This is a genomic window from Micromonospora sp. NPDC004704, from assembly GCF_053601675.1.
Genome location: NZ_JBSGCD010000032.1, coordinates 1 through 56,482, shown reverse-complemented (window position 1 = coordinate 56,482; position 56,482 = coordinate 1). Strand labels below are relative to the sequence as shown.

Here is a 56,482-nt window from a genome sequence, read left to right as displayed (position 1 = left end):
CCGGGGTGCTCCGCCCGACCCGGGGCGCCGTACGCGACCGGCCTCGGGTGGTCGGTTGGGTGCCGGAGCGCTTCCCGGCCGACCAGCCGTTCACCGTCGACCAGTATCTGACCGCGATGGCTCGGGTGCGTGGACTGTCCGCGGCCGAGTCCGGGCGACTGGTCACGGCGTGGACCGAACGGCTCGGGGTGGCCCGGTACCGGAACGTGCGGCTGCCGGAGCTGTCCAAGGGCACCGCACAGAAGGTCGGGCTTGCCCAGGCGCTGCTCGTACCGCCGGATCTTCTGGTTTTGGACGAGCCCTGGGAGGGGCTCGACGCGACCGCCCGGGAGATCGTGCCGGATCTGATCGCCGAGGTGCTGCACGCGGGCGGCTCGGTGCTGGTGAGTGACCACCGGGGCGAGACGGTGCGGCTGCCGCAGGCGGCGCACTGGGTGGTCGCCGACGGCACGGTCACCGTCGGAGGACCGGCCCCGGGCGGCGGCAGCACCGTGGTGGAGATCGCGGTCCCGACCGCCGACGCTGCCGGCACCGTCGCCGCGTTGCGCGCCGCCGGCCACCAGGTGATCCGGGTACGGGCCGCCGAACCGTCACCGGCCCCGTCGACCCCCAGCGGGTTGACCGGCGGCGAGGAGTCGACCGGCAGCGGTTCGACCGGTAGTGGGCTGACCGAGAGCGAGCTGGCCTCATGATCGCGTTGGTACGGATGCGGCTGGCCGGATTCGTCCGGACCGGTCGGGCGATCGCGCCGATGATCGCCGGGCTGGTCGTGCTGGGTGTGCTCTACGGCGGCGGGCAGGCGCAGGCGGGGGAGGCGTACGGGGTCTCCGCGGTGGTTCTGTTCCCCGTACTGGCCTGGCAGACCAAGCTCCTGCTCGACGTCGAGCCGGACGTGGCCCGCCGGCTGGCCCTGGTCGCCATCGGCAGCCGGAGCCGGGAGTTGGCCGCCGGTCTGATTGCCGCCACGGTGGCGGGCCTCGGCACCGTGCTGATCGCGCTCGTCCTGCCCTGGGCGCTCGGGGGCATCACCGGTCCGGAGAAGCCGGAGCACCTGCCGCTGGCCCAGGGGATCACGCTCGGGGTCTGGGCGCACCTGCTGGTCCTGCCGGCGGCGGTGGCCCTCGGCGCACTGGCCAGCCGGGCCGCGACCGACAGCCCCCGGTACGGGGTCCTGGTCCTGGTCGGCGGCGCGGTCGGGGCGATCGTGTTCGGGCTGCGGGACTCGGTGCTCCCGTGGGTGGCGCCGCCGATGATGGCCACCGCACGGGCGATCACGTCGGGTCCGAGCGGCCTGCGGGTGGTGGAGCTGACCGGGCACGCCCTGCTCTGGAGCGCCGCCGCCCTGGCCCTGTACGCCTGGCTGCGCCGGAACCGGGCGTGACCTGGCTCACCCGTTCCAGCCCGCCCGGTCACTGATTTGGTGGTGGCGGGCTCGTCCCGTACTCTTGACAAGTCGTCTGGGCTTCGGTTCGGGCGGACGTAACCACCAAAGACCGCTGGCCACCGTGCTCAGGCACGGTTGAAGGTCCCGTTCGACGGGCGGCCCGCGCAGGCGGAGACGGTAGCGTGCCGGTCAAGATCATGTGACCCTGTCGCCCCGTGCGCCCTGCGCCGGGGCGTTTCTCGTTGCGGCGGTTCCTTCCTACCTTTCACGAAGGTAACCAGCCTTTAGCAATGAGAGAGGAGGGACATGGCGGACAAGCCGGTTCGGGCCGACAAGGCCACGGCCGTTGCCGAACTCACCGAGAGCTTCCGTAGCTCGGGTGCCACCGTGCTGACCGAGTACCGCGGCCTGACGGTCGCCCAGCTGACTCAGCTGCGGCGCTCGCTGGGTCGGGAGACGACCTACTCGATCACCAAGAACACGCTGGCCAAGCGCGCTGCGACGGACGCTGGTATCCAGGGTCTCGATGAGCTGTTCACCGGTCCTACCGCGTTGACCTTCGTCGGCGGCGACGTCGTCGAGGCGGCGAAGGGTCTCCGGGACTTCGCGAAGGCCAACCCGAAGCTCGTCATCAAGGGTGGCGTCTTCGAGGGTCGGGCCATCACCGCGGACGAGGTCACCAAGCTCGCCGACCTCGAGTCCCGTGAGGTGCTGCTGGCCAAGCTGGCCGGCGCGATGAAGGGCAACCTGAGCAAGGCCGCGGCGCTGTTCCAGGCGCCGCTGTCCAAGACCGCCCGCCTGGCTGCGGCGTTGCAGGACAAGCTCGAGAAGGAGGGCGCCGAGCAGGCCTGACGGCCGGCTCGAGCGCACCCGATCAACTTTCGAAAGTACGAGGAAAGGACGCCAGTTATGGCGAAGCTCAGCACCGACGAGCTGCTCGACGCGTTCAAGGAAATGACGCTGATCGAGCTGTCGGAGTTCGTGAAGCAGTTCGAGACGACCTTCGAGGTCACCGCGGCCGCGCCGGTCGCCGTGGGCGTTGCCGGTGGCGCTGCCGCCGCGACCGCCGAGGCCGAGCCGGAGCAGGACGAGTTCGACGTCATCCTCGAGGCTGACGGCGGCAAGAAGATCCAGGTCATCAAGGTCGTGCGTGAGCTGACCGGCCTGGGCCTGAAGGAGGCCAAGGACCTCGTCGAGGCCGCCCCCAAGGCCGTCGTCGAGAAGGTCAACAAGGAGACCGCGGACAAGGCCAAGGCCAAGCTCGAGGCCGAGGGCGCGAAGGTCACCCTCAAGTAGTTCCATCCAGCGCACGATCACGGGTGGCGCTGGCGCCAGCGCCACCCGTACACGTGAGCTGACGCACATCGCGTCGTCGTGGGCGGCGGTCCGGGATCGGATCGCCGCCCGCTGCTGTCTGCTGACAGCAGGTGATCAGGGCTTTGGCGTACCGACCCGGGTGCCGGACGGGGTGTGGACCGGGACTGTCGGGGGAAAGACGTTGGTTGACCGGGGTTCCAGCCCTTGACGGGGCAGGGCACGGGCAGGCACGCTGACACAGCAAGACCTTCCGCGCTTGCGACGGCCATCACCTGGGTCGTGCCGGCAGCACCCGCTGTCGACGCTCCCGGTGGCCCGCGGGGAGCGTGCGAAAGACGTGCGAGCGCGTATCTGAACGCGTGGCGGCCTCGGGCCTCGGCACGTTTCGCAACGTTCTGCCGCGCCGGGCTGGACAGCGGTTAGCCGCTCGGCTACACTGCTAGTTTGCGCTGCCTTCCGACTTGACCCCTGCTCGGAATGTCCGATTGTGGATATTTCTAGTGGGGTCATTGGAGTGCACGCGAAACAGCCGTTCTGCAGCACCGGTCCTCGGAAGGACGCATCTTGGCAGCTTCCCGCCCTGCGAAGACCAGTCGTACGTCGAGCGCATTCGCGCCCCGCCGAATCTCATTCGGCAGGATTACCGAACACCTCGAGGTCCCCAACCTCCTCGCCATCCAGAACGAGTCATTTGACTGGCTGGTTGGCAACGAGGCTTGGCAGGGCCGGTCGGCCGACGACCCGCACGCACGCTCGGGTCTCGCGGAGATCCTCGACGAGATCAGCCCCATTGAGGACTTCTCCGGCACCATGTCGTTGTCCTTCTCCGCTCCGCGCTTCGACGAGGTCAAGGCCTCGATCGAGGAGTGCAAGGAGAAGGACCTGACCTACTGCGCGCCGCTGTTCGTGACCGCGGAGTTCACCAACAACACCACTGGCGAGATCAAGAGCCAGACCGTGTTCATGGGTGACTTCCCGATGATGACGCCGAAGGGCACCTTCATCATCAACGGCACCGAGCGCGTCGTGGTCAGCCAGCTCGTCCGGTCTCCGGGCGTGTACTTCGACAAGCAGCCGGACAAGACCTCCGACCGCGACCTCTCCAGCGTCAAGGTCATCCCTAGCCGGGGTGCCTGGCTGGAGTTCGACATCGACAAGAGAGATACGGTCGGTGTCCGCATCGACCGTAAGCGCCGGCAGGCCGTCACCGTCCTGCTCAAGGCGATCGGTTGGACCGGCGAGCAGATCCGCGAGCGGTTCGGCTGGTCCGAGCTGATGATGACCACCCTGGAGAAGGACCACATCGCCGGGGTGGACGAGGCGCTGCTCGACATCTACCGCAAGCTGCGGCCGGGTGAGCCGCCGACGCGCGAGAACGCCCAGACCCTGCTCGACAACCTCTTCTTCAACCCGAAGCGGTATGACGTAGCCAAGGTCGGCCGTTACAAGTTCAACAAGAAGCTCGAACTGCAGGTGCCGATCACCACCGGCACGCTGACCGAGGACGACGTTGTCGCCACCGTGGAGTACCTCTGCCGGCTGCACGCCGGTGAGGAGGGCTACGAGGCCGACGACATCGACCACTTCGGCAACCGGCGGCTGCGTACCGTGGGCGAGCTGATCCAGAACCAGGTCCGGGTCGGTCTTTCCCGGATGGAGCGGGTCGTCCGCGAGCGGATGACCACCCAGGACGTCGAGGCGATCACGCCGCAGACCCTGATCAACATCCGCCCGGTGGTGGCGGCGATCAAGGAGTTCTTCGGTACGTCGCAGCTGTCCCAGTTCATGGACCAGACCAACCCGCTGGCGGGTCTTACCCACCGGCGCCGGCTGAGCGCGCTCGGCCCGGGTGGTCTGTCCCGTGAGCGGGCCGGCTTCGAGGTCCGGGACGTGCACCCGTCGCACTACGGCCGGATGTGCCCGATCGAGACGCCGGAAGGCCCGAACATCGGCCTGATCGGCGCGTTGTCCACCTTCGGGCGGGTCAACCCCTTCGGGTTCATCGAGACGCCGTACCGCAAGGTCGTCGAGGGTCAGGTCACCGACCAGATCGACTACCTGACCGCGGACGAGGAAGACCGGTACGTCAAGGCACAGGCCAACGCCCCGTTGCGGGCCGACGGTCACTTCGCCGAGGACCGGGTCCTGGTTCGTCGGAAGGGTGGTGAGGTCGACTACGTCGCCCCCACCGCGGTCGACTACATGGACGTCTCGCCGCGCCAGATGGTGTCGGTCGCGACCGCCATGATCCCGTTCCTCGAGCACGACGACGCCAACCGGGCACTGATGGGCGCGAACATGCAGCGCCAGGCGGTGCCGCTGGTCAAGGCCGAGGCGCCGCTCGTCGGTACGGGCATGGAGTACCGGGCCGCGGTCGACGCCGGTGACGTGGTCGTCGCCGAGGTCGGCGGCGTGGTCGAGGACCTGTGCGCCGACTACGTGACGGTGCACCAGGACGACGGTCACCGCCGCACCTACCTGCTGCACAAGTTCCGCCGCTCCAACGCCGGCTCCTGCGTCAACCAGAAGCCGGTCGTCTTCGAGGGCGACCGCGTCGAGGCCGGTCAGGTCATCGCCGACGGTCCCTGCACCGACGAGGGCGAGATGGCGCTCGGGCGCAACCTGCTCGTGGCGTTCATGCCCTGGGAGGGTCACAACTACGAGGACGCGATCATCCTGTCGCAGCGCCTCGTGCAGCAGGACGCCCTCACCTCGATCCACATCGAGGAGCACGAGGTCGACGCCCGCGACACCAAGCTGGGCCCGGAGGAGATCACCCGCGACATCCCGAACGTCAGCGAGGAAATGCTCGCCGACCTCGACGAGCGCGGCATCATCCGGATCGGTGCGGAGGTCGTGCCCGGTGACATCCTGGTCGGCAAGGTCACGCCCAAGGGCGAGACCGAGCTGACCCCGGAGGAGCGTCTGCTCCGCGCGATCTTCGGTGAGAAGGCGCGTGAGGTCCGGGACACCTCGCTGAAGGTGCCGCACGGCGAGACCGGCACGGTCATCGGTGTGCGTACCTTCTCCCGCGAGGACGGCGACGAGCTGCCGCCGGGGGTCAACGAGCTGGTCCGCGTCTACGTGGCCCAGAAGCGGAAGATCCAGGACGGCGACAAGCTCGCCGGCCGGCACGGCAACAAGGGTGTCATCTCCAAGATCCTGCCGGTCGAGGACATGCCGTTCCTGGAGGACGGCACCCCGGTCGACATCGTGCTCAACCCGCTCGGTGTGCCGAGCCGGATGAACATCGGTCAGGTGCTGGAGACCCACCTTGGCTGGGTGGCCAAGACCGGGTGGCAGGTCGAGGGTGACGACGCCGAGTGGAAGCGGAACCTGCGCGCCATCGAGGCCGACACCTCGGTGCCGGACACCAACGTCGCGACGCCGGTCTTCGACGGTGCCCGCGAGGAGGAGATCGCCGGTCTGCTCTCGTCGACCCTGCCCAACCGGGACGGCAAGCAGCTCATCGGTGCGAGCGGTAAGGCGCAGCTGTTCGACGGTCGCTCCGGTGAACCGCTGCCGGACCCGATCGCGGTCGGCTACATCTACATCCTGAAGCTGAACCACCTGGTCGACGACAAGATCCACGCTCGGTCGACCGGACCGTACTCGATGATCACGCAGCAGCCGCTGGGTGGTAAGGCGCAGTTCGGTGGCCAGCGGTTCGGCGAGATGGAGTGCTGGGCGATGCAGGCGTACGGAGCCGCGTACGCCCTGCAGGAGTTGCTGACGATCAAGTCCGACGACGTCCTGGGCCGGGTCAAGGTCTACGAGGCGATCGTCAAGGGCGAGAACATTCCCGAGCCGGGTATCCCGGAGTCGTTCAAGGTGCTGCTCAAGGAACTGCAGTCGCTGTGCCTGAATGTTGAGGTGCTCTCCAGCGACGGCGTGGCCCTGGAAATGCGCGAGACCGACGACGAGGTGTTCCGGGCGGCGGAGGAACTTGGCATCGACCTGTCCCGGCGCGAGCCGAGCTCGGTCGAGGAAGTTTGAGGTTGAGGGTTGGGGGCCGGGTCATCCGGCCCCCAACCCCTCCGGAAGCCAAGCAGTAAGTACGACACGACACGAGGGATACATAACGTGCTCGACGTCAACTTCTTCGACGAGTTGCGCATTGGCCTGGCTACCGCGGACGACATCCGCCAGTGGTCGCACGGCGAGGTTAAGAAGCCCGAGACGATCAACTACCGCACCCTGAAGCCGGAAAAGGACGGGCTCTTCTGCGAGAAGATCTTCGGTCCGCAGCGGGACTGGGAGTGCTACTGCGGTAAGTACAAGCGGGTCCGGTTCAAGGGCATCATCTGTGAGCGCTGCGGCGTCGAGGTGACTCGCTCCAAGGTGCGTCGTGAGCGGATGGGCCACATCGAGCTGGCCGCTTCCGTCACCCACATCTGGTACTTCAAGGGCGTCCCGAGCCGGCTGGGCTACCTGCTCGACCTGGCTCCCAAGGACCTCGAGAAGATCATCTACTTCGCATCGTACGTGATCACGAGCGTCGACGCGGAAGCGCGTCACCGCGACCTGTCCACGGTCGAGAACGAGATCCTGGCCGAGAAGCGTCAGGCGGAGAACAGCCGCGACTCGGAGATCGAGAAGCGGGCCGCCAAGCTGGAGGCCGACCTGGCCGACCTCGAGGCCGAGGGTGCCAAGGCCGACGTGCGCCGCAAGGTCAAAGAGGGCGGCGAGCGCGAGATGCGCCAGATCCGCGACCGGGCGCAGCGCGAGATCGACCGGCTGGACGAGGTGCTCGACACCTTCCGCAAGCTGGACGCGAAGCAGCTGGTCACGGACGAGCTGCTCTACCGGGAGCTGCGGGACCGGTTCGGTGAGTACTTCACCGGCGGCATGGGTGCCGAGGCGATCAAGGCGCTGGTCCAGAACATGGACCTCGACGCCGAGGCGGAGAACCTCCGCGAGATCATCCGGTCCGGCAAGGGCCAGCGGAAGATCCGGGCGCTCAAGCGGCTGAAGGTGGTCGCGGCGTTCCTGAACACCCGCAACTCACCGCTCGGCATGGTGCTCGACTGCGTCCCGGTCATCCCGCCGGACCTGCGCCCGATGGTGCAGCTCGACGGTGGCCGGTTCGCGACCTCGGACCTGAACGATCTCTACCGCCGGGTGATCAACCGGAACAACCGGCTCAAGCGCCTGATCGACCTGGGCGCGCCGGAGATCATCGTGAACAACGAGAAGCGGATGCTGCAGGAGGCCGTCGACGCGCTGTTCGACAACGGCCGCCGCGGCCGGCCGGTCACCGGTCCGGGTAACCGCCCGCTGAAGTCGCTCTCCGACATGCTCAAGGGCAAGCAGGGTCGGTTCCGTCAGAACCTGCTCGGCAAGCGCGTCGACTACTCCGGCCGTTCGGTCATCGTGGTCGGCCCGCAGCTCAAGCTGCACCAGTGCGGTCTGCCCAAGCAGATGGCGCTGGAGCTGTTCAAGCCGTTCGTGATGAAGCGGCTGGTCGACCTCAACCACGCGCAGAACATCAAGTCCGCGAAGCGGATGGTCGAGCGGCAGCGGCCGGTCGTCTGGGATGTGCTGGAAGAGGTCATCGGCGAGCACCCGGTGCTGCTCAACCGGGCGCCGACCCTGCACCGTCTCGGCATCCAGGCCTTCGAGCCCCAGCTGGTCGAGGGCAAGGCGATCCAGATCCACCCGCTCGTCTGCACCGCGTTCAACGCGGACTTCGACGGTGACCAGATGGCGGTGCACGTACCGCTGTCGGCCGAGGCCCAGGCCGAGGCGCGGATCCTGATGCTGTCGTCGAACAACATCCTCAAGCCGGCCGACGGCAAGCCGGTGACCATGCCCACCCAGGACATGGTGATCGGGCTGTACTACCTGACCCACCTCACCCCCGGTGAGGTCGGCGAGGGTCGTGCGTTCAGCTCGGACGCCGAGGCTCGGATGGCCTTCGACAACGGTGAGCTGCACCTCCAGACCCCGATCAAGATCCGTCTGCACGGCGTGATCGGTGTCGACAACGGTGCCGGCGCGGAGAAGTGGACCGAGCCCGAGGGCTGGGTTCCGGGTTCGGCGCTGACCGTCGACACCACGCTGGGTCGGGTGCTGTTCAACGAGACCCTGCCGCAGGGCTACCGCTTCGTGAACTACGAGATCCGCAAGGGTCAGCTCTCCGCGATCGTCAACGATCTCGCCGAGCGGTTCCCGAAGGTGGCGCTGGCCGCGACCCTCGACGGGCTCAAGGAGGCCGGTTTCCACTGGGCCACCTGGTCCGGCGTGACGATCGGTATGCAGGACGTCATCGCGCCTCCGCGCAAGCCGGAGATCCTGGAGCGGTACGAGAAGGAAGCCGACCGGATCGACAAGCAGTACCAGCGGGGTCTGATGACCGCCGAGGAACGTCGCGGCGAGCTCATCGAGATCTGGACCAAGGCGACCAACGAGGTCGCCAAGGAGATGGAGACCGCGCTACCGCAGGAGAACCCGCTCTGGGTCATGATCAACTCGGGTGCCCGCGGTAACCTGCTCCAGCTCCGCCAGATCGCCGCGATCCGTGGCCTGGTGGCCAACCCCAAGGGTGAGATCATCCCGCGGCCGATCAAGGCCAGCTACCGGGAGGGTCTGTCCGTACTGGAGTACTTCATCTCCACGCACGGTGCCCGTAAGGGTCTGGCCGACACCGCGCTGCGTACCGCCGACTCGGGTTACCTGACCCGTCGTCTGGTGGACGTCTCGCAGGACGTGATCATCCGCGAGGAGGACTGCGGTACGGACCGTGCCATCCCCATGCAGGTCGGCGAGTTCCTCGGCGACAAGCTGGTGGTGCACACGCACGCCGAGACCGGTGTGCACGCCCGTACCCTGGCCGACGACATCAAGGGCACCGACGGCACCGTGGTCGCCGAGCGGGGGATGGACCTCAACTCCATCCTGGTGGACAAGATCGTCGAGGCTGGCGTCGAGACGGTCCGGGTGCGCTCCGTGCTCACCTGCGAGTCCAAGCTCGGGGTCTGCGCGGCCTGCTACGGCCGTTCGCTGCCGACCGGCAAGTCGGTCGACATCGGCGAGGCGGTCGGCATCATCGCGGCCCAGTCGATCGGTGAGCCGGGTACCCAGCTGACGATGCGTACCTTCCACACCGGTGGTGTCGCGGGTGAGGACATCACCCAGGGTCTGCCGCGTGTGCAGGAGATCTTCGAGGCCCGGGTGCCGAAGGGTAAGGCGCCCATCGCCGACACCCCCGGCCGGATCCGGATCGAGGACGGCGAGCGCTCTCGGAAGATCATCGTGGTGCCGGACGACGGCAGCGAGGAGATCGTGTACGACAAGATCTCCAAGCGGGTCAAGCTCCGGGCCCACGACGGCGACCACGTCGAGGTCGGGCAGAAGCTCACCGAGGGCACCATCGACCCGCACGAGCTGCTGCGGATCCTCGGCCCGCGTGCGGTCCAGGTCCACCTGACCCAGGAGGTCCAGGAGGTCTACCGCTCGCAGGGTGTGCTGATCCACGACAAGCACATCGAGATCATCATCCGCCAGATGCTCAAGCGGGTCACGGTGATCGACTCTGGTGCGACCGAGTTCCTGCCGGGCGTGCTGGTCGACCGCGCGCTGTTCGAGTCGGAGAACCGCCGGCTCGTCTCCGAGGGCGGCGAGCCCGCGGCCGGTCGGCCGGTGCTGATGGGTATCACCAAGGCATCGCTGGCGACCGACTCGTGGCTGTCGGCGGCCTCCTTCCAGGAGACCACCCGGGTGCTCACCGACGCGGCGATCAACGCCCGTAGTGACTCGCTCATCGGTCTCAAGGAGAACGTCATCATCGGAAAGCTCATCCCGGCGGGTACCGGCATCAGCAAGTACCGCAACGTCCGGGTGGAGCCGACCGAGGAGGCGAAGGCCAAGGTCTACTCGATGACCGGGTACCCCGAGACCGACTACGGTTTCGGGCCGGCCAGCGGGCAGGCGGTTCCGCTGGACGACTTCGACTTCGGGTCGTACCGCTAACCAGAACGGGTCCGAGCGCCCCACGTGCCGTACTGACGGCGCGTGGGGCGCTCGCCTGTTTGTAGGCTGGCCTGGTGGAGATGACGCCGGTGACCCTGCCCGGACCGCTGCTGCGGCACCCGCTCGACCCGGATCCGGTGCGCTCGACGAAGGCGCGGGCGGTCTTCGCGCTGGGCCTGGTGGCCGCGCTCACCGGCGTGTTCCTCGGTGGGATAGTGCCGGCCACGGTCGCGCTGCTGCTGGCGCGGCAGGCGCGCCGGGAGGCGTACGCCTCGGCCGGTTATCTCACCGGCTCGGCGCTGCTGCGTCGGGGGGAGCGGCTGGCCTGGGCCGGCATCACGCTGGCCACCGTCACGGCCGTGGTGGTGGCCGTGATCGGCCTGCTGCACCTCGCCGGCACGCCCGGCGGTCAGGACTTCGCCCCCACCATCAACTAGCGCACCGCCCCGCAGGGGGACCGCCTAGAGTGTGGGGACCCCGTGGGAGGACCAGCCCGGTCCGGCTCGACCGGGGCTCGGCTGTCGGAGGGGGACGTCGGTGACGGAAGAGGCGCGGCCACCCTCGGGACCGGGCGGCCAGCCGCCCGCGTACCCGCAGGCGGGTTTTCCCGCGACCGCGCCGGCGCCGGCCGGCCCGGGGCGACCGGCCCCGGTGCCCCAGCCACCGCGCGAGACGTGGCGCCCACCCCGCCGGGTCGACCCCGTTCCCGGTACGCCGTTCGGCCTCGCCTACCTGGATGTGCCGCCGATCACCTCCGGGCTGGCGGTCGGGTCGCTGGCCGCCGGCATCGCCGCCATCGTCGTCTCGCTGGTGGTCTTCTGCTTCGGGCTGGTTGGCCTCAGCGGTGGATGGGGAGCCTGGGTGGCCGGCGCGTTCGGGGTCCTGGGCGCGCTGCTGGGCGCTGCGGCGATCGGGCTCGGGGTGCTCGGGCGGAGGCAGACCCGATCCGCGATGTCGTCCTCCGGTGTCCGCTTCGTTGGCGCGGGGGTGGCGGTGTCCGGGATCTGGTGCGGCGCGGCGGGCCTCGGGCTGACCGTGATCGGGTTCGGGCTGGCGGTGCTCCTGCAGCTCAGCTGAGCCGACGCGGGGCGCTGTCCGGGGGCCGGCCGGGCCGAATTCCTGCGGGGCCGGTACACTTGCTGTAGTGGTGCCTGCTGTGGGTGCGCGGGCGGGACGGGCCGGGAAGCCACGGCGTGGCTTTTCGGGGAACCCCCGTTTTGACCTGGGTGCTTCTGGTAGGTACCCTTCCCCTCGTGCCCGGGCTCGCCCGGGCAACTCGTGTGTGCTCGCGAGCCGGTATCCGGCCATCGAGCGGCATCACGACCCAGTCAAAGAGGTCGGCGGTGAACGTACGCCGACCGGATAAAACCGATGCGGGCGAGAGCACGCAGCGGGCCGTGGACGGGCGACACGCCCGACCGCGGGTGCCGGAGTCGTCCGACGGACGGGTTCGGTTGGAATGTAGGAGAGTCACCCACCCGGGCGACTACGACCAAGGCGCGACCGCCGGGCAGGCGGTCGGAGGGAGCGGAAAACCCGGTGCCCACCATTCAGCAGTTGGTCCGAAAGGGCCGCCAAGCTAAGACGACGAAGACCAAGACGCCCGCGCTGAAGGGCAGCCCGCAGCGGCGCGGCGTGTGCACGCGTGTTTACACCACCACCCCGAAGAAGCCGAACTCGGCGCTGCGCAAGGTCGCCCGTGTGAAGCTGAGCAGCCAGATCGAGGTGACCGCGTACATCCCGGGCGTCGGGCACAACCTGCAGGAGCACTCGATCGTGCTCGTTCGCGGCGGCCGGGTGAAGGACCTCCCCGGCGTGCGCTACAAGATTGTCCGCGGCTCGCTGGACACCCAGGGCGTTCGTAACCGCAAACAGGCCCGCAGCCGTTACGGCGCGAAGAAGGAGAAGAGCTGACATGCCGCGTAAGGGACCCGCTCCGCGCCGGCCGTTGGTCGCCGACCCGGTATACAACTCCCCGCTGGTCACCCAGTTGGTGAACAAGATCCTGCTTCGCGGCAAGCGCGCCCTCGCCGAGCGCATCGTCTACGGCGCCCTCGAGGGCTGCCGGGAGAAGTCGGGCACCGACCCGGTAGTCACCCTCAAGCGGGCGATGGACAACGTGAAGCCGACGCTGGAGGTGCGCAGCCGCCGGGTCGGTGGCGCCACCTACCAGGTGCCGGTCGAGGTTCGCCCGGCCCGGGCGACCACGCTCGGCCTGCGCTGGCTGGTCACGTACTCCAAGGCGCGTCGGGAAAAGACGATGATCGAGCGCCTGATGAACGAGCTGCTCGACGCGAGCAACGGCCTCGGTGCCGCCGTCAAGCGGCGCGAGGACACGCACAAGATGGCCGAGTCGAACAAGGCCTTCGCGCACTACCGCTGGTAACACGCCTCGTGCCGCCGCCGCAGGGCGGCGGCACGACCAGGTTGTCGAGACGACGATAAGTAGGGATTGAAGTGGCCGCCGCAGACGCGCTCGCCAAGGTACGCAACATCGGCATCATGGCGCACATCGATGCTGGTAAGACCACGACCACCGAGCGGATCCTGTTCTACACCGGCATCACGTACAAGATCGGTGAGGTCCACGAGGGCGCCGCCGTCATGGACTGGATGGAGCAGGAGCAGGAGCGGGGAATCACCATCACCTCCGCCGCCACCAAGTGTGAGTGGAAGGGCCACACGATCCAGATCATCGACACGCCCGGCCACGTCGACTTCACGGTCGAGGTCGAGCGGTCGCTGCGGGTGCTGGACGGTGCGGTCGCGGTGTACGACGGGGTCGCCGGTGTGGAGCCGCAGACCGAGAACGTCTGGCGCCAGGCGGACAAGTACAACGTCCCCCGGATGTGCTTCGTCAACAAGCTCGACCGAACCGGCGCCGACTTCTTCCGCTGCGTGCAGATGATGATCGACCGGCTGAACGCCACCCCGCTGGTGCTCCAGATCCCGATCGGGCTCGAGGGTGACCACATCGGTGTTGTCGACCTGATCGGTATGCGCGCGCTGACCTGGCGTGGCGAGACCCAGAAGGGCGAGGACTACGCGATCGAGGAGATCCCGGCCGACCTCGCCGACTCCGCCGCCGAGTGGCGCGACAAGCTGCTCGAGACGCTGGCAGACGTCGACGACTCGGTGATGGAGAAGTACCTCGAGGGCGAGGACATCGCCGCCGACGAGATCAAGGCCGCCATCCGGCGGGCCACGATCGCGGGCAAGGCGAACCCGGTGCTCTGCGGCTCGGCGTTCAAGAACAAGGGCGTCCAGCCGATGCTCGACGCCGTGGTCGACTTCCTGCCGTCGCCGCTGGACATCCCGGCGGTCGAGGGCACCGCGCTCGACGGCGAGACCGTCCTGTTGCGCAAGCCCTCGAACAGCGAGCCGTTCGCCGGTCTGGCCTTCAAGATCCAGACTGACAAGCACCTCGGCAAGCTCACCTACGTACGGGTCTACTCCGGCACGCTCGAGTCGGGTTCCCAGGTGGTCAACTCCACCAAGGACCGCAAGGAGCGGATCGGCAAGATCTACCAGATGCACGCCAACAAGCGGGAAGAGCGCCCCACGGCGCAGGCTGGCGACATCATCGCGGTCCAGGGTTTGAAGCAGACCACCACCGGTGACACGCTCTCCGACCCGGCGAACCCGGTCATCCTGGAATCGATGACGTTCCCGGAGCCGGTCATCAACGTGGCGATCGAGCCGAAGACCAAGTCCGACCAGGAGAAGCTCGGCACCGCGATCCAGCGGCTGGCCGAGGAGGACCCGACCTTCCGGGTCCGGCTCGACGAGGAGACCGGCCAGACGGTCATCTCCGGCATGGGCGAGTTGCACCTGGACATCCTGGTCGACCGGATGCGCCGCGAGTTCAACGTCGAGGCCAACATCGGCAAGCCGCAGGTGGCGTACCGCGAGACCATCCGCCGCAAGGTGGACAAGGTCGAGCACACGCACAAGAAGCAGACCGGTGGTTCGGGTCAGTACGCCCGGGTCATCGTCAGCCTCGAGCCGCTGCCGCTCGGCAACGACCAGCCGACGTACGAGTTCGTCAACGCCGTCAGCGGTGGTCGTATCCCGCGGGAGTTCATCCCGTCGGTCGACGCCGGAGCCCAGGACGCCATGCAGTACGGCACCCTGGCCGGTTACCCGCTGGTCGGCTTGAAGCTGACGCTGCTGGACGGGCAGTACCACGAGGTCGACTCGTCCGAAATGGCGTTCAAGATCGCCGGCTCGATGGTGCTCAAGGAAGCGGCCCGCAAGGCCGATCCCGCACTGCTCGAGCCGATGATGGCAGTCGAGGTCACCACCCCTGAGGAAAACATGGGTGACGTCATCGGCGACATCAACTCCCGCCGCGGCATCATCCAGGCCATGGAGGAGCGGAGCGGTGCTCGCATCGTCCGCGCCCTGGTGCCGCTGTCGGAGATGTTCGGCTATGTCGGCGACCTGCGGTCGAAGACCCAGGGCCGGGCTAGCTACAGCATGCAGTTCGACTCCTACGCCGAGGTTCCCCAGAGCGTCGCGAAGGAGATCATCGCGAAGGCGACGGGTGAGTGAGCGGAGACGCGTAACTCGCCCGATGCCGGGCCGGTGATACCGCTAGGACCACGGGCGGGTAATCTCGCCCGCGGTCTGCCCGGGCCGGGCTGCAAGAGACCAGGCCTGAAGGTTTCACCGCCGCAAGACCCAAGTACTTCCCGGCCGGAAATCGGCCGGTAAGGCTGTCGACAGAGTCCTGAACGCCGAATGGCGTGCCGGGCGTACTAACCAAGAAGTCCACAGGAGGACACCAGTGGCGAAGGCGAAGTTCGAGCGGACTAAGCCGCACGTCAACATCGGCACCATTGGTCACATCGACCACGGTAAGACGACGCTGACGGCGGCCATCACCAAGGTCCTGCACGACAAGATGCCCGACCTCAACCCGTACACGCCGTTCGACGAGATCGACAAGGCGCCGGAGGAGAAGGCCCGCGGCATCACGATCTCGATCGCACACGTCGAGTACCAGACCGAGGCGCGGCACTACGCGCACGTTGACTGCCCCGGTCACGCCGACTACATCAAGAACATGATCACCGGTGCCGCGCAGATGGACGGCGCGATCCTGGTGGTCGCGGCGACCGACGGCCCGATGCCTCAGACCCGCGAGCACGTGCTGCTGGCCCGCCAGGTTGGCGTGCCGTACATCGTCGTGGCGCTGAACAAGAGCGACATGGTCGATGACGAGGAGCTCCTCGAGCTCGTCGAGCTCGAGGTTCGGGAGCTGCTCTCGAACCAGGAGTACCCGGGTGACGACCTGCCGGTCGTACGCGTCTCGGCGCTGAAGGCGCTCGAGGGCGACCCGGAGTGGACCGACAAGCTCATGGACCTGATGAGCGCGGTCGACACCTCGATCCCGCAGCCTGCTCGCGAGACCGACAAGCCGTTCCTGATGCCGGTCGAGGACGTGTTCACGATCACCGGTCGTGGCACGGTCGTCACCGGCCGGGTCGAGCGTGGCGTTCTCCTGCCGAACGAGGATGTTGAGCTCGTCGGTATCAAGGAGAAGAGCTTCAAGACCAAGGTCACCGCGATCGAGATGTTCCGCAAGACCCTGGAGGACGCTCGCGCAGGCGAGAACGTCGGCCTCCTGCTGCGCGGTACCAAGCGCGACGAGGTCGAGCGTGGCATGGTCGTGGTGAAGCCGGGGTCGAACACCCCGCACACCGAGTTCGAGGCGACCGTCTATATCCTCTCCAAGGAGGAGGGTGGACGGCACACCCCGTTCTTCCAGAACTACCGTCCGCAGTTCTACTTCCGGACCACGGACGTCACCGGCGTTGTCACGCTGCCCGAGGGCACCGAGATGGTCATGCCGGGCGACAACACGACGATGTCCGTCAAGCTCATCCAGCCCATCGCGATGGAGGACAACCTCAAGTTCGCGATTCGTGAGGGTGGCCGGACGGTCGGCGCCGGGTTCGTCACGAAGATCATTAAGTAAAAGGTAACCCCGATTAGGTGTGTCGTGCGGTAGTACGGCATACTAGTCAGGTTGCGTACCGACCGTTTGTTGGCGCGCGCCCGGGTCTCCCGGGTGAGCGTCCACGAAGAGTCGCGCGCAGGGTGGTTGACCGCCACGGCGGTCAACCACCCTCGCACGGCGTCCGCGCCATGTTCTGCATGACGGACGCCTCGACCGACCCGCGAAGGTCAGATCGCCTCGGGTAACTCCGGGCGGAGTCTGATCCCGGAGCGCGACACGCCCGACCGCGGGGGTCGGCGAAGTGGGGCTCTACCAGGTGGTGAGCACCCGCAAGACAGCGGCATCGAGAGAAGGAACAGAAGCCACCATGGCGGGACAGAAGATCCGCATCCGGCTCAAGGCCTATGACCACGAGGTCGTCGACTCCTCGGCGCGGAAGATCGTGGAGACGGTGACGCGCACCGGGGCGCAGGTCGCGGGCCCGGTGCCGCTGCCCACGGAGATCAACCGTTTCTGCGTGATCCGTTCGCCGCACAAGTACAAGGACTCGCGCGAGCACTTTGAAATGCGCACGCACAAGCGTCTGATCGACATCATCGACCCGACCCCGAAGACGGTCGACTCGCTCATGCGTCTCGACTTGCCGGCTGGCGTCGACATCGAGATCAAGCTGTAGGGACCGGACTAATGGACAGGGAAGTTAAGGGCATCCTGGGCGCCAAGCTCGGCATGACCCAGGTCTGGGACAACAACCGCGTTGTCCCGGTGACCGTGGTGCAGGCCGGCCCGTGCGTCGTGAGCCAGGTCCGTACCACCGACAAGGACGGGTACTCCGCGATCCAGTTGGCGTACGGCGTAGTTGACCCGCGCAAGGTCAAGAAGCCGCGGGCCGGGCACTTCGCGAAGTCCGGCGTTGCCCCTCGGCGGCACATCGTCGAGCTGCGCACCGCCGACGCCTCGGAGTACGAGCTGGGCCAGGAGGTCACCGTCGACTCCTTCGCCCCGGGCGGGTCGATCGACGTGACCGGCCGGACCAAGGGCAAGGGCTTCGCCGGTGTCATGAAGCGGCACGGCTTCCACGGCCTGCGCGCGAGCCACGGTGTCGAGCGCAAGCACCGCTCGCCCGGCTCCATCGGCGCCTGCGCGACCCCCGGTCGCGTCTTCAAGGGCGTGAAGATGGCGGGTCGGATGGGCGCGCGTCGCTTCACCGTGCAGAACCTGGTCATCCAGGCGGTCGACGCCGAGCAGAACCTGCTGCTCGTCCGTGGCGCCATCCCGGGCCCCAAGGGCGCCCTGGTGCTGGTGCGCTCCGCGGCCAAGGCGCAGGCGAAGAAGGGCGGTGTGGCGAAGTGACCTCCGTTGACGTGCGCACCGTCGAGGGTGGCAAGAGCGGCTCGGTCGAGCTGCCCGACAGCATCTTCGACGTGCAGGCGAACCTGTCGCTGATGCACCAGGTCGTGGTGGCCCAGCTGGCCGCCGCGCGCCAGGGCACGCACAAGGTGAAGACCCGCGGTGAGGTCGCCGGTGGCGGCAAGAAGCCGTACAAGCAGAAGGGCACCGGTCGCGCCCGTCAGGGCTCGATCCGCGCGCCGCAGTTCGCCGGCGGTGGCGTCGTCCACGGCCCGGTGCCGCGTGACTACAGCCAGCGGACCCCGAAGAAGATGAAGGCCGCCGCACTGCGCGGTGCCCTGTCTGACCGGGCGCGCGCGGGTCAGGTTCACGTGGTGGAGGCGTTCGTCGGTGGCGAGAAGCCGTCGACCAAGGCGGCCCTGGCCACGCTGACCAAGCTGACCGAGGCCAAGCGGGTCCTGGTCGTGCTGAGCCGGACCGACGAGATCAACTGGATCTCGCTGCGTAACGAGCCGCGGGTGCACCTGCTCGAGGCCGGCCAGCTCAACACGTACGACGTGCTGGTGGCCGATGACGTGATCTTCACCCGGGACGCGCTGGACGAGTTCCTGCGGGTTCCGGCGGCGGCGCAGGCCGCGGACGAGTCCGGAAGTGAGGGCGACGAGAAGTGAGCACGATCGCCGACCCGCGGGACATCATCGTCGCGCCGGTCGTCTCCGAGAAGAGCTACAGCGAGCTGAACCGTAACTGGTACACCTTCCTGGTGCACCCGGACGCGAACAAGACCGCGATCAAGATCGCTATCCAGCAGATCTTCGACGTGCGCGTCCTGACGGTCAACACGCTCAACCGCGAGGGCAAGCGCAAGCGGACCCGGAATGGGTTCGGCCAGCGCAAGGCCACGAAGCGCGCGATGGTGAAGCTGGCTGACGGCGACCGCATCGAGGCCTTCGGCGGCCCGGTCAGCTGAGGGGTGTAGACAATGGCAATCCGTAAATACAAGCCGACGACGCCTGGCCGACGTGGCTCCAGCGTCGCCGACTTCGCCGAGATCACCAGGTCGACTCCCGAGAAGTCGCTGCTGGCTCCGCTGCCGAAGAAGGGTGGGCGTAACGCCCACGGCCGGATCACCACCCGGCACCACGGTGGCGGCCACAAGCGGCAGTACCGGCTGATCGACTTCAAGCGGGTCGACAAGGACGGCGTGCCGGCCAAGGTCGCGCACATCGAGTACGACCCGAACCGGACCGCGCGCATCGCGCTGCTGCACTACGCCGACGGCGAGAAGCGCTACATCGTGGCGCCGAAGGACCTGAAGCAGGGCGACCCGGTGGAGTCGGGCCCGACCGCCGACATCAAGCCGGGCAACAACCTGCCGCTGCGCAACATCCCGGTGGGTACCACCGTCAACTGCGTGGAGCTGCGTCCGGGCGGCGGGGCCAAGATGGCCCGTTCGGCCGGCGTCGGTATCCAGCTGCTGGGTCGCGAGGGTGCCTACGCCACGCTGCGTATGCCCTCCGGTGAAATCCGGCGGGTCGACGTGCGCTGCCGGGCGACCGTGGGCGAGATCGGCAACGCCGACCAGTCAAACATCAACTGGGGCAAGGCCGGCCGCATGCGGTGGAAGGGCAAGCGCCCGACCGTCCGTGGTGTCGCGATGAACCCGGTCGACCACCCGCACGGTGGTGGTGAGGGCAAGACGTCCGGTGGTCGTCACCCGGTGAACCCGCAGGGTAAGCCCGAGGGCCGCACCCGTCGTAAGGGCCAGCCGAGCGACCGGCTGATCGTCCGCCGCCGCTACGCGACCCGCAAGCGCGGCTAAGGGAGTTAGGTAGACATGCCTCGCAGCTTGAAGAAGGGCCCGTTCGTCGACGACCACCTGCTCAAGAAGGTGGAAGTACAGAACGACAAGGGCTCGAAGAACGTCATCAAGACGTGGTCCCGGCGTTCGATGATCATTCCGGACATGCTCGGACACACGATCGCCGTGCACGACGGGCGCAAGCACGTTCCGGTGTTCGTCACCGAGGCGATGGTCGGGCACAAGCTCGGCGAGTTTGCGCTGACCCGTACGTTCAAGGGTCACGAGAAGGACGACCGGAAGAGTCGCCGGCGCTGAGCCGGGCCACGGATAAAGGATCAAGGGGTTTCAGCGATGCCAGTTAAGGGCGACGCTCCGGTGCTTCCGGGCGCGCGGGCGGTTGCGCGGCACGTGGGCATCTCGGCGACGAAGGCTCGCCGGGTGGTCAACCTCGTCCGCGGCCTGCCCGCGAAGGAGGCGCTCACGGTGCTCCAGTTCGCGCCGCAGGCTGCGAGCGAGCAGGTCTACAAGGTGCTCGCGAGTGCGATCGCCAACGCCGAGAACAACGAGCGGCTGGACCCCGACGCGCTGCTCGTGAGCGAGGCGTACGTCGACGAGGGCCCGACGATGAAGCGGTTCCGGCCGCGGGCGCAGGGCCGGGCGTACCGGATCCGCAAGCGGACCAGCCACATCACCATCGTGGTCGAGGCGGTCGCGCCTGCCACGCCGAAGCGGGGCGGGGCGAAGAAGGCCGCACCGGCCAAGGTCGCGCCGGCCACCGAGGCCGAGGCTGCCGACACGCAGAGCAAGACGGAAGGTGCCGAGTAATGGGTCAGAAGGTTCACCCGATTGGGTTCCGGCTTGGCATCTCGACCGACTGGAAGTCGCGCTGGTTCGCGGACAAGCTCTACAAGGACTACATCGGCGAGGATGTCAAGATCCGCCGGATGATGTCCAAGGGCTTGGAGCGGGCCGGTATTTCCAAGGTCGACATCGAGCGCACCCGGGACCGGGTCCGGGTCGACATCCACACCGCACGGCCGGGCATCGTCATCGGCCGTAAGGGTGCGGAGGCCGACCGGATCCGTGGCGAGCTGGAGAAGCTGACCGGCAAGCAGGTGCAGCTGAACATCCTCGAGGTGAAGAACCCCGAGTCGGACGCACAGCTTGTCGCACAGGCTGTCGCCGAGCAGCTCTCCAGCCGGGTCAGCTTCCGTCGGGCGATGCGTAAGTCGATGCAGTCGGCGATGAAGAACCCGATCGTCAAGGGAATCCGGGTACAGGTTTCCGGCCGCCTCGGCGGCGCGGAGATGAGCCGTACCGAGTTCTACCGTGAGGGTCGGGTGCCGCTGCACACGCTGCGGGCCAACATCGAGTACGGCTTCTTCGAGGCGCGGACCACCTTCGGCCGGATCGGCGTGAAGGTGTGGATCTACAAGGGTGACGCCGTACCCGGTCGGGAAGCCCCGGCCGAGACCGGTCCGGCCCGTCCGCGTCGCGACCGTAGTGACCGGCCCGAGCGGCCGCGTCGTGGGCGGTCCGGCTCGTCCGGCACCACCGCCGGCGGCACCGAGGCTGGGCGCGCGGCGGCGGCGGAGTTCGCCGGCACCCCGGCCGAGGCCACGAACGACCAGGCCGCGCCGGCTAGCGCCGCGCCGGCCAATCCGGCTCCGGCCGGATCGGACAGCTCAGCGCAGGAGGGCTGACAGATGCTGATGCCGCGCAAGCCCCCGAAGGGCTTCCGCAAGCCGCACCACCCCGACCGCCATGGCGCGTCGAAGGGCGGCAACCGGGTGGTGTTCGGCGAGTTCGGAATCCAGGCGCTGGAGCCCGCTTACGTCACCAACCGGCAGATCGAGTCAGCGCGTATCGCGATGACCCGACACATCAAGCGTGGTGGCAAGGTCTGGATCACGGTCTTCCCGGACCAGGCCCTGACCAAGAAGCCCGCTGAGACCCGGATGGGTTCCGGTAAGGGCTCGCCCGAGTGGTGGGTCGCCAACGTAAAGCCGGGACGGGTGCTCTTCGAGATGTCCTTCCCCAACGAGCAGACCGCGCGAGAGGCTATGCGTCGCGCGATCCACAAGCTCCCGATGAAGTGCCGAATTGTGACACGCGAAGTGGGTGAAAGCTGATGGCCGCGGGCGTAAAGGCCGGCGAGCTGCGTGAGCTCTCCGAGGAGGAGCTGGTCGCGAAGCTGCGCGAGGCCAAGGCGGAGCTGTTCAACCTCCGCGTGCAGGCCGCGACCGGCCAGCTGGACAACAATCGCCGGCTGCAGGTCATCCGTCGGGAGATCGCCCGGATCTACACGATCATGCGTGAGCGCGAGCTGGGTCTCTCCGCCGCGCCGACTGAGGTGACTGCATCATGAGCGAGTCGACCGCCCCGGAGGGGACCACCACCGCCCCGCGGGCCCAGCGCAAGGTGCGCGAAGGGCTCGTGGTAGGCGACAAGATGGACAAGACCGTCGTGGTCGAGGTTGAGGACCGGGTCAAGCACGCGCTGTACGGCAAGGTTCTGCGCCGTACGCGCAAGCTGTACGTGCACGACGAGCAGAACGCGTGTGGCGTTGGCGACCGCGTACTGCTCATGGAGACCCGTCCGCTCTCCGCCACCAAGCGGTGGCGGATCGTGGAGATCCTCGAAAAGGCCAAGTAGAGCCGGACGGGCTGCGGAGCAGACCGGACCAGCAAGCTCAGGGTTCCGCCAGGCTCAGACGGCATGAGTTTCCGGCTGGAAGGCACAAGCCGGAGACACCAGCCGTCTGAGAACCGGCAGACATAGGAGATAGACGTGATTCAGCAGGAGTCGCGACTGCGCGTCGCCGACAACACGGGTGCTCGGGAGATCCTGTGTATCCGGGTTCTCGGTGGCTCCGGTCGGCGCTACGCGAGTATCGGCGACGTCATCGTGGCCACGGTCAAGGACGCCATTCCCGGTGCTGGTGTGAAGAAGGGCGACGTCGTCAAGGCGGTCGTCGTCCGCACCGCCAAGGAGCGGCGGCGGCCGGACGGCTCGTACATCCGCTTCGACGAGAATGCCGCCGTCATCATCAAGGACGGTGGCGACCCGCGCGGTACCCGCATCTTCGGCCCGGTGGGCCGGGAACTGCGGGACAAGCGGTTCATGAAGATCATCTCTCTCGCGCCGGAGGTGTTGTGACCGTGAAGGTCAAGAAGGGCGACACGGTCGTCGTCATCGCCGGCAAGGACAAGGGTGCCAAGGGCAAGGTCATCGCGGCCTACCCGCGGCAGGACAAGGTCCTGGTCGAGGGCGTGAACCGGGTCAAGAAGCACACCCGCATCAGCACCACTCAGCGTGGCGCCAAGACCGGTGGCATCGTCACCCAGGAGGCTCCGATCCACGTGTCGAACGTGCAGCTCCTGGACTCCGACGGCAACCCGACCCGGGTCGGGTTCCGGATCGACGACAGTGGCCAGAAGGTCCGCGTCGCGCGTAGCACCGGTAAGGACCTGTGATGAGCACGGCTACCGAAACCAAGACCATGCCGCGCCTCAAGGAGCGGTACCGCAACGAGATCGCGGCCGCCCTGCGTGAGCAGTTCGGTTACCAGAACCCGATGCAGGTGCCGGGTCTGGTCAAGATCGTCGTCAACATGGGTGTCGGCGAGGCTGCTCGCGACGCCAAGCTGATCGACGGCGCGGTTCGCGACCTGGCCACCATCACCGGCCAGAAGCCGCAGGTGCGGCGGGCGACCAAGTCCATCGCGCAGTTCAAGCTGCGCGAGGGCATGCCGATCGGCGCGAAGGTGACCCTCCGGGGTGACCGGATGTGGGAGTTCCTGGACCGGCTGCTCTCCATCGCGCTGCCGCGTATCCGTGACTTCCGGGGTCTGGACGGGCGCAAGCTCGACGGCCACGGCAACTACACCTTCGGTCTCACCGAGCAGTCGGTGTTCCACGAGATCGACCAGGACCGGATCGACCGGCAGCGGGGCATGGACATCACGGTGGTCACCACGGCCACGAAGGACGACGAGGGCCGGGCGCTGCTGAAGCACCTGGGCTTCCCGTTCCGTGAAGACCCGAGCAAGGAGAACTGAGATGGCGAAGAAGGCGCTTATCATCAAAGCGGCCGCGAAGCCGAAGTTCTCGGTTCGCGCCTACACCCGCTGCCAGCGGTGTGGTCGTCCGAAGGCGGTCTACCGCAAGTTCGGGCTCTGCCGCGTGTGCATCCGGGAGATGGCCCACCGCGGTGAGCTGCCCGGTGTCTCCAAGGCATCCTGGTAAAGGCCCAGCAGCGTCCTGACCGTTGGTCGGGGCGAGGATCGCAACGCCGTAGGCCCCGGGCCGTGTGCCCCGGGAACCGCGGTGAGAAAGGCTGACAAACACCAATGACTATGACTGACCCGATCGCAGACATGCTCACGCGTCTGCGTAACGCCAACCAGGCGTACCACGACAAGGTGACGATGCCCTACTCGAAGATCAAGGCGAACATCGCCGAGGTCCTCAAGACCGAGGGTTACATCGCCACCTGGTCGGTCGAGGAGCCCGAAGAGGGCGCCGTCGGCAAGCGACTGGTCGTCGAACTGAAGTACGGCCAGAGCCGCGAGCGGAGCCTGGCGGGCATCAAGCGCGTCTCCAAGCCCGGTCTCCGGGTGTACGCCAAGTCGGACGGGCTCCCGCGGGTGCTCGGCGGGCTGGGCGTGGCGATCATTTCGACGTCCCAGGGCCTGCTCACCGACCGGCAGGCTCGCAAGCGGAGCGTTGGCGGGGAAGTCCTCGCCTTCGTCTGGTAACGGGAGACAGGTAGAAATGTCGCGTATTGGACGTAAGTTGATCCCGGTTCCCGCCGGCGTCGACGTCACGATCACCGGGCCCACCGTCAAGGTCAAGGGCCCCAAGGGCGAGCTCTCGCACACCCTCGCCGAGCCGATCGCCGCGGAGCGGGCCGAGGATGGCCAGCTGGAGGTGACCCGTCCCAACGACGAGCGTCGCGCCAAGGAGCTGCACGGCCTGAGCCGTACCCTCGTGGCCAACATGATCGTCGGGGTCACCGAGGGTTACCGCAAGACGCTGGAGATCGCCGGCACCGGTTACCGGGTCACCGCCAAGGGCAAGGACCTCGAGTTCGCACTCGGGTTCTCGCACCCGGTGCTGGTTCCGGCTCCGGACGGGATCACCTTCACCGTCGAACGGCCGACCCTGTTCCACGTGGCCGGCATCGACAAGCAGCAGGTCGGTGAGGTCGCCGCCAAGATCCGGAAGATCCGGCCGCCGGAGCCCTACAAGGGCAAGGGCGTGAAGTACCAGGGCGAGGTCATCCGCCGCAAGGCTGGAAAGGCAGGTAAGAAGTGAGCGCCACGCTGCTCAAGCGCCGTCGCGGCGTTGCCGCCAAGCGCGCCGTTGGGCGGGCGCGGCGACACTTCCGGGTCCGCAAGAACGTCAGCGGTACCTCCGACCGTCCCCGGTTGGTCGTCACCCGCTCGCTGCGGAACATCACGGCCCAGGTGGTCGACGACACCAAGGGGCACACCCTGGCGTCGGCGTCGAGCCTGGACACGTCGCTCCGCGGCGGCGAGGGCGACAAGAGCGCCCTGGCCGGCAAGGTCGGCGCACTGCTGGCCGAGCGGGCCAAGGCCGCCGGCATCTCCAAGGTCGTCTTCGACCGCGGTGGCAACCGGTACGCGGGGCGGATCGCCGCGCTTGCCGACGCCGCCCGCGAAGCCGGGCTCGAGTTCTGACGGGCGTCTGATGCGCGTCGGACGAGGATCGCAAGTTAGTAACCCCGTCACGAGAGATAAGGAAGGCCGCTGATGCCAGGTCAACAGCGCCGTGGCGGCGGGTCCGGTGGCAACGAGGGTGGTCGCCGCGACAACCGCCGTGAGGGCGGCCGCGGAAACGCGCCCGTCGAGAAGACGCCGCACATCGAGCGGGTCGTCGCGATCAACCGTGTCGCCAAGGTTGTCAAGGGTGGTCGTCGCTTCAGCTTCACCGCTCTGGTGATCGTGGGCGACGGCGACGGCACCGTCGGTGTGGGCTACGGAAAGGCCAAGGAGGTGCCCGCGGCCATCGCCAAGGGTGTCGAGGAGGCCAAGAAGCACTTCTTCAAGGTGCCGCGGATCGCCGCGTCGATCCCGCACCCGGTGCAGGGCGAGGACGCCGCTGGCGTTGTCCTGCTCAAGCCGGCCAGCGCCGGTACGGGTGTCATCGCCGGTGGACCGGTGCGTGCCGTGCTGGAGTGTGCCGGGATCCACGACGTGCTCTCCAAGAGCCTCGGATCGTCGAACCCGATCAACATCGTGCACGCCACCGTCGCGGCCCTGAAGGGGCTGGAGTCGCCGGAGGCGGTCGCGAAGCGTCGCGGCCTGCCGGTGGAGGATGTCGCGCCGGCCGCCATGCTGGCGGCGCGGGCGGGGGTGACTCGCTGATGGCACGGCTCAAGGTCACCCAGCTCCGATCCGACATCGGGACCAAGCACAACCAGCGGGAGTCCCTGCGGTCGCTCGGTCTCAAGCGGATCAATGACGTGGTGGTCAAGGAGGACCGCCCCGAGATTCGGGGCATGATCTTCACCGTGAGCCACCTGGTGAAGGTCGAGGAGGTCGAGTAATGACGATCAAGGTCCATCACCTGCGCCCGGCGCCCGGTGCCAAGACCGCCAAGACCCGCGTGGGTCGTGGTGAAGGCTCCAAGGGCAAGACCGCCGGTCGGGGCACCAAGGGCTCCAAGGCCCGCAAGAACATCTCGGCGGCGTTCGAGGGTGGGCAGATGCCCATCCACATGCGCCTGCCGAAGCTGAAGGGCTTCAAGAACCACTTCCGGGTCGAGTTCCAGGTCGTGAACCTGGACCGGATCGCGGAGTTGTTCCCGAAGGGCGGCCAGATCGGTCCGGCCGAGCTCGTCGAGGCAGGTGCGGTCCGCAAGGGCCAGCCGGTCAAGGTGCTCGGTGCGGGGGATCTCGGTGGCGTGACGATCCAGGTGTCGGCGCACGCGTTCAGCGCGTCGGCCAAGGAGAAGATCGCGGCTGCTGGCGGCTCGACCACCGAGCTGTAGGACGTAACGCGGTCGTGACGCCCGTCAGTTGTTTTCAACTGACGGGCGCCACGGTCTACTAAGGGGCCGTGCCCCTCGTTAACATCGGACCCGGTGTATGTTCATGGGCACACCTGCCCGGATCACCGCTGGGCTGTTAGAGTCCGATCCCAGCACTGGTATCGGGCTACCGCTCGACGACCACCCTAAGCCGCGCCGGACCACCGGCGGCCCGCCTCGCGCAGGAGGATGAAGTTGCTCTCCGCCTTTTTCAGTGCGTTTCGTACGCCTGACCTGCGCAAAAAGCTGCTGTTCACAGTAGCTATCATCGGTGTTTACCGACTCGGTGCGACGCTGCCCAGCCCGGGTGTGTCCTTCGGCAACGTGCAGAAGTGCCTGGACACGATCCAGACCGACGGCGTTCTGTCGCTGCTGAACCTCTTCTCCGGCGGCGCGCTGCTGTCGCTGTCGGTCTTCGCGCTGGGCATCATGCCCTACATCACCGCCTCGATCATCCTGCAGCTGCTCACCGTGGTCATTCCGCGGTTGGAGCAGCTCCGCAAGGAGGGTCAGTCCGGTCAGGCGAAGATCACCCAGTACACCCGCTACCTGACGCTCGGCCTTGGCGTCCTCCAGGCGTCGGCGTTCGTGGCGCTCGCCCGCTCCGGGCAGCTGTTCAACAATCAGTGCGACCAGTTCCCGATCGTCCCGGAGAACACCGGGCTGCCGATGTGGCTCACCCTGAGCGTGCTGGTCATCACGATGACCGCCGGTACGGGTGTGGTCATGTGGCTCGGCGAGCTGATCACCGACCGGGGCGTCGGCAACGGCATGTCCGTGCTGATCTTCACCTCGATCGCGGCCCGGCTGCCCGGTGAGGGCTGGTCCATCAAGACCTCCAAGGGCTGGGACATGTTCCTCCTGGTCATCCTGCTGGTCCTGGTGGTCATCACGCTGGTGGTCTTCATCGAGCAGGCGCAGCGCCGGATCCCGGTCCAGTACGCCAAGCGGATGATCGGCCGGCGGATGTACGGCGGAACCTCGACCTACATCCCGCTGAAGGTCAACCAGGCGGGTGTGATCCCGGTCATCTTCGCCTCGTCGCTGCTCTACCTGCCGCAGCTGGCGTTGCAGTTCTTCGACCAGAACAACCCCGGCGACGTACAGGCCTGGATCCAGAACAACCTGGTCAGCCCGAGCAGCCCGACGCACATCATCGCGTACTTCCTGCTGATCATCTTCTTCACGTACTTCTACGTCTCGATCACGTTCAACCCGACCGAGGTCGCGGACAACATGAAGAAGTACGGCGGGTTCGTACCGGGTATCCGCCCGGGTAAGCCGACCGCCGACTACCTGGACTTCATCCTCAGCCGGATCACCCTTCCCGGCGCCTTCTACCTGGGCGCGATCTCGATCCTGCCGAACTTCTTCTTCATCTGGCTGGACAACCAGCAGTACCAGAACTTCCCGTTCGGTGGTACTGCGGTGCTCATCATGGTCGGCGTCGGTCTGGAGACCGTGAAGCAGATCGAGAGCCAACTGATGCAGCGGAACTACGAAGGGTTCCTGCGCTAGATGCGACTCGTTCTGGTTGGTCCCCCTGGGGCGGGCAAGGGGACCCAGGCCGAGTTCATCGCCGCCCAGCTGGCCGTGCCCAAGATCTCGACGGGTGACATCTTCCGCGCCAACGTCACCCAGGGCACGCCGCTGGGGGTCGAGGCCAAGCGCTACATGGACGCCGGCAAGCTGGTGCCCGACGAGGTGACCATCAACATGGTGCGCGGCCGGCTGGCCGAGCCGGATGCCGCCGAAGGCTTCCTGCTCGACGGCTTCCCGCGTACCACCCCGCAGGCGGCGGCCCTGGACAAGCTCCTGGCGGACCTGGGCACCGCGCTCGACCTGGTGATGGAACTGGTCGTGGACGACGACGAGGTGATCCGCCGGCTCTCCGGCCGGCGAACCTGTCGGGGCTGCGGCAAGATCTGGCACATCGAGTTCGACGCGCCCACCCACGAGGGCATCTGCGACCGGTGCGGGGCCGAGCTGTTCCAGCGGGACGACGACAAGGCCGAGACGATCGCCGAGCGGCTCCGCGAGTACGCGGAGAAGACCGCGCCGCTGGTCGACTACTACGGTGCCCAGGGCAAGCTGGTGGGCATCGACGCCACCGGACCGGTGGAGGACGTCACCGTCCGCGCTATCGATGCGCTCCGGTCGTACGGGGGATAGGCTCTGTTTTCAGGGTTTTCGGTGTGGGGTTGGGCTCGCGGTGTGGGGTTGGTCCCCGCCGTGCCCCGCTCTGGGCGGTCAGGCTTGATCCCGACGCGGGGCACGGCGGGGACCAACCCTGGGCGCGTGCGGCGGCTTCGGCAGAGCGTCCGCGTCATGCCACCTGAACGGTGACGAGAGCGGGCGGCAGGGTATTCCTGGGCCTGTGAGCGAAAGGTAGAGCCGGCATGCGCCGTCACCAGCTGGATATCCAGCTGAAGACCCCGGAGCAGATCGACAAGATGCGGTCGGCCGGACTGGTCGTCGCGGCGGCGTTGGCCCGCATGCGGGAGGCGGTCGCGCCCGGGGTCTCCACCGCCGACCTCGACGCCATCGCCGAGTCGGTCATCCGGGACGCCGGCGCCATCCCGTCGTTCAAGGGCTACCACGGCTTCCCGGCGTCGATCTGCTCGTCGGTCAACGAGCAGGTGGTGCACGCCATCCCCACCGCCGACCAGGTGCTGCGGGACGGCGACCTGATCTCCATCGACTGCGGGGCGGTGCTCGACGGCTGGCACGGCGACTCGGCGATCACCGTCGGGGTCGGCGAGGTCCGGCCGGAGTTGCTCCGGATGGCCGAGGTCGCCGAGGACGCGATGTGGGCCGGGATCGCCGCCGCCGCACGGGGCTCGGCCAACGGCCGGGGCCGGCTCACCGACATCTCGGCGGCGGTGGAGATCGCGGTACGCAAGGGCGGGCGGTACGGCATCGTCGACGGGTACGGCGGGCACGGCATCGGGACCGAGATGCACCAGGACCCGCACGTGCTCAACCACGGGCGACCCGGCCGTGGACCCCGGTTGGTGCCGGGCATGGCCCTGGCGATCGAACCGATGATCACGATCGGTTCGCCCCGTACGGCGGAACTCGACGACGGCTGGACCGTGGTGACCCGTGACGGCTCGGTGGCGGCCCACGTCGAACACTCGATGGCCCTGCTGCCGGACGGGGTGTGGGTGCTGACCGCCGCCGACGGTGGGCGGGCCCGCCTCGGTGACCTGGTCACCGCGCGACAGCCGGCCACCTCGGATTCGGTCTAGGCGCTGGTTGGCGCTCGCCAAGGTGGCGGGGCGGTGGCATCCTCGTACTCATGGAGCGCCGGGGCGAGATGCGGGCGGCGGACGCCGATCGGCGGTTGGTCGCCGAGCGGCTCCGGCTCGCGGTCGACGAGGGCCGGCTCGACCTGTACGAGTACGACGACCGGTTGCGGGCGGCCTACGCCGCGAAGACGTACGCCGAGTTGGACCACCTGCTGGACGACCTGCCCGAGCCGGTGCCCGCGCAGCAGGCCGAGGTGGCGCGGCAGGGCGGTGCGGTGCCGCACGACCCGTCGGTGCCCGCTCCGGACGGCCGTTACCCGGGAGCGACCCGACAGTGGCTGGTGGAGAACTGGGCGCCCTACTTCTCGGTGGTGACGATCAGCGTCGCTGGCTGGGCGATCATCTCGATGATGGCCTGGGAGGTCCTCTACTTCTGGCCGATCTGGGTCGCGGGGCCCTGGGGAGCGGTGCTGCTCGCGAGCACGGTCAGCGGCCTGGCGCAGGGTAAACCGCAGCGGGTGGCCGCCCAGCGGGCCCGGAAGAAGGCGGCGAAGCAGGCGCGCCGGGAGCAGCGGGCCGAGGACCCGGACCCGGAGCCGGGCCGCGCGAGCCTCCCGCCGTCGGGGGAGCGAGAGGGCTGGCAACTCGGCGGGAAGGCCGACTAGAATCGGCTGGTTCGTCCCATCCGCCACACCGGGGGTACCTCGGTTTGGCGTCGATCCGTGGGCGAGCGTACACTGGCTGATCGGCGCACAGCGTCCACTCCGGCATGCCCATCCTGCGCTTCGGTGGGAGTCGGAGCCGCGGCTGGTCCGGTTGGCTGATCTTGACGAACAGACATCCGGGTAAGGCGTTGTGAGCCGTCCGGAATTACCGACGTCAGGACAGCGGAGGACATGCCGAAAAAAGACGGAGCCATCGAGATTGAGGGCCGGGTCATTGAGCCGCTCCCGAACGCAATGTTCAGGGTCGAGCTTGCCAACGGCCACAAGGTGCTGGCTCACATCAGCGGCAAGATGCGGCAGCACTACATCCGCATCCTGCCCGAGGACCGGGTTGTCGTCGAGCTTTCGCCGTACGACCTGACCCGCGGGCGGATCGTCTACCGCTACAAGTGAATCCGGGTTCGGGTTCAGTCATCTGACGGCGGCCGGAATGTCCGTGTCCGTCCTCGAAGTCCGGCGCCGTGTCCACGTCGCTGGGCCTTATGGGAAGTAAGGCAAACCCGTGAAGGTCAAGCCGAGCGTCAAGCGGATCTGCAACAAGTGCCGGGTTATCCGCCGGCACGGCCGGGTCATGGTCATCTGCAGCGACCCGCGCCACAAGCAGCGCCAGGGCTGATCCGTCTCGGCCGGCACTAGACCGGCCGGTGTCGGGCAGCCTCGTCGCCGATCCGTAGCGCAAGTACCACAACAGAAGCTCGTCCCAGCCACGAGCGCGCGTGCACATCAAGCGATGCACTCGTGGCTGACCCCCGGTCGGAGGCCGGGGCCCACCGGGGCAGGTGGGATGGGTCGGGCCAGAGACCTCCGCGAAACACCACGAGGAGCACGCCCGCGCATGGCACGTCTAGCCGGCGTCGACCTCCCCCGCGACAAGCGGATGGAGATCGCGCTCACTTACATTTTCGGGGTCGGTCGGACCCGGGCCGTTCAGACGCTCGCTGCCACGGGGATCTCCCCGGACAAGCGCGCCAAGGACCTCACGGACGAGGAGCTGGTCCAGCTCCGCGACCACATCGAGGCCAACTTCAAGGTTGAGGGTGACCTGCGCCGCGAGGTCGCCGCTGATATCCGCCGCAAGGTCGAGATCGGCTGCTACGAGGGCATCCGGCACCGCCGTGGTCTGCCCGTCCGTGGTCAGCGGACCCGTACCAACGCACGGACCCGCAAGGGCCCGAAGCGGACCGTGGCAGGCAAGAAGAAGGCCGGCCGGAAGTAGTAACCGGATTCCGGTCCCGCTCGACAGGGCGCGGACCTGATTTCCCGATACCGGAATCCTGGTACAGCTCGATAGAGCCTGGCCGGACTTCCCACACTAGGAGCGCACAGACTTATGCCACCGAAGGCTCGCGCCGGGGCCGCCGTCAAGAAGGTCCGGCGCAAGGAACGCAAGAACGTCGCCCACGGGCAGGCGCATATCAAGAGCACCTTCAACAACACCATCGTGTCCATCACGGACCCGACCGGTGCGGTCATCTCCTGGGCCTCGGCCGGCCAGGTTGGCTTCAAGGGCTCCCGCAAGTCGACTCCGTTCGCCGCTCAGCTGGCCGCCGAGGCCGCCGCGCGTCGGGCGATGGAGCACGGCATGCGCAAGGTCGACGTGTTCGTCAAGGGCCCCGGCTCCGGCCGGGAGACCGCTATCCGTTCGCTGCAGGCCGTCGGGCTGGAGGTCGGGCAGATTTCCGACGTCACCCCGCAGCCGCACAACGGGTGCCGTCCGCCGAAGCGTCGTCGGGTCTGAGAGGTAGAGAGAGATGGCTCGTTACACCGGTGCTGACTGCCGCCGTTGCCGGCGGGAGAAGATGAAGCTGTTCCTCAAGGGCAGCAAGTGCGATGGACCGAAGTGCCCGTTCGAGTCCCGGCCGTTCCCGCCCGGACAGCACGGCCGGGGTCGGACCAAGGAGACCGAGTACCTGCTCCAGCTTCGTGAGAAGCAGAAGGCCCGTCGTGTCTACGGCGTGCTGGAGAAGCAGTTCCGCGGGTACTACGAGGAGGCCGTGGCCAAGCAGGCGAAGACCGGTGAGGTCCTCCTGCAGATCCTCGAGTCGCGGCTGGACAACGTGGTCTACCGGGCTGGCTACGCCCAGTCCCGGGACATGGCCCGCCAACTGGTCAAGCACGGTCACTTCATCGTGAACGGCAAGAAGGTCGACATCCCGTCGTACCGCATCAAGGAACACGACATCGTCGAGGTGCGGGGGAAGTCCAAGGAGATGACCCCGTTCGTCGTCGCCCAGGCGCAGGCCGGTTCCCGGACCGTGCCGGCGTGGCTGGAGGCGATCCCCAGCCAGATGAAGATCCTGGTGCACACGCTCCCGGCCCGGCAGGTCATCGACACGCAGGTCCAGGAGCAGTTGATCGTCGAGCTCTACTCCAAGTAGGCCGAAAACCGCTCGGAACGATCCGGGGTTGGCCGTACGGCACAGCGTTGTCGTGGTCAACCCCGGACTCGCCCCCGAACGGTCGCCAGTTCGCTGGCATGGCAACACAGACGGGCGTCAAATGGTGGGCGCCCCGAACCAAGGAGAACAGAAGTGCTCATTACCCAGCGGCCGACCCTCTCGGAGGAGTCGATCAGCGAGACCCGGTCCCGGTTCACCATCGAGCCGCTCGAGCCGGGCTTCGGTTACACCCTGGGCAACTCGCTCCGGCGTACGCTGCTGTCGTCCATCCCGGGCGCGGCCGTGACGTCGATCAAGATTGACGGCGTGCTGCACGAGTTCACCACGATCCCCGGTGTCAAGGAGGACGTGGTCGAGCTGGTCATGAACGTCAAGGAGCTCTGCGTCAGCTCCGACCACGACGAGCCGGTCAGCATGTACCTGCGCAAGCAGGGCCCCGGCGACGTCACCGCTGCGGACATCCAGCCGCCGGCCGGGGTGTCGGTGCACACCGGTGACCTCAAGCTCGCCACCCTGAACGGCAAGGGCCGGCTCGACATGGAGCTGACCGTCGAGCGGGGTCGCGGGTACGTCACCGCCGCGCAGAACAAGCAGTCCGGCGCCGAGATCGGCCGGATCCCGGTCGACTCGATCTACTCGCCGGTGCTGAAGGTGACCTACCGGGTCGAGGCGACCCGGGTCGAGCAGCGTACGGACTTCGACCGTCTGATCATCGACGTCGAGACCAAGGCGTCGATCGGCCCGCGTACCGCACTGGCCTCTGCCGGTTCCACCCTGGTCGAGCTCTTCGGCCTGGCGCGGGAGCTGGACGAGACGGCGGAGGGCATCGACATCGGCCCGTCGCCGCAGGACGCGCAGCTCGCGGCGGACCTGGCGCTGCCGATCGAGGAGCTCGACCTCACCGTCCGCTCCTACAACTGCCTCAAGCGCGAGGGCATCAACTCCGTTGGTGAGCTCATCGGGCGTACCGAGGCAGACCTCCTCGACATCCGGAATTTCGGTCAGAAGTCGATCGACGAGGTCAAGATGAAGCTCGCCGGGATGGGCCTGGGGCTGAAGGACTCGGCTCCCAACTTCGACCCGGCGCACGTCGTGGACACCTTTGGCGAGGGCGACTACGACACCGACGACTACCGCGAGACCGAGCAGCTTTGATTTTCGGCTAGCTGGAGATCAGCTGCCCACTATTGAGGAGCACCAAGCATGCCCACGCCCACCAAGGGTCCCCGCCTCGGCGGCAGCCCCGCGCACGAGCGGCTGATGCTGGCCAACCTGGCCACCGCGCTGTTCCAGCACGGCAAGATCAAGACGACCGAGACCAAGGCCAAGCGGCTGCGGCCCCTGGCGGAGCAGCTCATCACCAAGGCCAAGCGCGGCGACCTGGCCAGCCGCCGCAAGGTGCTGGGCACGGTTAAGGACAAGGACGTCGTCTACACCCTGTTCGACCAGATCGCGCCCCGGTACGCCAACCGTCCGGGTGGCTACACCCGGATCGTGAAGACCGGACCGCGCAAGGGCGACAATGCCCCGATGGCGATCATCGAGCTGGTCGAGGAACTGGTCGTCGCGCCCGCGCCGACCGGGACCGCGCAGAAGACGGCCGCCCGCAAGGCGGCTCAGCAGGACAAGGTCGAGGCGCTCGCCCCCGCGGACGAGACCGAGACCCGTCCGGCGGACGCCGACGCGGACCAGGACGCCGAGGCGCCGGAGTCGGTGTCGGGCGACACGGCGGCTGCCCGCGAGGACACCGACGAGGCTGACAACAGCAAGTCCTGACCTCGGGCAACGTCGGGCCCGGCACCCCCGCGGGGGTGCCGGGCCCGTTCATTTTCGGGTACGGCGGGTTCAGGGGGTACTGGAGTGGACGGTTACACCCGGGTACGGCTCGATGTCGCGTACGACGGCACCGACTTCTCCGGATGGGCGGCCCAGCCGGGGCGGCGTACGGTCGCCGGGGTGCTGATCGAGGTGCTGGCGAGGGTGCTCGGCGCCGACTCGGTGACCGGGTTGACCGTGGCCGGTCGGACCGATGCCGGGGTGCACGCCACCGGTCAGGTCTGCCACGTCGACCTGGCCGACGCCGCCTGGGCGCCGGTCACCGACTCGCTGCTGCGCAGGCTGGCCGGACTCCTGCCCGGTGACGTCCGGGTACGCGCCATCACCGAAATGCCGGACGAGTTTGACGCCCGCTTCTCGGCGACCTTCCGGCGTTACGAGTACCGGGTGACCGACGCCCCGTACGGGGTGGAGCCGCTGCGTCGGCACGAGATCCTGGCGTGGCCGCGTCCGCTGGAGTTGGACGCGTTGGCCGGGGCGGCGGCCGGACTGGTCGGCGAGCACGACTTCGCCGCGTACTGCCGGCGCAAGGAGCACGCGACCACCCTGCGCGAGGTGACCCGGCTGGACTGGCGTCGGGATCCGGACGGGATCCTGGTGGCGACCGTCCAGGCGGACGCGTTCTGCCAGTCGATGGTGCGGAGTCTGGTCGGGGCGATGCTGGTGGCGGGCGACGGTCGACGGCCGGTGGAGTGGCCCGCGGGTCTGCTCAGCCGGCGGGAACGGTCGAGTGAGGTGACCGTTGCGCCGGCCCACGGACTGACCCTGGTCGAGGTCGGTTACCCCACCGACCCGGCCGAGTACGCCGACCGCGCACTGCGTACCCGCCGGCTGCGGCTGCCTGCGGAGGCCTGAGCGCTGCCGGTTGCCCGTCGGTGCGGGTCAGGCCGCCGGGGTGGCCGGCACGGACGCGTCGACCGGTACGGTGGCCCGGCGTTCGAGGACTCCGCCGCGCAGGTGAAGTTCGATCATGTCGAAGAGGATCTGCCGGGCGTACGGGTCGTCGTCGCCGATCGCCGTACGGTCGGTTCTGGCGATCACGCAGTAGACCAGGAAGTGGCCGCGTACGTGCCAGCCGACCTGCGCGGAGTCGAGGGTGACCGCCTCGGTTCCCGCGCCCGCGCCGAGGCCCTGGAACCGTCCCTTGCCACCGTCCACGATCACCTTGATCTGCTGGTGCGCCCACTCGGCGCCGGTGGCGTCGGCCAGGTTGAACACGCCCGCCGTGACCAGGTGGTCGCCGGCCGGAGAGCGCAGTGTGCCGCGTACGACCTGGTCGCAGCCCAGGTCCGCGAGCAGGGTGTTGATCTCACCGGTGGCGGCCGTGGCGCAGTCGGTGCCCGCCTGGGTCTTGAGTACCTGGTACGGGGGCTCCGCCGGGTTGATGACGATCTGCGGGGACGGGAACACCTCCGGCTCGGTCAGCGGTGCCGGGTCGACGACGCGCGAGCTGATGTCCCGGGGTAGGACGGTCGGCTGCGTCGAGTCGGCCGAATCGCGGCCTGCCCGCCCCTGCCGTTCGTCCGCGATGATGAAGTAGGAGCCGAGTCCGCAGACGGCGAGCAGGACCAGGGTGCCGAGGCCGCCGATCACCCACTGCCAGGTGCGCTTCTGGTCGCGGGTCGCCACCACCGGAAGTGCGCCGCTGTTCCCGGTCCGTACCAGGACCATGGCCGAGCCGGGCCGGACGACCAGCGAGGTCCCGGTCGGCGGGCGTCCCGCGTCCGGTGCCGCCGGTGGTCTGCCCAGCGGTGGGCGCGCACCGGAAGGCGACGGACTTCCGTTCGCCCCGGAGCCGGAGCCGGAGCCGGAGCCGGGCGGTGTCGGGGCACCGGGGATGTTCGGTGCCTGCGGGAACCTCGGCACCGGCGGGGCGGGGAAGCGGGAGGACGGTCGTGGTGGATCGCCGCCTTCCGCGCCCGGTCGGGCCGGCGACGCCCGGTCCGGTGCGGGACGCAGGGGTGCCCGTTGCGTCGGGGGACGGGTGGCGATCGGGTCCGGAGGTGACCCGTACGTGGCCTGTTCCGGCGCCGGCAGCGGATCGCGGGCCGGTCGGAGCGAGGGCTGGCCGAAGGACTCCGGCGCTCGGGCCGGACCCGCCGGCACCCGCGATCGGGCCACGGCCGGCCGTTGGGCCGGTACGGGCGCGGGCCCGGACGCCTCCGTCCGCAGGATCGGCGCGGCCGCCGATGCGGTCACCGGACGCTGCGCCGGTGCCGACCCGGCTGCCTCCCGGCTCCGGTCGGGCCCGGCCGGCGCAGGGGGACCGGACAGGCGTTCGGTCGGTGGCGCCACCTGCCCGGGGGTCGCCCGGTCCTGATCGCGCGACCCGACCCACGGGGCGGTGAGCGGACGTTGGGCAGGTGGGACCACCGGTGAGGCGGTTGGCGGGCGCTGGGTGGCCGGTGGCACCGGCGGGGCGGTTGGTGGGCGCTGGCGCTGGGCTGTCGGCGGGGCGGTTGGTGGGCGCTGGGCTGCCGGTGCCAGCGGCGGGGCGTCCGACGGCCGGCGGCTCGGCGGTGCCGAAGGTTGGGCCGCGAGCGGGCGCTGGCCCGGCCGGGGAAGTGGTGGGCCGACCGGTCGGGCACCCCAGCCCTCCGTCCCGGACCCGGCGCGGGTTGCGCCGTACGGCTCGTCGGTTGGTCGCCGAGGATCGCCCTCTGCCGGCCGGCGGCGGTCCGCCCGCGCCGGGCGCAGTTCCGGACTCGGAGCAGGCGGGACCGGACGCCCCGGTGCCGGTGCGGAGCGGGAAGGCGGCGGGGCGGCCAGGTGGGGCGGCTCGGTACGGCCTCCGGGCGACGAGTGCCGACCCGGCCCGGGTATGGCCCCGGGGTGGGGGCCAGCCCTGTCGGCGGGCCCTGCGGGATAGCCGTTCGCACGGTCGGTGCCGGGGCTCGGCGGAGTCTCCCGCTCCGGCGCCCTCGGTCGGGGCGGACGATCCGCAGGCCGGAGTACGGGATCTGCGCCTCGGGGTGCACGGTCCGCCGGCCACGACGGACGCTCCGCAGGCCCGGGTGCACGCTCCGCCGGCCCGGGTGCACGCTCTGCGGGTCCGGGTGCACGTTCTGCGGCCCACGGCGGACGCTCTACCGGCCGCGATGCACGGTCCCCGGGGCGAGGGGCACCGTCTCCGGGCCGAGGTGCACGGTCCACCGGGCGGGGCGCACGCCCTGCGGTCCAGGGCGCACGGTCCGCCGGGCGAGGTGGAGGATCTGCGGCCCAGGGCGCACGGTCCGCCGGGCGAGGTGGACGATCTGCGGCCCAGGGTGGACGATCCGCGGGCCGAGGCGCATGATCCGCCGGCCGAGTCGTGTTCGCCGCCGGCCAGCCGGGTCGGTCGGCCGGATCACCCGAGGGCGGGGCCGATGCCGGGGGGTCGAGCGGTGGCGAGGGCTCCCGGTCGTTCCCGGTGTGACGGTGTCCGCCACCGGGGTCGCGAGGTGCCGGCGGTCGGGTCCGACGGGTGGCCGGTACGACCCTGCCCGGGTCGCGGTCGGACGGCGGGGGCCGCCCGCCGGAGCCCGATCCACGACCGTCCGTCATGTCGCTCAGGGTAGTGGGAAGCACCCATTTGGCGCCTCTCCCCATGAATCACGCCAGGTGAAAGACGAGACATTAGGGCAGGAACCTCCACTCGTACGGAGGGACGACCACGCCTGCGACGTGAAAACAGCGGTAGGCGAGAATGCGATGCGTGACCGGCGACCACTACTTCACCGCCCAACCCGGTACCGCCTCCGACCGTCGGGAGATCGAGTTCTCGGCCGCTGGGCGGGACTACTCGTTGGTCTCGTCCGGCGGCGTCTTCTCCGCCGCGCGGCTGGACCCCGGCACGGCCGTACTCCTGCGCAAGGCCGACCTGCCGGAGCCCGGCGCCACCGGTCCGCTGCTCGACCTGGGCTGCGGGTACGGGCCGATCGCGTGCGTGCTGGCGACCGAGGCACCCGCGGCCACCGTCTGGGCGGTCGACGTCAACGCGCGGGCCCGCGAACTGACCGGCGAGAACGCCGTACGGATCGGCGCCGCCGACCGGATCCGGGTCGCCGCCCCCGACGAGGTGCCCGACGACGTCACGTTCGCGGAGGTGTGGTCGAACCCGCCGATCCGGATCGGCAAGGCCGAACTGCACCACCTGCTCGCCCGGTGGCTGCCCCGGCTCGCCCCCGACGGTGTCGGCTGGCTGGTGGTGGGCCGGCACCTCGGCGGCGACTCGCTGCACCGCTGGCTGACCGAACAGGGCTGGCAGGTCGACCGCCCGGCCAGCCAGAAGGGCTACCGGGTGCTCCGGATCACGCGGTGAAATCCGGTACCGCCCGAGCCGAACGACAAGGCAGGATGCCCGCGTGGGTTACATAGACGTGGCCGGAGTCGGCTACACCCTGCCGGACGGCCGGGAACTCTTCGCCGACGTGTCCTTCCGGGTCGGGGAGGGTGCCAAGGTGGCCCTGGTCGGCCCGAACGGCGCCGGCAAGACCACCCTGTTGCGGATGGTCGCCGGTGACCTGCCCACCCCGACCGGCGGCATCGCCCGGTCCGGCGGCCTGGGCGTGATGCGCCAGTTCATCGGCATGATCGGCGACGAGTCGACGCTGCACGACCTCGCCCTGTCCATCTCGGCGCCCCCGCTGCGCGCGGCCGGTGACCGGCTCGCCGCCGCCGAGGTGGCGCTGCACGCCGCCGAGGTCCGCGGCAAGTTCAGCACCGCCGCGGGCAAGGCCCAACTCGCGTACGCGGACGCGCTGGGCGCCTGGGGCGAGGCCGGCGGGTACGACGCCGAGGTCCTCTTCGATACCGTCTCCACGATCGTGCTCGGCCTGTCCTGGGAGGCGAGCCGGACCCGTCCCGTACGGACCCTCTCCGGTGGGCAGCAGAAGCGGTTCGCGTTGGAGATCCTGCTCCGGGGCGGCGACGAGGTGCTGCTCCTCGACGAGCCGGACAACTTCCTCGACGTACCGGGCAAGCGGTGGTTGGAGGGGCGGCTGCGGGAGTCGACCAAGTCGGTGCTCTACGTGTCGCACGACCGGGAACTGCTGGCACAGACCTCGGACCGGGTGGTCGCCGTCGAGGGCGGCAGCGCCTGGGTGCATCCGGGCGGCTTCGGTAGCTGGCACGAGGCCCGGGTGAACCGGCACGCCCGCCTCGACGAGCTGCGCCGCCGCTGGGACGAGGAGCACCAGAAGCTGCGCGAGCTGATGCTGATGTACAAGCAGAAGGCGGCGTACAACGACGGGTTGGCCTCGCGTTACCAGGCCGCGCAGACCCGCCTGCGCAAGTTCGAGGAGGCCGGTCCGCCGCCCGTACCGCCGAAGGACCAGGACATCCGGATGCGGCTGTCCGGTGGCCGTACCGCCAAGCGCGCCGTGATGTGCGAGCAACTGGAGCTGGACGGCCTGACGTACCCGTTCGACCTGGAACTCTGGTACGGCGACCGGGTCGCCGTCCTCGGCGCCAACGGCACCGGGAAGTCGCACTTCCTGCGGCTGCTCGCGCGGGGCGGCACCGACCCGGAGCCGGCCAACGGTCCGGTCGACGGGGGGCACCTGCTGACGCCGGTCAACCACGCCGGGGTGGCCCGGCTCGGTGCCCGGGTCCGGCCGGGTCACTTCTCGCAGACCCACGACCGCCCGGAACTGATGGGCAAGACCCTGGTCGAGATCCTCTGGCGGGGTGACGACCACCGGACCGGGATGGACCGGCACGCGGCCATGGCGTCGCTGAGCCGGTACGAGCTGGCCGCCCAGGGTGACCAGCGGTTCGGCACCCTCTCCGGCGGACAGCAGGCCCGGTTCCTGGTCCTGCTGCTCGAACTCTCCGGTGCCACCCTGCTGCTGCTCGACGAACCGACCGACAACCTCGACCTGGCTTCGGCCGAGGCGCTCGAAGAGGGGCTGAAGGCGTTCGACGGCACGGTGATCGCGGTGACCCACGACCGCTGGTTCACCCGGTCGTTCGAGCGGTTCGTGCTCTTCGGCGCCGACAACGAGGTCACCGAGACCCCCGAACCCGTCTGGGACGTCGGCTGACGTGTGCGGAAGGCCCTTCCCGGCCGGGAAGGGCTTTCTCACACGTGGTTGGTGCCGTCCCGGAAGGGCGCGGGCATAGGGTTGATCACGTGACTGAGATGACCTTCCGCCGGCTGGGCGACTCCGGGCTCGTGGTGTCCGTCGTCGGTGTCGGCTGCAACAACTTCGGCCGGAAACTGGACGCGCAGGGCACCCGTGCCGTGGTGGACGCGGCCCTGGACGCCGGGATCAACTTCTTCGACACCGCCGACATCTACGGCGAGCCGAAGGGCGCATCCGAGGAGCAGCTCGGTGCCGCACTGAAGGGCCGGCGCGACGACGTCGTACTGGCCACCAAGTTCGGCATGGACATGCTCGGGGCCAACGGCCCGGACCACGGGGCCCGGGGCTCCCGCCGCTACATCAACCGTGCCGTCGAGGCGTCGCTGCGCCGGCTCGGCACCGACCACATCGACCTCTACCAGATGCACGAGGTCGATCCCGGCACCCCGATCGAGGAGACACTGAGCGCGCTGGACGACCTGGTCCGGTCGGGCAAGGTGCGCTACCTGGGCAACTCCAACTTCGGTGGCTGGCAGATCGCGGACGCGGCGTGGGTGGCGCGTACCCGCGGCTACGCGCCGTTCATCAGCGCGCAGAACCAGTACAGCCTGGTGGAGCGGCACGTCGAGACCGAGATCGCGCCGGCCGCCAACCGTTTCGGCCTCGGCCTCCTGCCGTTCTTCCCGCTCGCCAACGGCCTGCTCACCGGCAAGTACAAGCGGGGCGAGGCGCCGCCGGCCGGCAGCCGGCTCTCCGGCGGCGGACGGTACGCCGACCGCCTGGCCGCCGCACCCTGGGACAGGATCGAGGCGATCGAGAAGTACGCCGCCGAACGCGACCTGACCCCGTTGCAGGTGGCGATCGGCGGGCTGGCCGCCCAGCCCGCGGTCACCTCGGTGATCGCCGGAGCCACCACCCCCGACCAGGTACGGGCGAACGCCGCAGCCGGTCTGTGGCAGCCCTCCGCCGACGACCTGGCGGCGCTGCGCGCCATCCTCTGACCTGATAACGCGTTGCCCAGTACGGGGTCCGGAGCCAGCCGCTCCGGACCCCGTACGGCGTCTGTGGGGGTCAGCCGAGCCGGTTGTGGCGGGCCGCCCCGACAAACGATGTCCAGGCGGTGGCGGGGAACGCCAGCACCGGCCCGTCGAGGTCCTTCGAGTCGCGTACGCCGATGACCGTGGTGCCCGCCCCGCCGAGGCCGGTGGTCGCGCCGTCCACCGCGCCGAGGTCGGCCACCTCGACACAGTTCGCGTTCGAGCCGCTGCGGCTCGACCTGCGCCAGACGGCCCCGGAAAGCTGCGTACCGGTCATCGCGGTCTCACTTCCGCTCGTACTCGCCAGCGACCCGAGTGATGAAGTTTACCGATGCGATCGGGCTCAACGCGGCTTCCGCGAGCCGGACCGCCTCCCGCCGGAAGAACTCGACCTGGTGCCGCTCCTCCAGGAACAGCCCGGTGAGCTTGTGGTCGAGGTAGACGACGGACCGGTTGCGCGGGAAGTCGAGCAGCGCGAAGGCACCGTCGAGACCGGTGTGCGCGCCGGCGGCGAGCGGCACCACCCGGAGGGTGATGTTCGGCCGTTCGCTGGCCGACACCAGGTGCCGCAGTTGCCGGGCCATCACCTGCGGGCCGCCGACCGGCCGCCGCAGGGCGGCCTCGTCGATCAGGGCGTGCAGCGCCGGTGGGGTGTCGCGGGTGAGGATCGCCTGCCGGGCCAGCCGGGCGGCTATCCGGGGCTGGGTGTCCACCTTCCGGACACCGCAGGACTCCATCACCGCCCGGGTGTAGTCCGGAGTCTGCAACAGGCCCGGTACGAGCAGCGGCTCGCATCCGATGATGGTGGTCGCCTCGGCTTCGAGGTGGATCAGCGTGCGCGACTCGGCGGAGAGACCGACCGCCGCCTCCCACCAGCCCGGCTCGGCGGCCCGTTCGACCTGGCGGAGCAGGGCGGCCCGTTCGTCACCGGTGACCCGGTAGACGACCAGCAGGGCGGCGGCCTCCTCGGTGCGTACCTGCTGGCGGCCGTGTTCGAGGCGGGACAGGCGGGACTGCGGCCAGTCGAGTTCGGCAGCGACCTCGCGCAGGCTCAGCTTCCGGCGTACCCGTAGTTCGCGGAGCTGGGCCCCGACGTTGCGGCCGGCGACGGCGGGCTGGATGCGGCGGGACACGGCGCTCAACTGTTGCGGTTGCGGGCGAGCAGTACGGCCGAGCCGGCGGCGGCGAGCAGCAGCGCCCCGCCGATCAGCCACCACACGCCGGTGCTCAGACCGGACTCCTTCGGCAGTGCGACCGGGTTGCTGGGCACCGGCCTGGGTGCTGTCTGTTCGGCCTTGGCCTCGACCGTGGCGACCGCCTCGGCGGGATTCGGCGCGGGCGCGGTCACCGTGACCTGCCAGCGGCCGGGGGAGAGGATCGGTCCGGTGGTGTAGAAACCCTGGCCCTCACCGGACGGTTCGAGCTGGATCGGCCCGACGGTGTCGCCGTCTCCGTCGGTGGCGGTGAGCACCAGCCGGACAACCGTTTCGAGCTGGTGGCCGTCGGCGTAGCTGGCCCGGATGGTCACCCCGGTGGCGCCGTCGCCGGCCACCTGGAGGTTGAGCTTGCCGTCCCGGGCCGCCGCCGGCGTCGCCGGGAGCAGGAGCACCGGTACGAGGGCCAGCGCGGCGAGCAGTACTCGCAGGGGTCGCATCAGAGGTTCCTTTCGGCGCGCCGGACACCCGTACGGTGCCGCCGGGATGGGTTCCAGTGTGTCGGCTGGGAGCGGTCCGGCGGCAGGGCTGTGCGGTCGCAATTGCTGGAGGGACTGGGTGGTGCCCGGGTGCGGTGGTGCCGGGGGTACGCCGGGGCGGCCGGCCTGGTTGGCCGGCCGCCCCGGGTTTGGTGCGGTTACTGCGTTTCGGTGCGGGTGGTTAGAGCTTGCCGCCCTGCTTGATCCGGGTCGGGTCCTCGGCGAGGCGTCCCGTTCCTTGGACGGACTTGTCGGCGTTGGCCTTCACGCCCGCCTTGGTGGCCTCGCCACCGAGCCGGACGATCATGGCGTCCGCGTCCCTGGTCAGAACGTCGCGGACATCCGCGTCGGTGACCAGGGCGGTGTCGGCGACAAGCGCCTTGTACGCGGTCAACTGCTGCACCGCACGCTTGTCGTTGCCGGCGGCCTCCGAGTCGCGGACCGCAGTCAGCTTGTTGGTGAGCTGCTTGTGGGCCTTGGTGGAGAGCCGGTTGGTGGCCTTGAACCGGTCCTGCAGGTTCTGCATGTCCCGGAACGAGGTGGTGACGAAGAACCGTACCGACGAGGTCGTGGTGTTGCCGGCCTTGTCGGTCGCGGTCACGGTCAGCTCGTGCAGCCCCAGCGACAGGTCGTAGAGCGCCTGCAGCGTGTTGTTGGCGTACGGCTGGCCGTCGAGGGTGCCGATGGTGGCTTCCAGACCGGAGGTCGGGTCGACCGCCTGCCAGGAGACCCGGACGTCGGCGCTGTCGCCGTAGAGCTGGCCGTCGGCGAGACCGGAGACCAGCACGGTGGGCTTGGTGCCGTCGATCTTGAGGAGGGCCGACTTCAGCGTCTCCTCGTTACCGGCCGCGTCGGTGGCCCGGTACAGCAACTCGTGCTGCCCGTCGCCGCTGACGTTGACCGTCGTGGTGTACGGCGTCCAGGCGCCGCCGTCCAGGGAGTACTCCAGCTTGCTGACCCCGGCACCCGCGTCGGTGGCGGCGAGCGTCACCGGGATGGTCCCGGCGTGCCAACCGCTGTCGCTCGGCGGCGCGAAGGTCGCCGAGGTGACCGGCGCGGTCGCGTCGATCTTCACGTCGACCGTCTTCGTCTCCTCGACGTTGCCGGCCTCGTCCGTGGAGCGGAACCGGACCTGGTGGGCGCCGTCACCGGAGACCAGGATCGGCTCGGTGTAGGCGGTCCAGGTGGTGCCCGCGTCGAGCTGGTACTCGGTGCTCGCCACTCCGCTGCCACCGGTGTTGTCGGTGGCGGTCAGGGTGACCGTGGTGGCGGCGTTGTACCAGCCGCCGGTCGGCGTACCGGCCACTGCCGCGGTGGTCACCGGTGCGGTCGGGTCCTCGACCGCGGTGCTCACCCGGAAGTAGTCGAACGTCGCCGGCTTCGACGCCTGCTGTGCCGCACCGAGGGTGAACAGGCCGAACTTGGGCGTGGCGCCCACGGCCGCGTTGGTCAGGCTCCCCAACGACGTCCATTCGGTCCCGTCGGCCGAGTACGACGCGGTGTACGTGTCGCCGGCCTTGGCCAACCGCAGGTGCCAGATGCCCTGCGTCAGGTTCGACGCGTTCGGCTGCGGGTCCTGCACCACGGCGCCGATCTCGCTGCGGAACTCGATCCGCCGGGTCACGGCCTGACCGGCCGCGTTGTCCGCGATGTAGTCCAGCTTCAGGTAGTTGTCGTCGTCGCCGTAGACGAGAAGACCGCCCTGCTGGTACTGCTCGTTGAACTGGCTGCCGTCGACCTTGGTCTCGATCGTCCAGTCACCGGCCGGCGCGTTCTGCAGGATGAAGTTCGACGGCGGGGTGCCGCCGCCCTGGTAGATGTCGCCGTTCGGTACGTCGATCTGGAGGCCGCCACCGGTCACCCGGTAACCGGTCGGGTCCTCCCGGACGATCGCGTTCCACTTGCACTTGTCCAGGCTGGTTCCGGTGAACTCGTCGGACGGCTCGACCGGGCCGGCCGGCTCGTCCGGGCTGAGCTGGAACCAGTCGAACTTGGCGTCGTTCACCGAGGCCGTGGTGTTCCCGTTCAGCGCGAACAGACCCACCTTCGGGTTCTCGATCCCGGCCAGGGCGGCGGACCGACCCACCGGGGTGAACGTCTGGCCGTCGGCCGAGAAGGCCCCGGTCAGGTTGGTGCCGTCACTGCTCAGCCGGACGTAGAACGTGTCGCCCATCCCGGCCGGTACGGCGATCCCGTCGGCGGCCTCGTTGCGCGGCGTGCCGGCGGTCTCCCGGATGAACTCGAACTTGCGGTTGTCCGAGTAGAGCAGGTCGAGCTTGGCGTAGTTTGCGTCGTCGCCGTAGACGATCAGCCCGGCCTGGTGGTAGTTGGCGGTCGCGCTGAGCGTCACCTTGGTGGTCGCCTGCCAGGCACCGCTCGGGGCGGGCTGGAGCACCACGTTGGTGGCGTTGTTGGTGCCGCCGTACAGGTCACCGACCGCGGTCGGCAGAACCAGGCTGCCGTCGGCGACCGAGTAGAGCTGGTTCTCCCGGATCACGGTCGACCAGCGCGACTTGTCCAGCGAGGTGCCGGTGAAGTCGTCCGAGCGCGCCCCGAAGCAGGACGTGTTCGGCGCGGTCACCTGCACCGGAACGTTGACGAACGTGGAGGCACCACGCGCGTCGGTCACCGTCAGGGTGGCGGTGAAGTTGCCCGCAACGGTGTAGGTGTGGCTGGCGTTGGCGGTGTTCGCCGTGCCGCCGTCACCGAAGTCCCAGGCGTACGTGAACGGGGCGTCGTTCTCCGGGTCGGTGGCCGTACCGCTGAACGCGACCGTCACCGGCGCGATGCCGGCGGTGGGGTTCGCGGAGGCGGTGACCACCGGCGGGGCGTTGTCGGTCACACCGCGACCGAGGAAGTCGACCCAGTTCACGTTGAGGATCGCGCCGGTACCGTTGGCACCGACCGGGTTGCGGGTCACAAAGTACAGCGGTCCGCTGACCGTGCTCGCCGTGGTGATCTCGGCGGTCACGTCGACGAACGTCTGCCAGCCCCCGGTGCTCGGCACGGTGGCCGTGGCGACCAGCGGGCCGTCCGGCGCACCGGTACGGACCTCGACCCGCGCGCCCCCGCCGGCCGAAGCCGCCCGGAACCGCAGCGAGTCGATCCCGGTCAGGTTCGCCGGGTCGAAGGTCCACCAGTCGTCGGCCTCGATCCAGCCGATGTTCTCGAACCCGCCGGCGGTGTCCTCGGTGGCCTGCCGCGCCACGCCCGGGTCACCGGTGCTGACGCTGCCGGCCAGCCGGCCGGTGGACGAGAAGTACTCGGCCTGCTTGCGCTTCGGCTGGAGCTGCTCGATCGCCCGCCCGGTCAGGGCGTTCGACCCACCGGCGCCGCCACCGTCGGTGTAGACGGCCTCGAAGACACCGAACACGTTCGCCTCGGCGCCGTGCCCGGAGGCGAGCAGCGTCTGGACCGAACCCTCACAGCCGGTGTACGACTGCAGCGGGTGCGCGTGCTGGTCGTGGCCCAGGTAGTACTGGAGCACGACCCGGTCGCAGTCGATCGTCCCGTCCTCCGGGTCGGTCACGTTGACCTTGTACTTGACCAGGTCGCCCCACTCGAAGAAGCCGCCGTCCGGCGGGAACTCGATGGAGACGGTCGGCGCGGTGTTGCCCACCGTGACCGGTACGTTCGCAACCGCGGTACGCCCCTGGGGGTTGGTGACCGTGAGCTGCGCGTTGTAGTTGCCCGCCGCGGCGTACGTGTGCGCCGGGTTCGGGTCGGTGGAGGTGGCGTTGTCGCCGAAGTTCCAGGCGTACGTCAGCGTGCCACCGTCCGGGTCACGCGACCCGGCGCTGGAGAACTGCACCGCCAGCGGAGCCGGACCCGAGGTGGGCTCGGCGGTCGCGACCGCGATCGGCGCCCGCTCACCGGCGGTGTAGTCGATCCGGTAGATGCCCGAGTTGTCGTTGTTGCCGCCGAAGCCGGTACCCCACTCGATCAGGTACAGCGCCCCGTCCGGACCGAACTCGAAGTCCATCGGCCGCAGCATCGTCATGCCGGTCAGCAGCTGGTTGATGTCGACCAGCGACTTGCCGTCGGCACTGACCTGCATGGTGTACATCTTGTTCTGGTTCCACTCGCCGAGCAGCGCCTTGCCGTCGTAGTAGGCCGGCCACTTGCGCTCCGAGTTGAGGTTCTCGTCGTACCGGTAGACCGGGCCGCCCATCGGGGCGCCGCCGCCGCCGATCTCCGGGAACAGCGGGTTGCCGCTGTAGTCGAAGTCGACCGTGGCCGAGATGGCCGGCGGCAGGTTGGTCAGGCCGGTGTTGTTCGGCGAGTTGTTGACCGGCGCGGCACAGTCGAACTTCGCACCACTCGGTCCCGACGGGAACGGGTAGTCGTTGTACGCGTAGTTCGCGCCGTGGCAGTACGGCCAGCCGTAGTTGCCCGGTCCGACGATGTTCCACTCGACCGTGCCCTCGGGGCCACGGTTCGGGTTCGCCGCACCGGCGTCCGGGCCGTAGTCGCCGACGTACAGGGTGTCGGTCTGCGGGTCGATGCCGATCCGGAACGGGTTCCGGAAGCCCATCGCGTAGATCTCGGGCTTGGTCAGCGCCGTGCCCGGTGCGAACAGGTTGCCGGCCGGCACGGTGTAGGTGCCGTCGTCCTCCGGGTGGATCCGGAGCACCTTGCCGCGCAGGTCGTTGGTGTTACCCGACGAACGCTGCGCGTCGTAGTCCTGCCGACCCGGCCGCTCGTCGATCGGGGTGAAGGAGTCCGACTCGAACGGGTTGGTGTTGTCACCGAGCGCCAGGTACAGGTTTCCCTGGCTGTCGAAGGCGATGCTTCCGCCCGCGTGGCAGCAGGTGTTGCGCTGCGTCGGGACCTGGAGCACGACCTTCTCGGTGGCGGCGTTGATGGTGTCGCCCTCGACCGTGAACCGGGAGAGGTAGTTACGGGCCGCGCCACCGGCGGGTGCGTAGTACACGTACACCCAGTTGTTGGTGGCGAAGTCCGGGTCGAGGTGGATGCCGAGCAGACCGTCCTCGTTACCGGTGAAGACCGGCAGCGTGACCGCGGTCACCGTGGTGCCGGTGTCCGGCTTGATGATCTGGATCCGGCCGTCGCGCTCGACGTAGAAGACCCGACCGTCCGGAGCGATGTCCAGCTCCATCGGGTTGTTGGTGTTGCTGTCCAGCGACACCTTCTCGAAGCTGCTGGTCTTCGTCGCACTGCAGTCGGCCTCGACCACCCCTGCGGCGGTCTCGATGCCGCCGAGCAGGTGGGTGAGGAACTCCGGCTCCGCGAACGACTCGTTGGTGTGACCGCCACCGGTGTACCAGGAGCGGCCACCCTCGTAGTCCTGACACCACGCGGTCGGGTGGTCGGCGCCCATCGCACCGCTGCCCGGGGTGTAGCTCCGCTCGTCCAGGCTGGCCAGCACGTGTACGTTCGCGCGCGGGTTGGTCCGGAAGTTGTACCACTCGTCGAAGCGGGACCACTGGGCCGGCAGACCGGCGGTGGACGGGTGCGCCGGGTCCTCGACCTTGACCGTGGCCTGCTGGTTGGCCGGGTGCGCGTTGAAGTACGCACCGACCAGGCCGCCGTACCACGGCCAGTTGTACTCGGTGTCGGAGGCGGCGTGGACACCGACGTATCCACCACCGGCCTCGATGTAGCGCTCGAACGCCGCCTGCTGGGTGTCGTCGAGCACGTCACCGGTGGTGGAGAGCCAGATCACGGCCTTGTACTGGGCGAGATTGGCGTCGGTGAACGCGGCACCGTCCTCGGTCGCGGTGACGGAGAACCCGTTCGCCGTGCCGAGCTGCTGGATGGCCGCGATGCCGGAGGGGATGGAGCCGTGCCGGAATCCGGCGGTCTTCGAGAAGACCAGGACGGAGTACGGGTCCGCCGCGGCGGCGGCCGGGGCCGCCTGTGCGGCGCTCGGGGCTGCTACGAGTGCGGCCGCCGTCGAGGTGACGGCGACCGCGAGACTCAGCAGCGCATGGCTGAGGGTGCCGCGCAGCGCGTGGCGCGGGCGAGGTCTTGACACGAAGGATCTCCTTCGTCCGCTGGGGACACGGGGGATCCCCGGCCGGCTCGCCGAAGACCGGTTCGGGGGTGGTGGGTTTCGGCTGCGTGGCCCGCCGTGGCTGTGCAGTCGAAATTTGTCTTGTCGCTGAACAAATTAATGCCGGTCAGCGTGAGGCGGGCAATACAGCAACAAGCCAAATCGGGTAACGGTTGGGTAACCGAGGCGGATCTTCCGGATAGGACAGACAAAACCATTGGGTGTTCGGAGTCACCTTCGCCGCTCGCGGCGCCCCGCTGTGACGTGCGACCCCTTGGCGGATCCGGTCCGCCGTCGTAGTGTGGTCGACAAGTAACCCACGGGAGTCCGGTGTACCGGGCTGAGAGGGGGGCTGACACAGCCCCCGACCGTCGAACCTGATCCGGGTAATGCCGGCGCAGGGAGGAGTTTGCCGTGCCCGTACTGGGACGTTTGCATCTCATCACCGACACCCGTACTGGGCGTGATCCTCTCGCCACGGTACGTGCGGCGCTTGCCGTGGCCGGGCCACAACTCGTGGTCCAGGTACGCGTCGAGGACGACACCACCGACCGCGACGCGTACGACCTCGCCCGGCGGATCGTCGACCTCTGCACACCGGTCGGCGCCACCTGCCTGGTCAACGACCGGCTGCACATCGCCCTCGCGGCGAACGCCGCCGGTGGCCACGTCGGTGCGCTCGACCTGCCCGTCGAGGCCGCCCGACGGGTGCTCGGGCCGACCGCGGTGCTCGGCGCCACCGCCCGCGCACCCGACCCGGCCCGGGACGCGGTGGCGGCCGGCGCCACCTACCTCGGCGTCGGACCCTGTTACGCCACCACCACCAAGGACGGGCTGCCGGAACCGATCGGCCCGGCCGGCATCGCGCGGGTCGCCGAGGCGGTGGGCGTACCGGTCATCGCGATCGGCGGGGTGACCGCCGCCCGGGTGCCGGAACTGCTCGCCGCCGGCGCGTACGGGGTGGCCGTGGTCGGCGCCGTCAGTGCCGCCGCCGATCCCGCCCGAGCCACCACGGAACTGCTCGCCGCGCTGACCCGTACCGGGGCGCCGACGTGGTAGGCGGGGACGCCCACCCGACTGAATCCGACCACGTCCCCGCCACCGGGCGGGCGGACGTGGCCGTGGTGGGCGGGGGACCGATCGGGCTCGCCATCGCCTGGCTGGCCTCGGTTCGGGGGATGCGGGTGCGGGTGCACGACCCGGACCCCGGCAGCGGGGCGTCCGGTGTCGCCGCCGGCATGCTCTCCCCGGTCGCCGAGGCATCCTTCGGCGAGGAGGCGCTGACCCGGCTGCTGCTGGACTCGGCCGCCCGCTGGCCCGACTTCGCCGCCGAGGTCGCCAACGCGGCCGGCCTGACCGGGACCGCCGAACTCGGCTACCGCACCGAGGGCACGCTGGTGATCGGGCGTACCGCCGACGACCTGGCCGAGGCGCGCCGGCTCTGGGCGTACCAGCAGGGACTCGGACTCCCGATCACCGCACTGGACGCGACCGGGCTGCACGACCGCGAACCGTTGCTCGCACCCCGGGTACGCGGCGGCGCGCACGCCCCCGACGACCACCAGGTGGATCCCCGCCGACTCGTCACCGCCCTGCGGAACGCGGCGGTACGGGCCGGGGTGGTGTTCGTGCCGGCCGCCGTCCACGACCTCGCCGACCTCGACGCGGACACCGTCGTGGTCGCCGCCGGCTGCGGAGCCGCCGGACTGACCGGGCTGCCGATCCGACCGGTGAAGGGGCAGATCCTCCGCCTCCGCGCACCCGGCGGCGAGCCGCCCGGCTTCCGGCACGTGATCCGGGGCTACAACGACGGCCGCTCGGTCTACCTGGTGCCCCGCCTCGACGGCGAGGTGGTGGTCGGCGCCACCGTCGAGGAACGCGGCGACACCACGGTCACCGCCGGCGGCGTACTGGAACTGCTCCGGGCCGCGATCGACCTGGTCCCGGAACTCGCCGAGTACGAACTCGCCGAGACCACCGCCGGCCACCGCCCCGGTACGCCCGACAACGCCCCCGTGATCGGCCGGCTCGCCGACCGCCCCGACGTGATCGTGGCGACCGGGCACTACCGGCACGGCATCCTGCTGACCCCGGTGACCGCACAACTCGTCGTCGACCTGCTCACCAGCGGGGTGGCCGATCCGGCGCTCGAGCCTTTCACCCCGGACCGGTTCACCCGGACCGGGCAGACCTCGGTGAGGGAGGAGATTCGGTGACCGGAGAGGGTGGGGTTTCGGTGGAACTGACCGTGAACGGGACGGACCACAGTCTGCCCGGCGGGATGACCGTGGCGGAACTGGTCGCCACCGTCACCGGCCAGACCCGCGGCGTGGCCGTCGCGGTCAACGGCGAGGTGGTCCCCCGGGCCGGCTGGCCGGCGGCGGTCCTGAGCTCCGGCGACCGGGTCGAGGTGCTGACCGCGGCCCAGGGCGGGTGAGCCGGATGTCCGAAGTGGAGACCGAGCCGGCCGCCGAGCCGGTCACCGGCCGGTTCGAGTTGGGCGGGGTGTCGTTCGCCTCGCGGCTGATCCTCGGCACCGGCGGCGCGGCGAACCTGCACGTACTCGAACAGGCGATCCGGGCCAGCGGCACCGAGTTGGTCACCGTCGCGCTGCGTCGGGTCGACACCGCCGCGACGATGCACGGCGGGCTGCTGGACGTACTCGAACGGTGCGGCGTACGGCTGCTGCCGAACACCGCCGGCTGCTACACCGCCGCCGAGGCGGTCAAGGTCGCCCGGCTGGCCCGCGAGGCGTTCGACACCTCGTGGGTGAAGCTGGAGGTGATCGGGGACGACCGGACCCTGCTGCCGGACGGGGTCGAGCTGCTGCACGCCGCCGACCAACTGGTGGCCGACGGGTTCACCGTGCTGCCGTACACCAGCGACGACCCGGTGCTCGCCCGCCGGCTCGCCGAGGCGGGCTGCGCGGCGGTGATGCCGGCCGGCGCACCGATCGGCTCCGGGCTCGGCATCGGCAACCCGCACCACATCCGGCTGATCCGGCAGAGCGTGGACGTGCCGGTCATCCTCGACGCGGGGATCGGCACCGCCTCCGACGCCGCACTTGCCATGGAACTCGGCTGCGACGGGGTGCTGCTGGCCAGCGCGGTGACCCGGGCCGCCGAACCGGCCCGGATGGCAACCGCGATGCGGTACGCCGTGGAGGCGGGCTGGCTCGCCGCCCGGTCCGGCCGGATCCCCCGACGGTTCCACGCGCTGGCGTCCAGTCCCGACGAGGGACGGCCGGACCTGTGACCGCCCGGCGGCCCGAGCTTCCCCCGGAGCCGCGTCACCCGGACCGTGGCCGGTCGGCCTCCGCGCGTCCGCAGACGCCGCGCCCCGTCCTGGACGACGACGGTACGGCGACGCCACCTCCCCGCGCGCTGCGTCCCGTCCTGGACGACGACGGTACGGCGACGCCACCTCCCCGCGCGCTGCGTCCCGGCCTGGACGACCACGGTACGGCGACGCCACGTCCCCGGGCGCAGCGTCCCGGCCCCGACGACGACAGAACAGCGACGCCGGGCACGCCGAGTGGTCTGGTGGTGGTCACCGACCGGCGGCAGACGAATCGGCCACTGCACGAGGTGATCCGGGCGGCGGTGGACGGCGGCGCCCGGTGGGTGCTGCTCCGGGAGAAGGACCTGCCCCGGGACGAACGCCTGGCCCTTGCCGAGCGGCTGCGGGAGGTCCTCGTACCGGCCGGCGGAACGCTGGTGGTGGCCGGCCCCGACCCGCTCGGCGGGACCGCAGTGCACCTGCCCGCCGCCGGACCGTACCCGCCGCCGGAGTTGCCGCTGGTCGGCAGATCCTGCCATGACCTGACCGAACTGGGACGGCTGTCCACGGAGGACTACGTGACCCTTTCCCCGATCTTCCCGAGCCCGTCCAAGCCCGGTTACGGGCCACCGCTGCATCCGGTCGGCCTGGCCAGGCTGGTACGGCGTACCCCGGTTCCGGTGCTCGCCCTCGGCGGCGTCACCGGACCCGACCACGTCGCCGCCTGCCTGGCCGCAGGTGCGGCCGGGGTGGCGGTGATGGGCGCGGTGATGCGCGCCGACGACCCGGCCGAACTGGTCGCCCGGCTGACCGCCCCGACGACAGTCGGGCGGAGGAGCGGGCGATGACACCACCGGTGGCGCTGACCATCGCCGGTTCGGACTCCGGCGCGGGTGCCGGCATCCAGGCCGACCTGAAGGTGTTCGCGGCCCTCGGCGTCTACGGCACCTCCGTGATCACCGCCCTCACCGCGCAGAACACCCACCAGGTACGCGCGGTCCTGCCGACTCCCGCCGACATCGTCACCGCACAACTCGACGCGGTCCTGTCCGACCTGCCGGTGCTCGCGGCCAAGACCGGGATGCTCGGCACCGAGGAGGTGGCGGACGCGGTGGCGGCACAGGCCCGCGCCGGGCTCCTGCCGCACCTGGTGGTCGACCCGGTGCTCGTCTCGACCAGCGGACACCGGCTCGGCGTGGTCGCCGCAGTGACCCGGCTGCTGCCGTACGCGCTGGTCGCGACGCCGAACCGGGAGGAGGCCGCGGCGATCGTCGGACGCCCGGTGACGACCACCGACGAGATGGTCGCCGCCGCCGCGCAGATCGCCGCCGGCGGACCCCGCTACGTGGTGGTCACCGGCGGCGGTGACGACGACGACCGGACCGAGGCGGTCGACGTGTTCTGGACCGGCACCGGGACGCGGCTGCTCGCCGGCCCACGGGTGCCCACCCGGAACACCCACGGCACCGGCTGTTCGTTCTCGGCCGCGATCGCCGCGCGGATCGCGCTCGGCGACGCGGTCCCGGACGCGGTCGTCTTCGCCAAGGAGTACGTCGCCCGCGCGCTCGCCGGTGCGCGCGACTGGAAGTTGGGCACCGGCCATGGACCGCTGGACCACTTCGGTTGGTCCCGCTGACAAGCAGGAGGTTGGTTATGCAGGCTCGTCGCAAGGTGTACGTGGAGGGATCGCGGCCGGACATCCGGGTCCCGTTCGCAGAGGTGGAACTGGCCGGGGACAACCCACCGGTCCGGTTGTACGACACCTCCGGGCCGGGAAGTGACCCGGAGGTCGGCCTGCCGGCGCTGCGCGGCCCGTGGATCGCCGAACGCGGTGACGTGGCGCCGGTACGCGGTGCCGGTACCCCGCTCGTCGGGACCGACGGCCGGCGCCCGACCCAGCTCGCGTACGCGCGGGCCGGGGTCGTGACGCCGGAGATGGAGTTCGTGGCGGTACGGGAAGGGGTGCCGGGCGAGGTCGTCCGGGACGAGATCGCCGCCGGGCGGGCGGTGCTGCCGCTCAACGTCAACCACCCCGAGGTGGAGCCGGCGATCATCGGCAAGCGGTTCCTGGTCAAGGTGAACGCCAACATCGGCACCTCCGCGGTGACCTCGTCGGTCGCCGAGGAGGTGGAAAAGCTCACCTGGGCGACCCGGTGGGGTGCGGACACGGTGATGGACCTCTCCACCGGCAAGCGGATCCACGAGACCCGCGAGGCGATCGTCCGCAACTCCCCGGTGCCGATCGGTACGGTCCCGATCTACCAGGCACTGGAGAAGGTCGGCGGCGACCCGGTCAAACTCTCCTGGGAGGTGTTCCGGGAGACCGTGATCGAGCAGGCCGAACAGGGCGTCGACTACATGACCGTGCACGCCGGGGTGCTGATGCGCTACGTCCCGCTGGCCGTGGAGCGGGTCACCGGAATCGTCTCCCGAGGTGGATCGATCATGGCGGCCTGGTGTCTGGCGCACCACGAGGAGAACTTCCTCTACACCAACTTCCGCGAACTGTGCGAGATCCTGGCCCGCTACGACGTGACCTTCTCCCTCGGTGACGGGCTCCGGCCGGGGTCGATCGCGGACGCCAACGACGAGGCCCAGTTCGCCGAGCTGCGTACGCTCGGTGAGCTGACGAAGATCGCCTGGGAGTACGACGTCCAGGTGATGATCGAAGGACCGGGTCATGTGCCGATGCACAAGATCAAGGAAAACGTCGACCTCCAGCAGGAGCTGTGCCAGGAGGCACCGTTCTACACCCTCGGTCCACTGACGACGGACATCGCGCCCGCGTACGACCACATCACCTCGGCCATCGGCGCCGCGATGATCGGCATGTTCGGCACCGCCATGCTCTGCTACGTCACCCCGAAGGAGCACCTGGGGCTCCCGGACCGGGACGACGTCAAGGCGGGTGTGATCGCGTACAAGATCGCGGCGCACGCGGCTGACCTGGCCAAGGGGCATGTCGGTGCACAGGACTGGGACGACGCGCTGTCCAAGGCCCGGTTCGAGTTCCGCTGGGAGGACCAGTTCAACCTGTCGCTCGACCCGGAGACGGCTCGGGCGTACCACGACGCGACCCTGCCGGCGGAGCCGGCGAAGACGGCTCACTTCTGCTCGATGTGCGGGCCGAAGTTCTGCTCGATGAAAATCACCCAGGAGCTGAAGGAGTACGCGGCTCGCGGGATGCAGGACAAGTCGACTGAGTTCGTGGAGTCGGGTGGAAAGGTTTACCTGCCGCTGGCGTGACTCTTGTGTTCCGGGGTGGTGGGGTTGGGCCCGCCGTGCCCGGCGAGGGCCGTCACGCTTGATCCCCTCGCCGGTCACGGCGGGCCCAA

60 protein-coding genes and 1 riboswitch (1 of these 61 cut by a window edge) are annotated in these 56,482 nt (G+C 69.3%); of the genes, 55 read left to right on the top strand and 5 right to left on the bottom strand.

The features are described from left to right. From ACWEFB_RS30600 to truA, 45 genes are all read left to right on the top strand, one after another. Window positions 1-692 carry the 3' portion of an ABC transporter ATP-binding protein gene (locus tag ACWEFB_RS30600; protein ID WP_452290974.1) on the top strand. The gene continues 145 nt to the left of window position 1, outside the view, so 692 of the gene's 837 nt are visible here — the last part of the coding sequence; its start codon lies off the left edge, out of view; it ends in the stop codon at window positions 690-692. Beyond that, entirely contained in the window at window positions 689-1,381 is a 693-nt protein-coding gene (locus ACWEFB_RS30595) for a hypothetical protein (RefSeq protein ID WP_452290972.1), read from the top strand. The genes ACWEFB_RS30600 and ACWEFB_RS30595 overlap by 4 nt, the downstream gene beginning before the upstream one ends. 309 nt (window positions 1,382-1,690) lie before the next feature. Then, a complete protein-coding gene (rplJ, locus tag ACWEFB_RS30590) occupies window positions 1,691-2,236 on the top strand; it encodes a 50S ribosomal protein L10 (RefSeq protein WP_326561104.1) in 546 nt (181 codons plus the stop codon). 57 nt (window positions 2,237-2,293) lie between these two features. Continuing rightward, window positions 2,294-2,680 (top strand): 50S ribosomal protein L7/L12, encoded by a 387-nt coding sequence (gene rplL, locus ACWEFB_RS30585; protein WP_452290970.1) that lies wholly within the window; start codon window positions 2,294-2,296, stop codon window positions 2,678-2,680. A gap of 585 nt (window positions 2,681-3,265) precedes the next feature. After that, window positions 3,266-6,697: a DNA-directed RNA polymerase subunit beta gene (rpoB, locus tag ACWEFB_RS30580; protein WP_452290968.1), complete on the top strand. Its 3,432-nt coding sequence runs from the start codon at window positions 3,266-3,268 to the stop codon at window positions 6,695-6,697. An 87-nt stretch (window positions 6,698-6,784) separates the two neighbouring features. After that, window positions 6,785-10,672, top strand: coding sequence for a DNA-directed RNA polymerase subunit beta' (locus tag ACWEFB_RS30575; protein WP_326561101.1), 3,888 nt, complete (start codon window positions 6,785-6,787; stop codon window positions 10,670-10,672). 80 nt (window positions 10,673-10,752) lie between these two features. Beyond that, window positions 10,753-11,109, top strand: coding sequence for a hypothetical protein (locus tag ACWEFB_RS30570; protein ID WP_326563041.1), 357 nt, complete (start codon window positions 10,753-10,755; stop codon window positions 11,107-11,109). A gap of 100 nt (window positions 11,110-11,209) precedes the next feature. Further along, window positions 11,210-11,749: a hypothetical protein gene (locus ACWEFB_RS30565; RefSeq protein WP_326561100.1), complete on the top strand. Its 540-nt coding sequence runs from the start codon at window positions 11,210-11,212 to the stop codon at window positions 11,747-11,749. A gap of 462 nt (window positions 11,750-12,211) precedes the next feature. Continuing rightward, window positions 12,212-12,586 (top strand): 30S ribosomal protein S12, encoded by a 375-nt coding sequence (gene rpsL, locus ACWEFB_RS30560; RefSeq protein WP_007465318.1) that lies wholly within the window; start codon window positions 12,212-12,214, stop codon window positions 12,584-12,586. 1 nt (window position 12,587) lies between these two features. Then, window positions 12,588-13,058, top strand: coding sequence for a 30S ribosomal protein S7 (gene rpsG, locus ACWEFB_RS30555; protein WP_326561099.1), 471 nt, complete (start codon window positions 12,588-12,590; stop codon window positions 13,056-13,058). Window positions 13,059-13,129: 71 nt separating this feature from the next. Then, window positions 13,130-15,226 carry an elongation factor G gene (fusA, locus tag ACWEFB_RS30550; RefSeq protein ID WP_326561098.1) on the top strand — a complete coding sequence of 699 codons (2,097 nt, stop codon included), beginning with the start codon at window positions 13,130-13,132 and terminating at the stop codon, window positions 15,224-15,226. Between the two features lie 235 nt (window positions 15,227-15,461). Further along, on the top strand, window positions 15,462-16,655 hold the full coding sequence (tuf, locus tag ACWEFB_RS30545; protein WP_326561097.1) for an elongation factor Tu: 1,194 nt from the start codon (window positions 15,462-15,464) through the stop codon (window positions 16,653-16,655). A 349-nt stretch (window positions 16,656-17,004) separates the two neighbouring features. After that, entirely contained in the window at window positions 17,005-17,313 is a 309-nt protein-coding gene (gene rpsJ, locus ACWEFB_RS30540) for a 30S ribosomal protein S10 (protein ID WP_007073037.1), read from the top strand. 11 nt (window positions 17,314-17,324) lie between these two features. Further along, window positions 17,325-17,990, top strand: a complete 666-nt coding sequence (rplC, locus tag ACWEFB_RS30535; protein WP_326561096.1) for a 50S ribosomal protein L3 — start codon at window positions 17,325-17,327, stop codon at window positions 17,988-17,990. After that, window positions 17,987-18,658 (top strand): 50S ribosomal protein L4, encoded by a 672-nt coding sequence (gene rplD, locus ACWEFB_RS30530; RefSeq protein ID WP_326561095.1) that lies wholly within the window; start codon window positions 17,987-17,989, stop codon window positions 18,656-18,658. The genes rplC and rplD overlap by 4 nt, the downstream gene beginning before the upstream one ends. Further along, the gene (gene rplW / locus ACWEFB_RS30525; RefSeq protein WP_121158405.1) at window positions 18,655-18,957 is read left to right on the top strand and encodes a 50S ribosomal protein L23; all 303 of its coding nucleotides are present in this window, start codon (window positions 18,655-18,657) and stop codon (window positions 18,955-18,957) included. Before rplD ends, rplW begins: the two co-directional genes overlap by 4 nt. 12 nt (window positions 18,958-18,969) lie before the next feature. Beyond that, a complete protein-coding gene (gene rplB, locus ACWEFB_RS30520; RefSeq protein WP_326561094.1) occupies window positions 18,970-19,809 on the top strand; it encodes a 50S ribosomal protein L2 in 840 nt (279 codons plus the stop codon). Window positions 19,810-19,824: 15 nt separating this feature from the next. Continuing rightward, window positions 19,825-20,106 carry a 30S ribosomal protein S19 gene (gene rpsS / locus ACWEFB_RS30515; RefSeq protein ID WP_326561093.1) on the top strand — a complete coding sequence of 94 codons (282 nt, stop codon included), beginning with the start codon at window positions 19,825-19,827 and terminating at the stop codon, window positions 20,104-20,106. Between the two features lie 36 nt (window positions 20,107-20,142). Beyond that, window positions 20,143-20,616, top strand: a complete 474-nt coding sequence (gene rplV / locus ACWEFB_RS30510; RefSeq protein ID WP_326561092.1) for a 50S ribosomal protein L22 — start codon at window positions 20,143-20,145, stop codon at window positions 20,614-20,616. Beyond that, the gene (rpsC, locus tag ACWEFB_RS30505; protein ID WP_326561091.1) at window positions 20,616-21,494 is read left to right on the top strand and encodes a 30S ribosomal protein S3; all 879 of its coding nucleotides are present in this window, start codon (window positions 20,616-20,618) and stop codon (window positions 21,492-21,494) included. The genes rplV and rpsC overlap by 1 nt, the downstream gene beginning before the upstream one ends. A gap of 3 nt (window positions 21,495-21,497) precedes the next feature. Continuing rightward, window positions 21,498-21,923 carry a 50S ribosomal protein L16 gene (rplP, locus tag ACWEFB_RS30500; RefSeq protein ID WP_121158410.1) on the top strand — a complete coding sequence of 142 codons (426 nt, stop codon included), beginning with the start codon at window positions 21,498-21,500 and terminating at the stop codon, window positions 21,921-21,923. Continuing rightward, complete coding sequence (gene rpmC, locus ACWEFB_RS30495; protein WP_326561090.1) at window positions 21,923-22,159, top strand: 50S ribosomal protein L29; 237 nt, start codon at window positions 21,923-21,925, stop codon at window positions 22,157-22,159. The genes rplP and rpmC overlap by 1 nt, the downstream gene beginning before the upstream one ends. Beyond that, complete coding sequence (gene rpsQ, locus ACWEFB_RS30490) at window positions 22,156-22,446, top strand: 30S ribosomal protein S17 (protein ID WP_452290961.1); 291 nt, start codon at window positions 22,156-22,158, stop codon at window positions 22,444-22,446. The genes rpmC and rpsQ overlap by 4 nt, the downstream gene beginning before the upstream one ends. Before the next feature lie 135 nt (window positions 22,447-22,581). After that, window positions 22,582-22,950 carry a 50S ribosomal protein L14 gene (rplN, locus tag ACWEFB_RS30485; RefSeq protein ID WP_007465279.1) on the top strand — a complete coding sequence of 123 codons (369 nt, stop codon included), beginning with the start codon at window positions 22,582-22,584 and terminating at the stop codon, window positions 22,948-22,950. Further along, window positions 22,947-23,267 (top strand): 50S ribosomal protein L24, encoded by a 321-nt coding sequence (gene rplX / locus ACWEFB_RS30480; protein ID WP_363598836.1) that lies wholly within the window; start codon window positions 22,947-22,949, stop codon window positions 23,265-23,267. The genes rplN and rplX overlap by 4 nt, the downstream gene beginning before the upstream one ends. Further along, complete coding sequence (gene rplE, locus ACWEFB_RS30475) at window positions 23,267-23,851, top strand: 50S ribosomal protein L5 (protein WP_363598834.1); 585 nt, start codon at window positions 23,267-23,269, stop codon at window positions 23,849-23,851. Before rplX ends, rplE begins: the two co-directional genes overlap by 1 nt. Before the next feature lies 1 nt (window position 23,852). Next, window positions 23,853-24,038 carry a type Z 30S ribosomal protein S14 gene (locus ACWEFB_RS30470; protein WP_007465272.1) on the top strand — a complete coding sequence of 62 codons (186 nt, stop codon included), beginning with the start codon at window positions 23,853-23,855 and terminating at the stop codon, window positions 24,036-24,038. 104 nt (window positions 24,039-24,142) lie between these two features. Further along, complete coding sequence (rpsH, locus tag ACWEFB_RS30465; protein ID WP_452290958.1) at window positions 24,143-24,550, top strand: 30S ribosomal protein S8; 408 nt, start codon at window positions 24,143-24,145, stop codon at window positions 24,548-24,550. Between the two features lie 16 nt (window positions 24,551-24,566). Further along, window positions 24,567-25,109 (top strand): 50S ribosomal protein L6, encoded by a 543-nt coding sequence (gene rplF / locus ACWEFB_RS30460; RefSeq protein WP_326561085.1) that lies wholly within the window; start codon window positions 24,567-24,569, stop codon window positions 25,107-25,109. Then, a complete protein-coding gene (gene rplR / locus ACWEFB_RS30455) occupies window positions 25,106-25,495 on the top strand; it encodes a 50S ribosomal protein L18 (RefSeq protein ID WP_326561084.1) in 390 nt (129 codons plus the stop codon). Before rplF ends, rplR begins: the two co-directional genes overlap by 4 nt. 72 nt (window positions 25,496-25,567) lie before the next feature. Next, window positions 25,568-26,182, top strand: a complete 615-nt coding sequence (rpsE, locus tag ACWEFB_RS30450; RefSeq protein WP_121158417.1) for a 30S ribosomal protein S5 — start codon at window positions 25,568-25,570, stop codon at window positions 26,180-26,182. Then, complete coding sequence (gene rpmD / locus ACWEFB_RS30445) at window positions 26,182-26,364, top strand: 50S ribosomal protein L30 (protein WP_121158418.1); 183 nt, start codon at window positions 26,182-26,184, stop codon at window positions 26,362-26,364. Before rpsE ends, rpmD begins: the two co-directional genes overlap by 1 nt. Beyond that, complete coding sequence (gene rplO / locus ACWEFB_RS30440) at window positions 26,364-26,807, top strand: 50S ribosomal protein L15 (RefSeq protein WP_326561082.1); 444 nt, start codon at window positions 26,364-26,366, stop codon at window positions 26,805-26,807. The genes rpmD and rplO overlap by 1 nt, the downstream gene beginning before the upstream one ends. A 234-nt stretch (window positions 26,808-27,041) precedes the next feature. Next, complete coding sequence (gene secY, locus ACWEFB_RS30435) at window positions 27,042-28,364, top strand: preprotein translocase subunit SecY (RefSeq protein WP_326563040.1); 1,323 nt, start codon at window positions 27,042-27,044, stop codon at window positions 28,362-28,364. Next, window positions 28,365-29,018, top strand: a complete 654-nt coding sequence (locus ACWEFB_RS30430; RefSeq protein WP_326561081.1) for an adenylate kinase — start codon at window positions 28,365-28,367, stop codon at window positions 29,016-29,018. A 227-nt stretch (window positions 29,019-29,245) separates the two neighbouring features. After that, window positions 29,246-30,097, top strand: coding sequence for a type I methionyl aminopeptidase (map, locus tag ACWEFB_RS30425; RefSeq protein ID WP_452290954.1), 852 nt, complete (start codon window positions 29,246-29,248; stop codon window positions 30,095-30,097). A gap of 50 nt (window positions 30,098-30,147) precedes the next feature. Continuing rightward, entirely contained in the window at window positions 30,148-30,762 is a 615-nt protein-coding gene (locus ACWEFB_RS30420; RefSeq protein ID WP_452290952.1) for a DUF1707 SHOCT-like domain-containing protein, read from the top strand. 231 nt (window positions 30,763-30,993) lie between these two features. Next, complete coding sequence (gene infA / locus ACWEFB_RS30415) at window positions 30,994-31,215, top strand: translation initiation factor IF-1 (protein WP_007073013.1); 222 nt, start codon at window positions 30,994-30,996, stop codon at window positions 31,213-31,215. 109 nt (window positions 31,216-31,324) lie between these two features. Next, window positions 31,325-31,438, top strand: a complete 114-nt coding sequence (rpmJ, locus tag ACWEFB_RS30410) for a 50S ribosomal protein L36 (protein WP_043965539.1) — start codon at window positions 31,325-31,327, stop codon at window positions 31,436-31,438. A 219-nt stretch (window positions 31,439-31,657) separates the two neighbouring features. Continuing rightward, the gene (rpsM, locus tag ACWEFB_RS30405) at window positions 31,658-32,038 is read left to right on the top strand and encodes a 30S ribosomal protein S13 (RefSeq protein WP_326561078.1); all 381 of its coding nucleotides are present in this window, start codon (window positions 31,658-31,660) and stop codon (window positions 32,036-32,038) included. A gap of 114 nt (window positions 32,039-32,152) precedes the next feature. Next, window positions 32,153-32,560 carry a 30S ribosomal protein S11 gene (gene rpsK / locus ACWEFB_RS30400; protein ID WP_007073011.1) on the top strand — a complete coding sequence of 136 codons (408 nt, stop codon included), beginning with the start codon at window positions 32,153-32,155 and terminating at the stop codon, window positions 32,558-32,560. Between the two features lie 13 nt (window positions 32,561-32,573). Beyond that, complete coding sequence (gene rpsD, locus ACWEFB_RS30395; RefSeq protein WP_326561077.1) at window positions 32,574-33,200, top strand: 30S ribosomal protein S4; 627 nt, start codon at window positions 32,574-32,576, stop codon at window positions 33,198-33,200. 153 nt (window positions 33,201-33,353) lie between these two features. After that, window positions 33,354-34,376 (top strand): DNA-directed RNA polymerase subunit alpha, encoded by a 1,023-nt coding sequence (locus ACWEFB_RS30390; protein ID WP_121158425.1) that lies wholly within the window; start codon window positions 33,354-33,356, stop codon window positions 34,374-34,376. A 48-nt stretch (window positions 34,377-34,424) separates the two neighbouring features. Next, on the top strand, window positions 34,425-34,997 hold the full coding sequence (gene rplQ / locus ACWEFB_RS30385; RefSeq protein WP_363598824.1) for a 50S ribosomal protein L17: 573 nt from the start codon (window positions 34,425-34,427) through the stop codon (window positions 34,995-34,997). A gap of 84 nt (window positions 34,998-35,081) precedes the next feature. Beyond that, window positions 35,082-35,912: a tRNA pseudouridine(38-40) synthase TruA gene (gene truA / locus ACWEFB_RS30380; RefSeq protein WP_452290948.1), complete on the top strand. Its 831-nt coding sequence runs from the start codon at window positions 35,082-35,084 to the stop codon at window positions 35,910-35,912. A 27-nt stretch (window positions 35,913-35,939) separates the two neighbouring features. Here truA and ACWEFB_RS30375 read toward each other — a convergent pair whose 3' ends face one another. Beyond that, window positions 35,940-37,256: a hypothetical protein gene (locus ACWEFB_RS30375; protein WP_452290946.1), complete on the bottom strand. Its 1,317-nt coding sequence runs from the start codon at window positions 37,254-37,256 to the stop codon at window positions 35,940-35,942. A gap of 1,495 nt (window positions 37,257-38,751) precedes the next feature. On the opposite strand from ACWEFB_RS30375, the gene ACWEFB_RS30370 reads away from it, so the two are divergent. The 3 genes from ACWEFB_RS30370 to ACWEFB_RS30360 all read left to right on the top strand — a co-directional run bounded on the left by ACWEFB_RS30370 (window position 38,752) and on the right by ACWEFB_RS30360 (window position 42,123). Further along, window positions 38,752-39,357 carry a class I SAM-dependent methyltransferase gene (locus ACWEFB_RS30370; RefSeq protein WP_452290944.1) on the top strand — a complete coding sequence of 202 codons (606 nt, stop codon included), beginning with the start codon at window positions 38,752-38,754 and terminating at the stop codon, window positions 39,355-39,357. Between the two features lie 43 nt (window positions 39,358-39,400). Continuing rightward, window positions 39,401-41,080, top strand: coding sequence for an ABC-F family ATP-binding cassette domain-containing protein (locus ACWEFB_RS30365; RefSeq protein ID WP_452290942.1), 1,680 nt, complete (start codon window positions 39,401-39,403; stop codon window positions 41,078-41,080). A gap of 98 nt (window positions 41,081-41,178) precedes the next feature. Next, a complete protein-coding gene (locus ACWEFB_RS30360) occupies window positions 41,179-42,123 on the top strand; it encodes an aldo/keto reductase (RefSeq protein WP_326563039.1) in 945 nt (314 codons plus the stop codon). Between the two features lie 70 nt (window positions 42,124-42,193). Here the strand turns inward: ACWEFB_RS30360 and ACWEFB_RS30355 are convergent, their stop codons facing one another. The 4 genes from ACWEFB_RS30355 to ACWEFB_RS30340 form a co-directional block, all read right to left on the bottom strand. After that, window positions 42,194-42,436, bottom strand: coding sequence for a DUF397 domain-containing protein (locus ACWEFB_RS30355; RefSeq protein ID WP_452290940.1), 243 nt, complete (start codon window positions 42,434-42,436; stop codon window positions 42,194-42,196). 7 nt (window positions 42,437-42,443) lie between these two features. Further along, window positions 42,444-43,292 (bottom strand): helix-turn-helix domain-containing protein, encoded by an 849-nt coding sequence (locus ACWEFB_RS30350; RefSeq protein WP_452290938.1) that lies wholly within the window; start codon window positions 43,290-43,292, stop codon window positions 42,444-42,446. Window positions 43,293-43,297: 5 nt separating this feature from the next. After that, window positions 43,298-43,813 (bottom strand): hypothetical protein, encoded by a 516-nt coding sequence (locus ACWEFB_RS30345; protein WP_452290936.1) that lies wholly within the window; start codon window positions 43,811-43,813, stop codon window positions 43,298-43,300. 220 nt (window positions 43,814-44,033) lie between these two features. Next, window positions 44,034-49,850 carry a ThuA domain-containing protein gene (locus ACWEFB_RS30340; RefSeq protein ID WP_452290933.1) on the bottom strand — a complete coding sequence of 1,939 codons (5,817 nt, stop codon included), beginning with the start codon at window positions 49,848-49,850 and terminating at the stop codon, window positions 44,034-44,036. Between the two features lie 327 nt (window positions 49,851-50,177). Next, window positions 50,178-50,289: riboswitch (TPP riboswitch) on the top strand. A 2-nt stretch (window positions 50,290-50,291) separates the two neighbouring features. Here ACWEFB_RS30340 and thiE point away from each other — a divergent pair. The 7 genes from thiE to thiC all read left to right on the top strand — a co-directional run bounded on the left by thiE (window position 50,292) and on the right by thiC (window position 56,393). Next, complete coding sequence (gene thiE, locus ACWEFB_RS30335; RefSeq protein ID WP_452291011.1) at window positions 50,292-50,927, top strand: thiamine phosphate synthase; 636 nt, start codon at window positions 50,292-50,294, stop codon at window positions 50,925-50,927. Then, on the top strand, window positions 50,921-52,084 hold the full coding sequence (thiO, locus tag ACWEFB_RS30330) for a glycine oxidase ThiO (protein WP_452290931.1): 1,164 nt from the start codon (window positions 50,921-50,923) through the stop codon (window positions 52,082-52,084). Before thiE ends, thiO begins: the two co-directional genes overlap by 7 nt. Window positions 52,085-52,104: 20 nt before the next feature. Next, on the top strand, window positions 52,105-52,305 hold the full coding sequence (gene thiS / locus ACWEFB_RS30325; RefSeq protein WP_326563038.1) for a sulfur carrier protein ThiS: 201 nt from the start codon (window positions 52,105-52,107) through the stop codon (window positions 52,303-52,305). A 5-nt stretch (window positions 52,306-52,310) separates the two neighbouring features. Next, window positions 52,311-53,123, top strand: coding sequence for a thiazole synthase (locus ACWEFB_RS30320; RefSeq protein WP_326561065.1), 813 nt, complete (start codon window positions 52,311-52,313; stop codon window positions 53,121-53,123). Between the two features lie 284 nt (window positions 53,124-53,407). Next, window positions 53,408-53,995, top strand: a complete 588-nt coding sequence (locus tag ACWEFB_RS30315; protein ID WP_452291009.1) for a thiamine phosphate synthase — start codon at window positions 53,408-53,410, stop codon at window positions 53,993-53,995. After that, a complete protein-coding gene (gene thiD / locus ACWEFB_RS30310) occupies window positions 53,992-54,783 on the top strand; it encodes a bifunctional hydroxymethylpyrimidine kinase/phosphomethylpyrimidine kinase (RefSeq protein WP_452290929.1) in 792 nt (263 codons plus the stop codon). The genes ACWEFB_RS30315 and thiD overlap by 4 nt, the downstream gene beginning before the upstream one ends. 17 nt (window positions 54,784-54,800) lie before the next feature. Further along, window positions 54,801-56,393: a phosphomethylpyrimidine synthase ThiC gene (thiC, locus tag ACWEFB_RS30305; RefSeq protein WP_326561063.1), complete on the top strand. Its 1,593-nt coding sequence runs from the start codon at window positions 54,801-54,803 to the stop codon at window positions 56,391-56,393. Window positions 56,394-56,482 lie beyond the last annotated feature (89 nt).

Excerpts from the sequence above, each read along its gene's own strand:
- ACWEFB_RS30595 (WP_452290972.1), top strand. The coding sequence starts at position 689 with ATGATCGCGTTGGTACGGATGCGGCTGGCCGGATTCGTCCGGACCGGT.
- rplJ (WP_326561104.1), top strand. The coding sequence starts at position 1,691 with ATGGCGGACAAGCCGGTTCGGGCCGACAAGGCCACGGCCGTTGCCGAA.
- rplL (WP_452290970.1), top strand. The coding sequence starts at position 2,294 with ATGGCGAAGCTCAGCACCGACGAGCTGCTCGACGCGTTCAAGGAAATG.
- ACWEFB_RS30570 (WP_326563041.1), top strand. The coding sequence starts at position 10,753 with ATGACGCCGGTGACCCTGCCCGGACCGCTGCTGCGGCACCCGCTCGAC.
- rpsG (WP_326561099.1), top strand. The coding sequence starts at position 12,588 with ATGCCGCGTAAGGGACCCGCTCCGCGCCGGCCGTTGGTCGCCGACCCG.
- rpsJ (WP_007073037.1), top strand. The coding sequence starts at position 17,005 with ATGGCGGGACAGAAGATCCGCATCCGGCTCAAGGCCTATGACCACGAG.
- rplC (WP_326561096.1), top strand. The coding sequence starts at position 17,325 with ATGGACAGGGAAGTTAAGGGCATCCTGGGCGCCAAGCTCGGCATGACC.
- rplB (WP_326561094.1), top strand. The coding sequence starts at position 18,970 with ATGGCAATCCGTAAATACAAGCCGACGACGCCTGGCCGACGTGGCTCC.
- rpsS (WP_326561093.1), top strand. The coding sequence starts at position 19,825 with ATGCCTCGCAGCTTGAAGAAGGGCCCGTTCGTCGACGACCACCTGCTC.
- rplV (WP_326561092.1), top strand. The coding sequence starts at position 20,143 with ATGCCAGTTAAGGGCGACGCTCCGGTGCTTCCGGGCGCGCGGGCGGTT.
- rpsC (WP_326561091.1), top strand. The coding sequence starts at position 20,616 with ATGGGTCAGAAGGTTCACCCGATTGGGTTCCGGCTTGGCATCTCGACC.
- rplP (WP_121158410.1), top strand. The coding sequence starts at position 21,498 with ATGCTGATGCCGCGCAAGCCCCCGAAGGGCTTCCGCAAGCCGCACCAC.
- rpmC (WP_326561090.1), top strand. The coding sequence starts at position 21,923 with ATGGCCGCGGGCGTAAAGGCCGGCGAGCTGCGTGAGCTCTCCGAGGAG.
- rpsQ (WP_452290961.1), top strand. The coding sequence starts at position 22,156 with ATGAGCGAGTCGACCGCCCCGGAGGGGACCACCACCGCCCCGCGGGCC.
- rplE (WP_363598834.1), top strand. The coding sequence starts at position 23,267 with ATGAGCACGGCTACCGAAACCAAGACCATGCCGCGCCTCAAGGAGCGG.
- ACWEFB_RS30470 (WP_007465272.1), top strand. The coding sequence starts at position 23,853 with ATGGCGAAGAAGGCGCTTATCATCAAAGCGGCCGCGAAGCCGAAGTTC.
- rpsH (WP_452290958.1), top strand. The coding sequence starts at position 24,143 with ATGACTATGACTGACCCGATCGCAGACATGCTCACGCGTCTGCGTAAC.
- rplF (WP_326561085.1), top strand. The coding sequence starts at position 24,567 with ATGTCGCGTATTGGACGTAAGTTGATCCCGGTTCCCGCCGGCGTCGAC.
- rpsE (WP_121158417.1), top strand. The coding sequence starts at position 25,568 with ATGCCAGGTCAACAGCGCCGTGGCGGCGGGTCCGGTGGCAACGAGGGT.
- rpmD (WP_121158418.1), top strand. The coding sequence starts at position 26,182 with ATGGCACGGCTCAAGGTCACCCAGCTCCGATCCGACATCGGGACCAAG.
- rplO (WP_326561082.1), top strand. The coding sequence starts at position 26,364 with ATGACGATCAAGGTCCATCACCTGCGCCCGGCGCCCGGTGCCAAGACC.
- ACWEFB_RS30430 (WP_326561081.1), top strand. The coding sequence starts at position 28,365 with ATGCGACTCGTTCTGGTTGGTCCCCCTGGGGCGGGCAAGGGGACCCAG.
- map (WP_452290954.1), top strand. The coding sequence starts at position 29,246 with ATGCGCCGTCACCAGCTGGATATCCAGCTGAAGACCCCGGAGCAGATC.
- ACWEFB_RS30420 (WP_452290952.1), top strand. The coding sequence starts at position 30,148 with ATGGAGCGCCGGGGCGAGATGCGGGCGGCGGACGCCGATCGGCGGTTG.
- infA (WP_007073013.1), top strand. The coding sequence starts at position 30,994 with ATGCCGAAAAAAGACGGAGCCATCGAGATTGAGGGCCGGGTCATTGAG.
- rpsM (WP_326561078.1), top strand. The coding sequence starts at position 31,658 with ATGGCACGTCTAGCCGGCGTCGACCTCCCCCGCGACAAGCGGATGGAG.
- rpsK (WP_007073011.1), top strand. The coding sequence starts at position 32,153 with ATGCCACCGAAGGCTCGCGCCGGGGCCGCCGTCAAGAAGGTCCGGCGC.
- rpsD (WP_326561077.1), top strand. The coding sequence starts at position 32,574 with ATGGCTCGTTACACCGGTGCTGACTGCCGCCGTTGCCGGCGGGAGAAG.
- rplQ (WP_363598824.1), top strand. The coding sequence starts at position 34,425 with ATGCCCACGCCCACCAAGGGTCCCCGCCTCGGCGGCAGCCCCGCGCAC.
- ACWEFB_RS30360 (WP_326563039.1), top strand. The coding sequence starts at position 41,179 with ATGACCTTCCGCCGGCTGGGCGACTCCGGGCTCGTGGTGTCCGTCGTC.
- ACWEFB_RS30355 (WP_452290940.1), bottom strand. The coding sequence starts at position 42,436 with ATGACCGGTACGCAGCTTTCCGGGGCCGTCTGGCGCAGGTCGAGCCGC.
- ACWEFB_RS30345 (WP_452290936.1), bottom strand. The coding sequence starts at position 43,813 with ATGCGACCCCTGCGAGTACTGCTCGCCGCGCTGGCCCTCGTACCGGTG.
- ACWEFB_RS30320 (WP_326561065.1), top strand. The coding sequence starts at position 52,311 with ATGTCCGAAGTGGAGACCGAGCCGGCCGCCGAGCCGGTCACCGGCCGG.
- thiD (WP_452290929.1), top strand. The coding sequence starts at position 53,992 with ATGACACCACCGGTGGCGCTGACCATCGCCGGTTCGGACTCCGGCGCG.
- thiC (WP_326561063.1), top strand. The coding sequence starts at position 54,801 with ATGCAGGCTCGTCGCAAGGTGTACGTGGAGGGATCGCGGCCGGACATC.